Annotated in this window: 52 protein-coding genes (1 of these 52 running past the window's edge); 25 read left to right on the top strand and 27 right to left on the bottom strand. The window is 69.5% G+C overall.

The genetic code is table 11. From position 1 onward, the window contains the following. Nucleotides 1-166, top strand: the end of a protein-coding gene (gene ald / locus C5B99_RS02345; RefSeq protein WP_104240167.1) for an alanine dehydrogenase. The gene continues 956 nt to the left of window position 1, outside the view; 166 of the gene's 1,122 nt are visible here — the last part of the coding sequence; its start codon lies beyond the left edge, outside the window; its stop codon occupies nt 164-166. Between the two features lie 35 nt (nt 167-201). Here ald and C5B99_RS02340 read toward each other — a convergent pair whose 3' ends face one another. The 5 genes from C5B99_RS02340 to C5B99_RS02320 form a co-directional block, all read right to left on the bottom strand. Next, nucleotides 202-951, bottom strand: a complete 750-nt coding sequence (locus C5B99_RS02340; RefSeq protein ID WP_104240166.1) for an ABC transporter permease — start codon at nt 949-951, stop codon at nt 202-204. Beyond that, the gene (locus tag C5B99_RS02335) at nt 951-1,676 is read right to left on the bottom strand and encodes an ABC transporter permease (RefSeq protein WP_104240165.1); all 726 of its coding nucleotides are present in this window, start codon (nt 1,674-1,676) and stop codon (nt 951-953) included. Before C5B99_RS02335 ends, C5B99_RS02340 begins: the two co-directional genes overlap by 1 nt. Continuing rightward, nucleotides 1,673-2,737: an ABC transporter ATP-binding protein gene (locus C5B99_RS02330; RefSeq protein ID WP_104240164.1), complete on the bottom strand. Its 1,065-nt coding sequence runs from the start codon at nt 2,735-2,737 to the stop codon at nt 1,673-1,675. Before C5B99_RS02330 ends, C5B99_RS02335 begins: the two co-directional genes overlap by 4 nt. A 46-nt stretch (nt 2,738-2,783) precedes the next feature. After that, nucleotides 2,784-4,463, bottom strand: coding sequence for an aromatic amino acid ammonia-lyase (locus C5B99_RS02325; RefSeq protein ID WP_104240163.1), 1,680 nt, complete (start codon nt 4,461-4,463; stop codon nt 2,784-2,786). A 161-nt stretch (nt 4,464-4,624) separates the two neighbouring features. Then, entirely contained in the window at nt 4,625-5,563 is a 939-nt protein-coding gene (locus C5B99_RS02320) for an ABC transporter substrate-binding protein (protein WP_104240162.1), read from the bottom strand. Nucleotides 5,564-5,806: 243 nt separating this feature from the next. Here C5B99_RS02320 and C5B99_RS02315 point away from each other — a divergent pair, with 243 nt between their 5' ends. Continuing rightward, a complete protein-coding gene (locus C5B99_RS02315; RefSeq protein ID WP_258063006.1) occupies nt 5,807-6,748 on the top strand; it encodes an asparaginase in 942 nt (313 codons plus the stop codon). A 383-nt stretch (nt 6,749-7,131) separates the two neighbouring features. Here the strand turns inward: C5B99_RS02315 and purM are convergent, their stop codons facing one another. Continuing rightward, nucleotides 7,132-8,238: a phosphoribosylformylglycinamidine cyclo-ligase gene (purM, locus tag C5B99_RS02310; protein WP_104240161.1), complete on the bottom strand. Its 1,107-nt coding sequence runs from the start codon at nt 8,236-8,238 to the stop codon at nt 7,132-7,134. 280 nt (nt 8,239-8,518) lie between these two features. Between purM and purF the strand changes: the two genes are divergently transcribed. From purF to C5B99_RS02290, 4 genes are all read left to right on the top strand, one after another. Beyond that, nucleotides 8,519-9,976, top strand: a complete 1,458-nt coding sequence (gene purF / locus C5B99_RS02305; protein WP_104240160.1) for an amidophosphoribosyltransferase — start codon at nt 8,519-8,521, stop codon at nt 9,974-9,976. 143 nt (nt 9,977-10,119) lie between these two features. Then, nucleotides 10,120-10,752 carry a biotin transporter BioY gene (locus C5B99_RS02300; RefSeq protein WP_104240159.1) on the top strand — a complete coding sequence of 211 codons (633 nt, stop codon included), beginning with the start codon at nt 10,120-10,122 and terminating at the stop codon, nt 10,750-10,752. A gap of 51 nt (nt 10,753-10,803) precedes the next feature. Next, entirely contained in the window at nt 10,804-11,505 is a 702-nt protein-coding gene (locus C5B99_RS02295) for an energy-coupling factor ABC transporter ATP-binding protein (protein WP_104240158.1), read from the top strand. Nucleotides 11,506-11,556: 51 nt separating this feature from the next. Beyond that, the gene (locus C5B99_RS02290; protein WP_104240157.1) at nt 11,557-12,171 is read left to right on the top strand and encodes an energy-coupling factor transporter transmembrane protein EcfT; all 615 of its coding nucleotides are present in this window, start codon (nt 11,557-11,559) and stop codon (nt 12,169-12,171) included. Nucleotides 12,172-12,196: 25 nt separating this feature from the next. Here the strand turns inward: C5B99_RS02290 and C5B99_RS02285 are convergent, their stop codons facing one another. Further along, nucleotides 12,197-12,628 carry a hypothetical protein gene (locus tag C5B99_RS02285; RefSeq protein WP_104240156.1) on the bottom strand — a complete coding sequence of 144 codons (432 nt, stop codon included), beginning with the start codon at nt 12,626-12,628 and terminating at the stop codon, nt 12,197-12,199. A gap of 107 nt (nt 12,629-12,735) precedes the next feature. Then, entirely contained in the window at nt 12,736-13,110 is a 375-nt protein-coding gene (locus tag C5B99_RS02280) for a sterol carrier family protein (RefSeq protein WP_104240155.1), read from the bottom strand. A 129-nt stretch (nt 13,111-13,239) separates the two neighbouring features. On the opposite strand from C5B99_RS02280, the gene purD reads away from it, so the two are divergent. The 4 genes from purD to C5B99_RS02260 all read left to right on the top strand — a co-directional run bounded on the left by purD (nt 13,240) and on the right by C5B99_RS02260 (nt 17,525). Beyond that, complete coding sequence (gene purD / locus C5B99_RS02275; protein WP_104240154.1) at nt 13,240-14,523, top strand: phosphoribosylamine--glycine ligase; 1,284 nt, start codon at nt 13,240-13,242, stop codon at nt 14,521-14,523. Next, the gene (locus C5B99_RS02270; RefSeq protein WP_104240153.1) at nt 14,520-15,413 is read left to right on the top strand and encodes a phosphoribosylaminoimidazolesuccinocarboxamide synthase; all 894 of its coding nucleotides are present in this window, start codon (nt 14,520-14,522) and stop codon (nt 15,411-15,413) included. Before purD ends, C5B99_RS02270 begins: the two co-directional genes overlap by 4 nt. Nucleotides 15,414-15,625: 212 nt before the next feature. Then, nucleotides 15,626-17,167: a SulP family inorganic anion transporter gene (locus C5B99_RS02265; protein WP_181064910.1), complete on the top strand. Its 1,542-nt coding sequence runs from the start codon at nt 15,626-15,628 to the stop codon at nt 17,165-17,167. Nucleotides 17,168-17,216: 49 nt separating this feature from the next. Further along, nucleotides 17,217-17,525 (top strand): DUF1905 domain-containing protein, encoded by a 309-nt coding sequence (locus tag C5B99_RS02260; protein ID WP_104240152.1) that lies wholly within the window; start codon nt 17,217-17,219, stop codon nt 17,523-17,525. Nucleotides 17,526-17,545: 20 nt separating this feature from the next. Here C5B99_RS02260 and C5B99_RS02255 read toward each other — a convergent pair whose 3' ends face one another. Further along, nucleotides 17,546-19,027, bottom strand: a complete 1,482-nt coding sequence (locus tag C5B99_RS02255; RefSeq protein ID WP_181064909.1) for an MFS transporter — start codon at nt 19,025-19,027, stop codon at nt 17,546-17,548. 93 nt (nt 19,028-19,120) lie between these two features. Between C5B99_RS02255 and C5B99_RS02250 the strand changes: the two genes are divergently transcribed. Beyond that, nucleotides 19,121-19,834 (top strand): TetR/AcrR family transcriptional regulator, encoded by a 714-nt coding sequence (locus C5B99_RS02250; RefSeq protein WP_104240150.1) that lies wholly within the window; start codon nt 19,121-19,123, stop codon nt 19,832-19,834. A gap of 333 nt (nt 19,835-20,167) precedes the next feature. Here C5B99_RS02250 and C5B99_RS02245 read toward each other — a convergent pair whose 3' ends face one another. The 3 genes from C5B99_RS02245 to C5B99_RS02235 all read right to left on the bottom strand — a co-directional run bounded on the left by C5B99_RS02245 (nt 20,168) and on the right by C5B99_RS02235 (nt 23,829). After that, a complete protein-coding gene (locus tag C5B99_RS02245) occupies nt 20,168-21,280 on the bottom strand; it encodes a transaldolase family protein (RefSeq protein WP_104240149.1) in 1,113 nt (370 codons plus the stop codon). Nucleotides 21,281-21,568: 288 nt separating this feature from the next. After that, nucleotides 21,569-22,426, bottom strand: coding sequence for a hypothetical protein (locus C5B99_RS02240; RefSeq protein ID WP_104240148.1), 858 nt, complete (start codon nt 22,424-22,426; stop codon nt 21,569-21,571). Beyond that, complete coding sequence (locus C5B99_RS02235; protein WP_104240147.1) at nt 22,426-23,829, bottom strand: AI-2E family transporter; 1,404 nt, start codon at nt 23,827-23,829, stop codon at nt 22,426-22,428. Before C5B99_RS02235 ends, C5B99_RS02240 begins: the two co-directional genes overlap by 1 nt. Before the next feature lie 165 nt (nt 23,830-23,994). On the opposite strand from C5B99_RS02235, the gene purS reads away from it, so the two are divergent. From purS to C5B99_RS02220, 3 genes are read left to right on the top strand one after another with little or no spacing between them, the layout of a single operon-like run. Continuing rightward, on the top strand, nt 23,995-24,357 hold the full coding sequence (gene purS / locus C5B99_RS02230) for a phosphoribosylformylglycinamidine synthase subunit PurS (RefSeq protein ID WP_104240146.1): 363 nt from the start codon (nt 23,995-23,997) through the stop codon (nt 24,355-24,357). Then, nucleotides 24,354-25,058 carry a phosphoribosylformylglycinamidine synthase subunit PurQ gene (gene purQ, locus C5B99_RS02225; protein ID WP_104240145.1) on the top strand — a complete coding sequence of 235 codons (705 nt, stop codon included), beginning with the start codon at nt 24,354-24,356 and terminating at the stop codon, nt 25,056-25,058. The genes purS and purQ overlap by 4 nt, the downstream gene beginning before the upstream one ends. Nucleotides 25,059-25,091: 33 nt before the next feature. Continuing rightward, a complete protein-coding gene (locus C5B99_RS02220) occupies nt 25,092-25,598 on the top strand; it encodes a DUF3817 domain-containing protein (RefSeq protein ID WP_146081915.1) in 507 nt (168 codons plus the stop codon). A 108-nt stretch (nt 25,599-25,706) separates the two neighbouring features. Here C5B99_RS02220 and C5B99_RS02215 read toward each other — a convergent pair whose 3' ends face one another. Both C5B99_RS02215 and C5B99_RS02210 read right to left on the bottom strand, forming a co-directional pair. Further along, the gene (locus C5B99_RS02215; RefSeq protein ID WP_104240143.1) at nt 25,707-26,735 is read right to left on the bottom strand and encodes an ATP-dependent 6-phosphofructokinase; all 1,029 of its coding nucleotides are present in this window, start codon (nt 26,733-26,735) and stop codon (nt 25,707-25,709) included. 192 nt (nt 26,736-26,927) lie between these two features. Next, complete coding sequence (locus tag C5B99_RS02210; protein WP_181062855.1) at nt 26,928-28,448, bottom strand: MFS transporter; 1,521 nt, start codon at nt 28,446-28,448, stop codon at nt 26,928-26,930. 54 nt (nt 28,449-28,502) lie between these two features. Here C5B99_RS02210 and C5B99_RS19130 point away from each other — a divergent pair, with 54 nt between their 5' ends. Then, nucleotides 28,503-29,057, top strand: coding sequence for a TetR/AcrR family transcriptional regulator (locus C5B99_RS19130; RefSeq protein ID WP_104305809.1), 555 nt, complete (start codon nt 28,503-28,505; stop codon nt 29,055-29,057). 204 nt (nt 29,058-29,261) lie between these two features. On the opposite strand, the gene C5B99_RS02200 is transcribed toward C5B99_RS19130, so the two are convergent. Then, nucleotides 29,262-30,302, bottom strand: coding sequence for a LacI family DNA-binding transcriptional regulator (locus C5B99_RS02200; protein WP_104240142.1), 1,041 nt, complete (start codon nt 30,300-30,302; stop codon nt 29,262-29,264). 177 nt (nt 30,303-30,479) lie between these two features. Between C5B99_RS02200 and C5B99_RS02195 the strand changes: the two genes are divergently transcribed. From C5B99_RS02195 to C5B99_RS02185, 3 genes are all read left to right on the top strand, one after another. Next, on the top strand, nt 30,480-31,415 hold the full coding sequence (locus tag C5B99_RS02195; protein WP_104240141.1) for a dihydrodipicolinate synthase family protein: 936 nt from the start codon (nt 30,480-30,482) through the stop codon (nt 31,413-31,415). A 191-nt stretch (nt 31,416-31,606) separates the two neighbouring features. Then, complete coding sequence (locus C5B99_RS02190; RefSeq protein WP_104240140.1) at nt 31,607-32,908, top strand: Nramp family divalent metal transporter; 1,302 nt, start codon at nt 31,607-31,609, stop codon at nt 32,906-32,908. A gap of 184 nt (nt 32,909-33,092) precedes the next feature. Continuing rightward, nucleotides 33,093-33,665 carry a YdeI family protein gene (locus C5B99_RS02185; protein ID WP_104240139.1) on the top strand — a complete coding sequence of 191 codons (573 nt, stop codon included), beginning with the start codon at nt 33,093-33,095 and terminating at the stop codon, nt 33,663-33,665. Between the two features lie 168 nt (nt 33,666-33,833). Here the strand turns inward: C5B99_RS02185 and thrC are convergent, their stop codons facing one another. After that, complete coding sequence (gene thrC / locus C5B99_RS02180) at nt 33,834-35,258, bottom strand: threonine synthase (RefSeq protein ID WP_104240239.1); 1,425 nt, start codon at nt 35,256-35,258, stop codon at nt 33,834-33,836. A gap of 62 nt (nt 35,259-35,320) precedes the next feature. Further along, nucleotides 35,321-36,811 (bottom strand): amino acid permease, encoded by a 1,491-nt coding sequence (locus C5B99_RS02175; protein WP_104240138.1) that lies wholly within the window; start codon nt 36,809-36,811, stop codon nt 35,321-35,323. Nucleotides 36,812-37,057: 246 nt separating this feature from the next. Here C5B99_RS02175 and C5B99_RS02170 point away from each other — a divergent pair, with 246 nt between their 5' ends. After that, complete coding sequence (locus C5B99_RS02170) at nt 37,058-37,573, top strand: GyrI-like domain-containing protein (RefSeq protein WP_181059575.1); 516 nt, start codon at nt 37,058-37,060, stop codon at nt 37,571-37,573. 955 nt (nt 37,574-38,528) lie between these two features. On the opposite strand, the gene galK is transcribed toward C5B99_RS02170, so the two are convergent. After that, entirely contained in the window at nt 38,529-39,692 is a 1,164-nt protein-coding gene (galK, locus tag C5B99_RS02165; protein WP_104240136.1) for a galactokinase, read from the bottom strand. Next, the gene (galT, locus tag C5B99_RS02160; protein ID WP_258063005.1) at nt 39,689-40,819 is read right to left on the bottom strand and encodes a galactose-1-phosphate uridylyltransferase; all 1,131 of its coding nucleotides are present in this window, start codon (nt 40,817-40,819) and stop codon (nt 39,689-39,691) included. Before galT ends, galK begins: the two co-directional genes overlap by 4 nt. 70 nt (nt 40,820-40,889) lie before the next feature. Between galT and C5B99_RS02155 the strand changes: the two genes are divergently transcribed. Beyond that, nucleotides 40,890-41,693, top strand: a complete 804-nt coding sequence (locus C5B99_RS02155) for a DeoR/GlpR family DNA-binding transcription regulator (protein ID WP_258063004.1) — start codon at nt 40,890-40,892, stop codon at nt 41,691-41,693. Between the two features lie 128 nt (nt 41,694-41,821). On the opposite strand, the gene C5B99_RS02150 is transcribed toward C5B99_RS02155, so the two are convergent. From C5B99_RS02150 to C5B99_RS02135, 4 genes are read right to left on the bottom strand one after another with little or no spacing between them, the layout of a single operon-like run. Then, nucleotides 41,822-43,048, bottom strand: coding sequence for an ABC transporter ATP-binding protein (locus C5B99_RS02150; protein ID WP_104240135.1), 1,227 nt, complete (start codon nt 43,046-43,048; stop codon nt 41,822-41,824). Next, the gene (locus tag C5B99_RS02145; protein ID WP_104240134.1) at nt 43,045-43,917 is read right to left on the bottom strand and encodes an ABC transporter permease; all 873 of its coding nucleotides are present in this window, start codon (nt 43,915-43,917) and stop codon (nt 43,045-43,047) included. The genes C5B99_RS02150 and C5B99_RS02145 overlap by 4 nt, the downstream gene beginning before the upstream one ends. Then, nucleotides 43,914-44,861 (bottom strand): ABC transporter permease subunit, encoded by a 948-nt coding sequence (locus tag C5B99_RS02140; RefSeq protein ID WP_104240133.1) that lies wholly within the window; start codon nt 44,859-44,861, stop codon nt 43,914-43,916. Before C5B99_RS02140 ends, C5B99_RS02145 begins: the two co-directional genes overlap by 4 nt. Further along, nucleotides 44,861-45,988, bottom strand: a complete 1,128-nt coding sequence (locus tag C5B99_RS02135) for an ABC transporter substrate-binding protein (protein ID WP_104240132.1) — start codon at nt 45,986-45,988, stop codon at nt 44,861-44,863. Before C5B99_RS02135 ends, C5B99_RS02140 begins: the two co-directional genes overlap by 1 nt. A 269-nt stretch (nt 45,989-46,257) precedes the next feature. On the opposite strand from C5B99_RS02135, the gene purL reads away from it, so the two are divergent. Continuing rightward, nucleotides 46,258-48,672: a phosphoribosylformylglycinamidine synthase subunit PurL gene (gene purL, locus C5B99_RS02130; RefSeq protein ID WP_258063003.1), complete on the top strand. Its 2,415-nt coding sequence runs from the start codon at nt 46,258-46,260 to the stop codon at nt 48,670-48,672. Between the two features lie 24 nt (nt 48,673-48,696). Beyond that, on the top strand, nt 48,697-50,016 hold the full coding sequence (zapE, locus tag C5B99_RS02125; protein ID WP_104240130.1) for a cell division protein ZapE: 1,320 nt from the start codon (nt 48,697-48,699) through the stop codon (nt 50,014-50,016). Between the two features lie 158 nt (nt 50,017-50,174). On the opposite strand, the gene C5B99_RS02120 is transcribed toward zapE, so the two are convergent. The 3 genes from C5B99_RS02120 to C5B99_RS02110 all read right to left on the bottom strand — a co-directional run bounded on the left by C5B99_RS02120 (nt 50,175) and on the right by C5B99_RS02110 (nt 52,442). Then, on the bottom strand, nt 50,175-50,528 hold the full coding sequence (locus C5B99_RS02120; protein WP_104240129.1) for a VOC family protein: 354 nt from the start codon (nt 50,526-50,528) through the stop codon (nt 50,175-50,177). Between the two features lie 101 nt (nt 50,529-50,629). Continuing rightward, nucleotides 50,630-51,466: a GyrI-like domain-containing protein gene (locus C5B99_RS02115; protein ID WP_104240128.1), complete on the bottom strand. Its 837-nt coding sequence runs from the start codon at nt 51,464-51,466 to the stop codon at nt 50,630-50,632. 199 nt (nt 51,467-51,665) lie between these two features. Next, nucleotides 51,666-52,442: a 1-acyl-sn-glycerol-3-phosphate acyltransferase gene (locus tag C5B99_RS02110; protein WP_104240127.1), complete on the bottom strand. Its 777-nt coding sequence runs from the start codon at nt 52,440-52,442 to the stop codon at nt 51,666-51,668. Between the two features lie 198 nt (nt 52,443-52,640). On the opposite strand from C5B99_RS02110, the gene C5B99_RS02105 reads away from it, so the two are divergent. The 3 genes from C5B99_RS02105 (at nt 52,641) to C5B99_RS02095 (ending at nt 54,850) form a co-directional block, all read left to right on the top strand. After that, nucleotides 52,641-53,357 (top strand): triose-phosphate isomerase, encoded by a 717-nt coding sequence (locus tag C5B99_RS02105; protein WP_104240126.1) that lies wholly within the window; start codon nt 52,641-52,643, stop codon nt 53,355-53,357. A gap of 39 nt (nt 53,358-53,396) precedes the next feature. Continuing rightward, nucleotides 53,397-54,245 carry a class II fructose-bisphosphate aldolase gene (locus tag C5B99_RS02100; protein ID WP_104240125.1) on the top strand — a complete coding sequence of 283 codons (849 nt, stop codon included), beginning with the start codon at nt 53,397-53,399 and terminating at the stop codon, nt 54,243-54,245. A 74-nt stretch (nt 54,246-54,319) separates the two neighbouring features. Beyond that, nucleotides 54,320-54,850, top strand: coding sequence for a YjbQ family protein (locus tag C5B99_RS02095; RefSeq protein ID WP_104240124.1), 531 nt, complete (start codon nt 54,320-54,322; stop codon nt 54,848-54,850). A gap of 339 nt (nt 54,851-55,189) precedes the next feature. Here C5B99_RS02095 and C5B99_RS02090 read toward each other — a convergent pair whose 3' ends face one another. Further along, on the bottom strand, nt 55,190-56,143 hold the full coding sequence (locus tag C5B99_RS02090; protein ID WP_104240123.1) for a sugar-binding transcriptional regulator: 954 nt from the start codon (nt 56,141-56,143) through the stop codon (nt 55,190-55,192). Nucleotides 56,144-56,317 lie beyond the last annotated feature (174 nt).

The following is a 56,317-nucleotide window of genomic DNA, read 5'->3' as shown; positions in this document are numbered from 1 at the left end:
GTACGTGACCGCCATCGCCGACAAGGGCTGGAAGCGGGCCATGCAGGAGGACCATGCCCTCGCGCTCGGCCTCAACGTGCACGGCGGGCACGTCACCAACCGAGGTGTCGCCACGGCGCTCGGCCTCGCCTACCGCCCGGTCGACGAGGTCCTCGCCGCCGAGTAGCTCGGTCCCTGGCGCCGCGCCCGCCCGCCCGGGGGCTACGCGCTCGCCGTGGCCGTGCTCGTGGATGCGGCGGTCGGGCCGGAGACGGCACCGGCACCGGCACCGGCCTCGGCCACGGCCCCCTTCGACCCGCGCTTCGTACGGCCGGGGACCACGAGTCGCCCGAGCAGCGCGAGCAGGCCGTCGACGACCAGCGCGAGCCCCGTGACGAGGACAGCGCCGACCAGCACGCGCCCGTAGTCCGTGACGGCGAGGCCGTCGAAGATGTAGCGTCCGAGGCCGCCGAGGTTCACGTAGGCGGCGATGGTCGCCGTGGCGATGACCTGCAGCACCGCGCTGCGGAGCCCCGCGACGATGAGCGGCATCGCGTTCGGCAGCTCGACCTGCCACACGATCTGCCACTCGGTCATGCCCATGGCGCGCGCCGCATCCACCGTCGCGCGGCTCACGTTCGCGACACCCGAGTAGACGCCGGCGAGGAGCGGGGGCACGGCGAGCACGACCAGCGCGATCACCGGCGGGAACAGTCCGAGGCCCATCAGCAGCACGAGCAGCGTCATGAGACCGAGGCTGGGGAGCGCTCGCAGCACGTTGGCGGTGGCGACGATGAACGTCGTGCCCTTGCCCGTGTGGCCGATGACGAGACCGAGCGGGAACGCGATGACGGCGGCCAGCGCGACCGCCAGCAGCGAGTACCAGAGGTGCTCGCCGACCCTGGCCGGGATGCTCGAGGAGCCCGCCCAGTTGGCCGGGTCGAGGAAGTAGGACAGCATCTCGTTGAACATCAGATGTCCCCCTTCGCGATGACGGTGTCGAGCATGGCGGTCTCGGTGCGCTCGTTCGGTGTGCGCCTCGACGCCCGCTTCGCCTTCACGCGGTCGCTGCGCAGCCACGGGGTGGTCGCGACGCCGATGATCGCGATGACGCGGTCGAAGATGAACGCGAGCACGAGGATCGTGATGATGCCCGCGAAGATCTGGTCAGGGTAGTCGCGCTGGAACCCGGCGGTGAAGAGCTGGCCGAGGCCGCCGACGCCGATGACGGCGCCCACGGAGACGAGCGAGACGTTGGTGACCGCGACGACCCTGAGCCCGGCGACGAGCACGGGGATGGCGAGGGGCAGCTCGACCGCGATGACGCGCTTGATGGGCGAGTAGCCGATGGCGCTCGACGCGTCCTTCACGTCGTCCGGAACCGCGTCGAGCGACTCCAGCACGGTGCGGATGAGCAGCGCCGTCGAGTAGAGCGTCAACGCGATGATCACGTTGAGCGGGCTGATGATGGGCGTGCCCACGATCGACGGGATCACGACGAAGAGCGCGAGCGAGGGGATCGTGAAGACGATGCTCGCGACGATGATCGCGACGCCTCGTCCGCGCGGTCGCCCGACGAGGAGCATCCCGAGCGGGAGGGCGATGACGAGGCCGAGCACCGTCGGCACCACCGACAGCACGGTGTGCTGGATGATGATCGGCCAGACCGTCTCCCAGTTCGCGATGAGCCAGTTCATGATCGGTCGCCGCTCGCGTCCGCGACGCGGGCGAAGACGGCCTCGCCGCGCACCACTCCGGTGGCCACGCCTGCCTGGTCGACGACGATCGCGAGGCCGGCCGGGGAGGCGAGCACCGCATCCAGGGAGCGCCGCAGGTTGTCGTCGAGCGTCACGACCGCGCCGACCGGGACGCGCAGCGAGCTCGCACGGTGCAGCCACTCGTCTGGGCGGCCGTCCTCGTCGACCGCGAGCGACCACTCGGCCGTGTGCCCATCGAGGCCGATGATGCCGGCCACGGCGTCGGCGAGGGGCTCCGCGGTGAGCGAGGCGTCCCGGAACGTGAGGGCGCGGTAGCCGCGGTCCTTCGAGATCATGCTCGACACGAACGTGTTGGCGGGCCTCGTCATGACCTCCTCGGCTGCCGCGTACTGGTGGAGCACGCCACCCGGCCCGAAGACGGCGATCTTGTCGCCGAGGATGAGGGCCTCGTCGATGTCGTGCGTGACGAACACGATCGTCTTCTTCAGCTCGCGCTGCAGCCGGATCATCTCCTGCTGCAGCTCGTCGCGCACGACCGGGTCGACGGCGCTGAACGGCTCGTCCATGAGCAGGATGGGCGGATCCGCCGCGAGGGCACGGGCCACGCCGACGCGCTGCTGCTGGCCGCCGGAGAGGTCGGCCGGGTAGCGGTGGACCAGCTCGGGGCGGAGGCGGACGCGCTCGATGGCATCCATGGCCTTCGCTCTGGCCTCCTTCGCGGGGACCCCCTTCAGTCGCAGCACCGTCGCGACGTTGTCGAGCACGGTGCGGTGCGGGAAGAGGCCGGCGTTCTGGATCACGTACCCGATGCCCAGGCGCAGCTGGGTGGAGGGGACGTCCGCGACGTCCTTGCCCGCCACCGTGATGCGGCCGCTGGACGCGTCGATCATCTTGTTGATCATGCGCATCGACGTGGTCTTGCCGCATCCGCTCGGACCGACGAAGGCCGTGAACGAGCCCTCCTCGATGTTGAGGCTGAGGTCGTTCACCGCCGTGGTGCCATCCGGATACGTCTTGGTGACGTTCTCGAAGGTGATCATGCTGCTCCTTGGCTGGTGACGGGTGGTCGTTGGGCGAGCGTGGAGCTCACGCGTCCTGCACGTGCTCGCTCAGCTCGGCGATGTCGGCGCGCACGCGGTCGATTCGCTGAGAGGTCATGATCGCCGGGTCGTTGAGGGCGAGGGTCTCGCGGATGCGCTTCGAGAGCTGCACCACAAGCGGAGCGCGGTCCTTCATGCTCGGGGCTGGTGCGGCGACGCCCACGCCGACGGCGAGGAGCCCCTCGATCGCGAGGAGCCGCTCGGCCGCCTCGAGGCTGTCCTCGAGGAGCCGCACGGCCAGGTAGCCCTGCGCGTTGTGGTCTTCCACGCCGTCGCCGACGACCCCGCCGAGGTGCGAGACGGGCGCCGCGAGCTGCTGCAGGCGCGCCATGAGCGACGATGCCGTGTTGGCGAGGATGACGGGCACGAACGGATGGTCGGCGTCGTCGATCGACAGCACCTGCTCAACGAGCGACCGCTCGGACCGGAGGCGCCTGATCATGAGCGAGCAGCGCCGCTCGCTCATGATGCCGAAGTGCGCGAGCAGCAGGCGCACGGAGTCGGCCGTGATGGCCATCTGGATGGTCGAGAAGTTGCCGTTCGAGATGATGACGTCGTTGTCGATGTCGATGTACGGGTTCTCGCTGCGCGCGTTCAGCTCGACCGTGACCGACTCGCGCAGCACATCCGCCTGCTCGATGAGGGTGCCGTGCACCTGCGGCACGGTGCGCATGGAGAGCGGGTCCTGCAGGGAGCCCGCCGTGGCCGGCCCGTAGGCGCGGCTCGAGCCGAGCAGGGAGCGGAAGCGCGCGGCCGCCCTGATCTGGCCGGGGTGGGGCCTGGCCGCGACGACCTTCTCCTGGAAGCCCTTGACGCTGCCGTTCAGGGCGTCGAAGGTGTGGGCGACGACGAGGTCAGCGGATGCGGTGAACCGGTCGAGCCGCACGGAGGTGAGGGCCGCGATGCCGACGGAGGCGGCGTTCGCCCCGACGAGCGCGAGCCCGTCCTTCGCGGCGAGCTCGAGCGGCACGAGGCCGGCCGTCGCCAGCGCCTCGCGGGCGGGGACGGTCTGCGTGCCGGTCTCGTCGAGCACGCGCCCGCGGCCGACGAGCACGTTGCCGACGGCGGCGAGCATCGACAGGTCGGCGGCGCCGACGGACCCCTCGGAGGGGATGGCCGGGGTGACGCCGCATTCGAGCAGGCAGCGCAGGCCCTCGAACAGCGCCGTCGTGGCGCCGGAGTTGCCCTGCGCCATGACGGCGAGGCGCGCGAGCATCACGGCTCGCGCTTCGATGGGGGTGAGGTTCTTGCCGACCGCCGCGTCGTGGGAGGCGAGCACGAACAGCTGGAACGCGTGCTGCAGCTCCTCCGGGATCTCCTGGTCGCGCAGCGGCCCGAGGCCGCGGTTGACGCCGTACGCGGGCTCCCCGCGGGCCATGACGCTCTCGATGACGCCCCGCGCCTCCGCGAGCCGGACTCTGACGTGCGGGTCGATGTCGAGGTGGCCGACCGTGACGGCGAGCCGCTCCAGGATCCGCGGCGTCATCCGGTCGCGGCCGATGACGAAGCTCGTCAGCGGCAACGCCCCCTCTGCGCTGGTGCCAGCGAGCGCGTTGACTCCGGCCGAGGAGGCGTCCGTGACCGACCGCTTGCCCTGCGCTGCCCGCTTGCTGGGGCGCATCGTGGGTCGCACGTGCGGCCGTTCGGCGTCTGCGTGCTGCTGCATCCGGAACTCGCTTCTCGTAGATCTTGGAGCTGGAGGTGAGGAAAGCGGGGAGAGTCGGTCGGGAAGTCGGTGGTTCAGGGTGTTGCTGCTGAGAGGGTGGATGCGGCCGGACTCGCCCGCATCCACCCTCGCAGCGTCACCGCATGATGGGGAAGCGGAGCCTAGGCGCCGAGCAGGCCCTTCTCGGTGAGCCAGTCGGTCGCGGCCTTGGTGGGCTCGACCTTCTCGTCACCGGAGACACGCGTGTTGAGGGCGATGAGCTCGTCGGTCGTCAGCTGCGCCGAGATGGCGTCGATGACCTCAGCGACCTCGGGGGTGAGCTTCTCGGTGTTGCCGACAGGGATGACCTGCTGGGCCGGGAAGTTGTTCTTCGGGTCCTCGAGCACGACCAGGTCGTTCTCGACGATCGCGGGCGACGTCGTGAAGATGTTCGCGACCTGCACCTGTCCGCTGACCAGCGCGTCGACCGTTGCCGGTCCGCCACCATCGGCGATGGGGGTGAACGCTGCGGGCTCGACGCCGTAGTTCGCCTTCAGGCCAGGCAGACCCTGCGGGCGCTCCTGGAACTCGGCCGGGGCACCGTAGGTGATCTCGGCGTTGTGGGCGGCGAGGTCGGCGATGGTCGTCAGGTTCCACTTCTCAGCGGTCTCCTTCGTGACGACAACCGCGTCCTTGTCCTCGGCGTCGGCCGGGGTGAGGCCCGTGAGCCCCTCCGTCTCGAGCGCTGCGGTGAGGTTCGTGTTGATGGTCTCCGCGTCCGTCGTCTCTGCCTCGGGGTCGAGGAAGATGAGGAGGTTGCCCGTGTAGTCGGGGATGAGGTCGATCGATCCGTCCGACAGCGCGGGGATGTAGGCCTCGCGCGAGCCGATGTTGAACTGCGTCTCGACGGTGAAGCCGGCGTCCTTCAGCGCTTCCGCGTAGAGGTTTCCGATGATCTCGGACTCTGGGAAGTTCGCCGAGGAGACGACGATCGTGTCGCCGGATGCGGCACCACCGTCGGTGCCGCCAGCGTCGGGAGCGGTCGGGTTGGAGCAGGCCGAGAGGAGGCCGATCGCTGCGAGTGCAGCGATGCCTCCGGTAATCAGACGCTTCTTCTGCATTGGGGGTCCCCTATCTTCGGCGGTAGCCAGAACATCAGTGAGTTCGGCCATCTTAGGAATGTGCCCCATGAATTCGGAGCGCGCTTCCCGGATAGCGCGAATTAACTCTGTGTTACGTGCGCAACGTCGCGGACCGGCCCGGTGTTCCCGAACCAGATGCGGCGCATCCTCAGTACATTCGCACGAATTGGGCGAAGTCAACCCTCAGCGCGCGCGGAAGCCAAACCGGGTAGAAATGACCACGTGACGACCTCATCCTCGCTCCCGCTCATCGCCGTCATCGCGACGGGCGGCACCATCGCCAGCACGACGACGGCATCGGGCGCGACGACGCCGAGCCTCGGGGCGGATGCCCTGCTCGAGGGAACCGCAGCGCACGGCGCCCAGCTGCGCGCCGTGAACCTCATGGCCGTCGACTCGTCGAGCCTCACGCTCGCCGACATGCAGTCGATCAGCGACGAGGTGCGACGCCAGGTCGAAGACGACGAGGTCAGCGCCGTCATCGTGCTGCACGGCACCGACTCGATGGAGGAGACCTCGCTGCTCACGGACCTGCAGCTCGAAAGCGACAAGACCGTCGTCTTCACCGGCTCGCAGTTCACGGCCGAGTCGGAGTCGCCGGACGGGCCGGCGAACGTCGCGGCAGCCCTCGCCGCCGCGCTCGACCCGGAGAACCGCGGCCGAGGCGTGCTCGTCGCGTTCGGCGGCAGGCTCCTCAAGGCGTGGGGGCTGACGAAGGCCTCAGCAGACCGCGCGGACGCGTTCCGCAGCGTCACCGACAAACCCGCCCGCCGCCTGCACCTTCCCGCGCCCGTCGCCGGCATGCGCGTCGACACCGTCGCGGTCAGCCCCGGCGCTGACGCGACCCACCTGCATGCGAGCCTCGAGGCCGGCGTGCAGGGCATCGTCCTCGTCGGCCTCGGCTCGGGCAACGCGAGCCAGAGCGTCGTCTCCGCGGCCTGGGAATGCCAGGCATCGGACATCCCGCTCGTCGTGTCGAGCCGCGTGCCGTTCGGCGTGCTCAAGGCCAGCTACGGCGGAGGCGGAGGCGGACACGACCTCGCGGTTGTCGGCGCCATCCACGCGGCCGTCCTGCGGGCCGGCCAAGCGCGCATCCTGCTCGCCGCCCTCATCGCCAACGAGGCGACGCCCGAGGAGATCGCGGCGGCCTTCGCCGCCGAGTAGCGGCGCGGCGCCGCTGCACCCGCCGAGGCACCACCGGCGCGACCAACATCCGTGAGATGCAGACACCCGCAGCCCCGAAACCGGCTCAACTCACGCGTAGCTCACGCAAGTTGGTCACGGCCCCGCGGCGCCGCCCCACGCAGGCGCTGCGCCGAGACTCGCCCCAGCCGCCCCAGCCGCCCCAGCCGCCGTTCCGCCGCCCGCGCGTGACGCCCAAGTCCCGCCGGCGCGTGACCAACAACAGTGCAATATCGGCGTCCGCAGCCCCGAAACCGGCTCAAAGCGCCTCTATCGCACGCAAGTTGGTCACGTCGTGGGTGGATGGCACCGCGTGTCCGCCGCGCCCTCGCCTCTCGGCGAGACGCGACGGCTCGTGTTCTGCCCTAGCTGGCGTAGCTGCCGACGAGGCGCACCGCGCCGCCATCGACGCCCTTGGCGCCCTGCTCGAAGCCGTCGAAGTCGCGCGACTCGGTCGAGATCGTGCCGGCAACCCACGACGGCAGGCCAGCGGCTTCGAGCCACTCGACGACCGCGGATGCACGCTGGGCGTCGACGACCGCGAACATCCCGATCCCGAGGTTCCAGGTGCCTTCCGTCGACTCGAGGTCGGTGCCCGCGAAGCCCGCGAGGACGCGGAAGATGTCGTTCGGCGACCACGCGCCGCGGTCGAGCTCGATCCAGGCGCCCTGCGGAAGGACTCGCGCGAGGTTGGCGGCGATGCCGCCGCCGGTGACGTGGCTGAAGGCGTGCACGGCGCCATCGAGGGCAGGCTCGGCGAGGAGCTTGACGAGGGGGCCGGTGTAGAGGCGGGTCGGCTCGAGGAGCACTTCGCCGACGACGCCGCCGAGCTCCGCGGAGGTGTCGGTGAAAGCGAGGCCCTGGTCGGCGACGATGCGGCGCACGAGCGAGTAGCCGTTCGAGTGGAGGCCGCTCGAGGCGATCGAGATGACGACGTCGCCGTGCTGCACGCGCTCCGGTCCGAGCATCCGGTCAGCCTCGACGACGCCGACCGCGGCGCCCGCCACGTCGTAGTCGTCGGGCCCGAGGAGGCCAGGGTGCTCTGCGGTCTCGCCGCCCGTGAGCGCGGTGCCGGTCTCGGCGCACGCCTTCGCGATGCCCTCGACGATCGAGGCGATGCGCTCCGGCACGACCCGGCCGCAGGCGATGTAGTCGGTCATGAAGAGGGGCTCGGCGCCCACGACGACGATGTCGTCGACGACCATGGCCACGAGGTCCTGGCCGATCGTGTCGTGCTTGTCGATCGCCTGCGCGATCGCGACCTTCGTGCCGACGCCGTCGGTCGACGTGGCGAGGATCGGCTTCGTGAACGAGGTCAGACGCGAGGCGTCGAAGAGCCCGGCGAAACCGCCGACGCCCCCGAGCACTTCCGGTCCGTGGGTCGCCTGGACGGCGCGCTTCATGAGCTCGACGGCGGTGTCACCCGCACGGGTGTCGACGCCAGCGGCGGCGTAGAGGTCGTTGCCTGACACAGAATGCCCTTTCCTCGGGGGGATGCGCCCAACAGCCTAGTGCGCCGCGAACGTGACGCCGGAAGCGAACCCTCTCCACGCGGGTACGCGCGGATCCGCGAGCTGTGACAAAATCGGAAAATCGTTCAGGGCGCCTCGGTGCCTCATCACACTCGTGGCCCTCGCGGGCCTCGTCAAAACTGTGGCCCTCGCGGGCCTCATCACATCAGTGGCCCTCGCGGGTCCGGTCAAATCAGTGGCCCTCGCGGGCCCGCTTACCTGTGCTTGGAGCTCCCCCAGCGTGTGCGGCATTGTTGGTCACGTCTCGACCAGTCCCGTCAACCAACAGATCTACGATTCCCTCCTGCTCCTGCAGCATCGCGGTCAGGACTCGTCCGGCATCGCGACGGCGGACGGTGACACCTTCCACATCGCGAAGGTCAAGGGCCAGGTGCGCGAGGGCTACCGCACCCGCGACATGCGGAACCTGCTCGGCAACGTCGGCCTCGGCCACGTCCGCTACGCGACGGCCGGCAGCGCGAAGAGCGACGACGAGGTGCAGCCGTTCTACGTGAACGCGCCCTACGGCATCGTCCTCGTGCACAACGGCAACCTGACGAACACGCGAGAGCTGCGCAAGGAGCTCTTCAACGTCGACCGCAGGCACCTGAACTCGTCGAGCGACACGGAGCTGCTGCTCAACGTCCTCGCGAACGAGCTGCAGCACGGCATCAACGGGGACGAGCTCACGCCGGATGACCTGTTCGATGCGATCTCCCGCCTGCACGACCGCGTCGAGGGCTCCTACGCATCCGTGGCCCTGCTCTCCGGACACGGGCTGCTCGCGTTCCGCGACCCGTTCGGCATCCGCCCCCTCGTGCTCGGTCGACGCGACGACGAGCACGGCCGCGACGAGTGGGTCGTGGCGTCCGAGTCGCTGGTGCTGGAGTCCGGCGGCTACGACCTGGTCCGCGACGTGGAGCCGGGCGAGGCCATCTTCATCACGATGGGCGGCGAGCTGTACTCGCGCCAGTGCGCCGTGAACCCGCGCCTCGTGCCGTGCTCGTTCGAGTACGTGTACCTGGCCCGCCCCGACTCCGTCATGAACGGCATCTCCATCTACGAGTCGCGCCTGCGCATGGGGAAGACCCTCGCCTCGAAGGTGGAGCGCAGCATCACCGCCGGCGACATCGACGTGGTCATGCCCATCCCCGACTCGGGCAGGCCGACCGCGATGGAGATGGCGAAGACCCTCGGCATCGACTACCGCGAGGGCTTCTACAAGAACCGCTACGTGGGCCGGACATTCATCATGCCGGGGCAAAAGGTGCGCAAGAAGTCGGTGCGCCAGAAGCTCAACGCGCTCCCGACGGAGTTCCGCGGCAAGAACGTGCTGCTCGTCGACGATTCGATCGTGCGCGGCACGACGTCGAAGGAGATCGTCGAGATGGCGCGTCAGGCTGGCGCGAACTCGGTGACGTTCGCGTCCGCTGCACCGCCGGTCCGCTACCCGCACGTCTATGGCATCAACATGCCGTCGCGCGGCGAGCTCGTGGCCTCAGGCAGGTCGATCGAGGAGATCGCGTCGGTCATCAGCGCCGACCGCCTCGTGTACCAGGAGGTCGGGGACCTGTTCACGGCCATCACCGAGGGCTCCGACGTGAAGGAGCTCGACATGAGCTGCTTCGACGGCAAGTACGTGACGGGCACCGTGACTCCCGAGTACTTGGCCTGGCTGGAGCTCAACACGAAGAGCTAGCCGAGCGGGACAGACCTCCGGGAAACGCATGTTCGTCACACGACGAGCATGCGTTTTCCATAGGTTCCCGCGGGGACGCTCGGTGCGTTTCGGCCGCCGGGCGGGGTCGGTGCGCAGCTCTGCGCGCCGGTAGAGTCCCGTGCATGACCGACGCGCACCCCGCACCCCGCAATCGCACGCGCGACCTCACGCAGGTCGCCGTGTTCGCCGGCATCGTGGCCGCGCTCGGAGTGGTGCCGGCCATCACGATCCCCGGCCCCGGAGTGCCGATCACCCTGCAGACGCTCGGCGTCATGCTCGCGGGCGCCGTGCTCGGCTCGAAGCGCGGCTTCTCGGCGCTGCTGCTCTTCGACGTCCTGGTGCTCGCCGGGCTCCCGCTTCTCGCGGGCGGCCGTGGTGGGCTCGCGGTGCTCGCGAGCCCCACGGTCGGCTACTTCATCGGCTTCCCCATCGCGGCGTTCGCGGTCGGCTGGCTCGTCGAGCGCTTCGGCAACCCGTTCCGCATTCTCCCCGGCATCGTCTCGACGGCCGTCGGGGGCGTGTTCGTGCTCTACCTGCCCGGGATCATCGGCGTCGCACTCGTGGCAAAGATCGGCTTCGGGGCCGCCGCCCTGTCGGCGCTCGCCTTCCTGCCGGGCGACCTCGCGAAGGCCGTCGTCGCGGCGCTCATCGCGCGAGGTGTGCACAAGGCCTACCCGGGGCTGCTCCCCGATCGGCGGCGGCGCGACCGGCCGACCTCGCCAGACCAGGCAACGGCACCGGCAGTGGATGCGTGAGGCCGGGGCCGCCGTCGCACCTCGCGGGTGCCTCCTGAGCCGGGGCCGCGCATGATCGAGCTGCGCGACGTGAGCGTGAGCTTCGGCGACGGCGCGCAGCGTCGCTCCGTGCTCGACGGCATCTCGGTGACGCTCGGCGAGCAGCGGATCGGCGTCATCGGCGCAAACGGCTCCGGGAAGTCGAGCCTCGCGAGACTCCTCAACGGGCTGCTGCTGCCCACGAGCGGAACCGTCTCGGTCGAGGGCTTCGACACGAGGCGCGCCGGCAGGGAGGTGCGGCGTCGGGTGGGGTTCTGCTTCACCGACCCCGACTCGCAGATCATCATGCCGACCGTGGGCGAGGATGTCGCCTTCGGGCTCGGTCGGCGCGGCCTGAGCAGGGCGGAGATCGCCGCACGCACGGCTGCGGCGCTCGAGCAGGTCGGCCTCGCCGACCGCGCCGACCATCCAGCGCACCTGCTCTCCGGAGGGCAGAAGCAGCTACTCGCCCTCGCGGCCGTGCTCGTCACCGAGCCGAGCATCCTCGTGCTCGACGAGCCGACGACGCTCCTCGATCTGCGCAACTCGCGCGCGATCGCGGCGCGTATCGCCGGCCTCCCCCAGCAGGTGGTCCTCGTGACCCACGACCTCGAGATCCTGGCGGGCTTCGACCGCGTGCTCGTGGTGCACGAGGGGCGCCTCACCTTCGACGGTCCTCCACGGGATGCGGTCGCCGCCTATCGCGCTGCAGTCTCCCTCGAGGGCGGGCTGTGACTCCCCTTCCCACGACCGCGACCGCAACCACGACCGCTTCGGCGGGGGCTCGTGGCTGACCGCGGAACGGCACTTGCCGTCTACGTGCCTGGCAGCTCCATCATCCATCGCCTGCCGGCCGGGCTGAAGCTGCTCGCGCTCCTGGCTGCAGGGGCGGCCGTGCTCGCGCTCGGCTCACCGCTCTCCGCCGGCATCGCCGTCGCGGTCGCGGCGCTCGGCTTCGCTGCGGCGCGCCTTGGCCCTCGATACGCGTGGCGCGGCGTGCGCCCGACCTGGATCTTCCTGCTCGGCATCTTCGCCTTCCAGTGGTGGTCCGCCGACCTGTCTCGGGCCGTCGGCGTCGTCGGCTCGATCGTCGCTCTCGTGCTCGCGGCGACGCTCGTGAGCCTCACGACCCGCACCACGGACATGATCGACGCCATCGTCTGGCTGCTGGGGCCGCTGCGTCGAGTGGGCGTGAACCCCGACCGCGTCGCCCTGCAGCTCGCCCTCGGCGTGCGCGCGGTGCCCCTCGTCGCCGAGCTCGCCGAGACCGCGAGACAGGCACAGTACGCGCGGGGCCGTCGCGGCAGCCCGCGGGCATTCGCCGTGCCGCTCGTCGTCCGGGCGCTGCGCCGCGCCGACGCCATGTCCGACGCCTTGCATGCGCGGGGCCTCGACGACTGACGATGGCCCGCCTGCTGCCGGTGCGCTAGGAGCGGTTCTCGAGCTCGTCGGCGCGGATCAAGCGCGCGTCGACCGAGCGCTTCGCCGATACGCGACCCGCGATGTACCCGGCGATGCCGCCGAGCGCGAGCGTGACGGGCACCGTGAACGCGAGGAGGAACGCGAACACCTGGATGCGGGAGAACACCTCGTTGGGCGGGAACGCGAACGTGAGGATCGTCACGAGGACGACGCCGACGATCGCACCGAGCACGAGGAAGCTGCTCATGCGAGGAACGTGGTGGACCCTCGCCGCCATCTCCCGAACGCCGTCGTCCTCGTCTTCGTCCTGCTCCTCGAACTCGGCGAGTTCAGCGTCGTAGACCTCGAACTCGCGTCCGGCGTCGACCTCGCGGCCTGCCATGGTGTCGCCGCCCTCTTCGGGGCGCGACTGAGTGGGTTCGTTCTCGCGGAGCATGCATCCATTGTCGCGCAGTTCGCGGGGAGCGTTCGCAGACTCCGCGGGGAGCGCCGCGGCGCGTCAACGAGCAGGGCGAGCAGACCGTGCAGGGCGTGGCGCGCCCCTCAGCGGCGCACGAGCGGCAGCCAGGGCGAGACGTCGGCGCGGGTTCCGGATGCGCGCACCCGGTTCGCCTCGAACGCCTCCTGCCAGGTCACGCGGCCAGTGGCGAGCTCGAGCCAGGTGTCGACGTCGAGCTCGATGACGTTCGGCGGCGTGCCGCGGGTGTGGCCTGGGCCCTCCACGCACTGCACGGCGCCGAACGGCGGCACCCGCACCTCGACGCTCGCCCCCGGGGCGCGGTCTTCGAGAGCCTGCAGGGTATAGCGGACGGCCGTCGCGGCGTCGGCGCGGGGCGTCGGGCTGCCCGCGGCGCGGGCTTCGCTCCAGGCGGTGATGGCTCCGAGCCCTGCGGCGTCGGCGATTCGGGGTTTCGGCACGCCCCCATTGTGCGACAGGCCCGGCGGGCGGGTGTGAACGCGGCGCCGTGCGTGGCGGACGGGTGTCGCCGTGCGGTCATCTGCGTTCACGCGGCGGCGCGAGCCGTCGTCCCCGGTTAGGCTGGTGCGGTGAGAATTCTCGTCCTCGGATCCGGTGCCCGCGAGCACGCAATTGTTGCCGCCCTCCACAGCGAGCGCGCACACTCGATCGTCACGGCCCCGGGCAACCCCGGCATCGCCGCTGAGTCTGAGGTGATCCGGCTCGACGTGAACAACCCGTCGCTTGTCACCGACTTCGCCAAGGATGAGAGCTTCGACCTCGTCGTCATCGGCCCTGAGGCCCCGCTCGTCGCTGGTGTCGCCGACGCGCTGCGCGAGGCCGGCATCCCCGTCTTCGGCCCATCGAAGGCCGCGGCCACGATCGAGGGGTCGAAGACGTTCGCGAAGGACGTCATGTCCCGCGCCGGTGTCCCCACCGGTGGCGCGCGCCTCGCGGAGACGCTCGACGAGGTCGCCGCCGCCATCGACGAGTTCGGTGCACCGTACGTCGTGAAGGCCGACGGCCTCGCCTCGGGCAAGGGCGTCATGGTGACCGAGAGCCGCGAGGACGCGCTGGTCCACGCCGAGCACTGGCTCGCTGCCGGGCCCGTGCTGGTCGAGGAGTTCCTCGACGGCCAGGAGGTCTCGCAGTTCGTCTTCTCCGACGGCGTCAACGTGCGGGCGCTCCCGCCCGCCCAGGACTTCAAGCGCCTCCTCGCCGGTGACGAGGGGCCGAACACGGGCGGCATGGGCGCGTACACGCCCGTCCCGTTCCTCAACGAGCGCTTCGGCGGAGAGCGCGCCTTCTCGAAGCTCGTCGTCGATCAGGTCGCGAAGCCGGTCGTCGACGAGATGCGCGCCGCCGGCACCCCCTTCGCCGGGCTCCTCTACTGCGGGCTCATCGTCACGAGCGCGGGCATCCGCGTCATCGAGTTCAACGCCCGCTTCGGCGACCCCGAGACACAGGCCGTGCTCGAGCGTCTCGACCAGCCGCTTTCCGAGCTCCTCTACGCGTCTGCGACCGGCACCCTCGGGCACCTGCCCGAGGAGCTCGCCATCGCCGACAACGCAGCGGTCACGATCGTGCTCGCGAGCGAGGGCTACCCGGAGGACGTGCAGTCGGGCCGCACCATCGCCGGGGTTCCGGATGCGCTGTCCGAGCCGAACGTGAAGGTCCTGCAGGCGGCGACCACGCAGCGCGACGACGACACCCTCGTGACGAGCGGCGGCCGCATCCTCAACGTGGTCGGAACCGGAGCGACGATCGCCGAGGCTCGCGCGTTCGCCTACCAGGGCCTGTCTCGCATCCACATCGACGGCGCCCAGTACCGCGCGGATATCGCGGAGCTCGCTGCCCGCGAGCAGCAGTCGTGACCGACGCGGCCAGCGCTCCAGCCCTCGAGGGCTGGTCGCATGTGTCCTCCGGCAAGGTCCGTGAGGTGTACGAGACCGCCGACGACAACCGCGTGCTGCTGGTCGTCGCGAGCGACCGCGTGAGCGCGTTCGACCACATCCTCTCCCCCGGCATCCCCGGCAAGGGCGCACGCCTGACGGCGCTGAGCCGCTGGTGGTTCGATCGCATCGACGTGCCGAACCACCTCCGCGAGCCGTCCGGGTGGGGCGCCGCGTTGCCGGCCGACACCGCGGCACGCTCCATGCGTGTCGTTCGCCTCGAGATGTTCCCCGTCGAGTGCGTCGTGCGCGGCTACCTGACCGGCTCCGGACTCCTCGAGTATCGCGAGCACGGCACCGTGTGCGGCATCCAGCTGCCGCTTGGCCTCGAGGACGGCGACCGGCTGCCGACGCCGATCTTCACCCCCGCGTACAAGGCGCCCCAGGGCGAGCACGACGAGAACATCAGCTTCGAGAAGATGATCGAGCTCGTCGGCCTCGACGACGCCGTCGCGCTGCGCGACCTCTCGCTGCGCATCTTCCGCGAGGCATCGGCCATCGCCGAGGAGCGAGGAGTGATTCTGGCCGACACGAAGTTCGAGTTCGGGCGCAACCCAGCCAACGGCGAGATCACGATCGGCGATGAGGTGCTCACGAGCGACTCGTCCCGGTATTGGGATGCGACGCTCTACGCCGACGAGAGCCTGCCGCTGAAGCAGCGCCTGTCGTCGTTCGACAAGCAGATTGTTCGCGACTGGCTCTCCGCGAATTGGGACAAGCAGGGCCAGCCGCCCGAGCTTCCCACCGAGGTCATCGAGCGCACGCAGGCCCGTTACGCGGAGCTCTTCGACCGTCTGGGCGTCCGCGCTTAGGTCCGCCTAGGTCCGTCTGACGCCCCTGGAGCGCAGCTCCGCCTTGGGTGCCTGCTCATCTCGTCGTAGAATCGCCGTCGGCGGCGCACACACGGTCGCCCTCCGCTGGGCTTGACGACCCGGACTCCCTCCTGGAATCCCGCACGCGCATCCGCGTGTGCCCTCACCGGCCGTTCCCTTCGCGCTCCTCCCTTCGAGACTGGAACTTCGCCGTGACCTCCTCCCACGCCTCCGCGCCCGCTGCAGCTTCGGCGGCCCCAGCCGCGCTCTCCCCCGAGCAGCGCCAGTCGGTGCTCCGCACCCTGCGGTCGCCGCGCCTCCTCAAGGTCGAGGTGCTCGGTGGACTGGTCGTGGCGCTCGCGCTCATCCCCGAAGCGATCGCCTTCTCGGTCATCGCGGGGGTCGACCCTCGGGTCGGCCTCTTCGCCTCCTTCACGATGGCGGTCTCGATCGCGATCCTCGGCGGCAGGCCCGCCATGATCTCCGCGGCGACGGGCGCCGTCGCCCTCGTGATCGCGCCCCTCATGGCCTCGCACGGCCTCGACTACCTCATCGCCGCCGTCCTCCTCGCTGGGGTCCTGCAGGTGCTCCTCGCAGTGCTCGGGGTGGCGAAGCTCATGCGCTACATCCCGCGCCAGGTGATGGTCGGCTTCGTCAACGCGCTCGCGATCCTCGTGTTCCTGGCGCAGGTGCCGGAGCTGCTCGGGGTGCCGTGGCTCGTGTATCCGCTCACCGCACTCGCGCTCGTCATCGTGTTCAGCCTGCCGCGGCTGACGACAGCCGTACCGGCCCCGCTTGTCGCGATCGTCGTGCTCACGCTCATCACGGTGCTCGCATCGGTCACCGTGCCGACGGTCGGCGACAAGGGCGAGCTGCCGAGCACGCTGCCCGGGTTCTTCATCCCGGATGTGCCCCTCACCTTCGAGACGCTCCAGCTGCTGTTCCCCTTCGCGCTCGCGATGGCGTTCGTCGGGCTGCTCGAGTCGCTCATGACGGCGAAGCTCGTCGACGACATCACCGACACCCGCTCCAGCAAGACGCGGGAGGCGTGGGGGCAGGGCGCCGCGAACATCATCACCGCCTTCTTCGGCGGGATGGGCGGCTGCGCGATGATCGGGCAGACGATGATCAACGTGAAGGCGTCCGGCGCTCGCACGCGCATCTCGACGTTCCTCGCCGGCGTCTTCCTCCTCCTGCTGGTCGTGCTGCTCGGCGACCTGGTGGCGCTCATCCCGATGGCCGCGCTCGTGGCCGTGATGATCTTCGTCTGCTGGGCGACGTTCGACTGGCACTCGATCCGCCCGTCGACGCTGCGCGGCATGCCCCTGAGCGAGACCGCCGTCATGCTCGTGACGGTCGTCGCGACCGTTACGACCCACAACCTCGCGATCGGCGTCGGTGCCGGCGTGCTGTGCGCGGTGCTGCTCTTCGCGCGCCGCGTCGCGCACGTCGTGCAGGTGCGCCGCACGCTCTCGGAAGACGGCGCCGTGGCTTCCTACGCGGTGACGGGGCAGCTGTTCTTCGCCTCCTCGAACGACCTCTACGCGCAGTTCGACTACGCCGCCGACCCGGCACGCGTGGTCATCGACCTGAGCGCGGCGCACGTCTGGGACGCGTCGACGGTCGCCGCCCTCGACGCGGTGATCGAGAAGTACGAGAAGCACGGCGCCTCCGTGGAGGTCGTCGGCCTCAACGACGAGAGCGAGACCCGCCTGCAGCGGATGCGCGACGTGCTGCCGGGCGGCGGACACTAGAGCCGCTCAGGGCTCGCCGCGCGCCGCCCCCGTGCGCGATCATGGACGCATGGAGTTCTCGTTCTCGAATCCGCTGTGGCGCTGGGAGAAGCGGCGCGAGCTGTGGACGTTCGTGAGCCTCAGCGAGGACGCCTCCGACAGGATCGCCGCGGCCACGGAGCGCTTCACGCACGGCTTCGGCTCGGTGCGGGTCGAGGCGACCGTCGGCGGATCAACGTGGCGCACCTCGATCTTCCCGAGCGACGCCACCTACATCCTGCCCATCAAGAAGGCCGTGCGGGAGGCCGAGGGACTCGAACTGGATGCGCCCGTCGTCGGCAAGGTGCGGCTCGTCGACGTGGAGGACCCGCAGCGGTAGGGGCGCATCCAGCCACACTCTCAGTGCGCGAGTACGGGAGCTGCCCCTGCCTCCGCCGGTTCCTGGCTGAGGGATGCGCCCTGACCGCGGCGGCGGAACAGCAGCGCGGAGACCACTGCCCCGACCGCGAAGAAGCCTGCACCCCACCAGTAGGCGGCCGCGTAGCTCGCGATCATCGAGTCGCCGACCGTTGCGGGCCCGTGCTCGACGAGGTAGTCGGCGGCGGCGGTCGCGGCGAGCGTGTTCAGCAGGGCCGTGCCGATCGACCCGCCCACCTGCTGGCTCGTGTTGACCATGGCCGACGCGACGCCCGCGAACTGGCGGTCGACACCGAGCGTCGCCGTCTGCATCGACGCCGGCATGATCGTGCCCATCGCGAACCCGATGAGCATGAGCGGCGGCATGACATGCCCCGCGTACGTGCTCGACGCATCCAGGAACGTGAGCCACACCATGCCGCTCGCGCCGAGCGTCATGCCGATCGGGACGAGCACCTTCGGACCGAAGCGCGGCACCAGCAGGTTCGTGCCGAGCTGAGCCGCGAGCACGAGCATCCCGATCATGGGCAGGAACGCGAGACCGGTCTGGATCGGGGAGTAGCCCAGCGTGAGCTGCAGGTAGTAGGTGACGAAGAGGAAGATCCCGAACATGCCGGCACCGGCGATCATGACCGACAGGTAGGCGGCACCGCGGTTGCGGTCGCGGACTATGAAGAGCGGCAGCAGCGGATGCCCGGCTCGCGCCTGCCAGAGCACGAACGCCACGAGGAGCACCGCGGCGCCCGCGAGCATGCCCCACGTGAGCGGGGAGTCCCAGCCGTCGGTCTCCGCGTTCGAGAAGCCGTACACGAGGCCGAAGAGCCCGCCGGAGACGAGGAGGGTGCCCGGAATGTCGAGCTTCGGGCGCGGACCGGAGCGCGAGATGGAGGGAACGTAGATGACGGCGCCGACCAGGGCGACGGCCGCGATGGCGACGTTGATGTAGAGATTCCAGCGCCAGTCGAACGCCTCGGTGAGCACGCCGCCGAGGAGCAGGCCGACAGCTCCGCCTGCGCCGGCGATCGCGCCGAACACACCGAAGGCGCGGGCGCGCTCCTTCGGGATCGTGAAGGTCGTGGTGAGCACGGCGAGGGCGGTGGGGGCGAGCAGCGCGCCGAAGACTCCCTGCAGTGCGCGGGCTGCGACGAGCAGCTCGAATGAGGGGGCGGCACCGCCCAGTGCTGAGGCGATCGCGAAGCCGATGAGGCCGATGACAAACGTGCGCTTGCGGCCCATGAGGTCGGAGAGGCGACCTCCGAGCAGCAGCAGGCTTCCGAAGGCGAGCGAGTACGCGGTGACGATCCACTGGCGCTGGCCGTCGGAGAAGTCGAGGTCGGCCTGCGCAGACGGCAGGGCGATGTTGACGACCGTCGCGTCGAGGACCACCATCAGCTGGGCGAGGCCGACGACGATCAGCGTGAGCCAGCGGCGACCGTCGGTCGCAGGGGTTGAGGTTTCGGACATGCGGCTCACCATATACGAGACTGAGTCGTTTCGGATACCTTGAGTTTCGTAATGTCGCGAGCTAGGCTGTGACCACAACGAGAGGTGGTTTCGATGACGCAGACTGACCTCGCCGACAGCTCCTCCGCAGCACCGGCGACCGAGGCGACTGGAGCGGCGAGCGCACCCGCGGCACCGACCTCGCAGTCCCCGGCAGGCGCCGAGAAGAAGCCGAGGCTCGGCCGCAAGCGCGACCACACGCGAGACACCGACATCCTCGAAGCGGCACTGGATGTGCTCGCCGAGACGGGCTACGACGGCATGACGATCGACATGGTCGCGACCCGCGCGAAGGCCGGCAAGGCCACGCTCTACCGACGCTGGGCCTCGAAGTCAGACCTCGTGCTCGACGCCGTCGCCTGCATGAAGTCGAAGGACCTGGACCTCGCCGCACTCCCGGACACGGGCTCCCTGCGGGGCGACCTGGTCGCGCTGGTGCGCCCACCGAGCATCCGCGACGCCGAGCGCAAGCTCAACGTCATGACGGGCGTCGTCTCGATGATCGCCCGCGATCCAGAGATGGCCGCGGCGGCCCAGGAGGCGATCGTCGCACCGAGGGCAGCCGCCAACCGCGCCATCTTCGAGCGGGCAATCGAGCGGGGGGAGATCTCCGCCGACGTCGACCTCGACACCCTGAGCACGATCGCACCGGCCATGGCCGCCTTCCGCACGCTCATCCTGCGCCGCTCCCCCGACCGCGACTTCCTGATCGGCATCATCGACAACGTCGTGCTGCCTGCAGCCAAGCGCGGCGCGCCCACGAGCTGAGCATCCGCCAGAAGCAAGCGTCAGCCAGAAGCACCCGCCCGAGGCGAGAAGCCTGCATCTCCCTCACTCTTGTGGCGGTTCTGGGGAGGAGAAGGGGCGGGAGAGGGCCCGAGAGGGCGGACGGGGCCGGGGCACTCCAAAAGCAGTGGCCCTCATGCGCGAGGCGCGCAGAAGGGGAGGCGCCTGGGCTTTCCTCGCGAGAAAACGACGGCCCCTCCCCTGCGCCGCCCCACTGATTGAGCAGCAGGCGGGATGAGCTCGGCACGCTCCGGGTGTCGCGACGCGGCGCGGCCGAACTCAGTTCAGGAAGCGGATACGGCAGACCTGCGCACGCTACGCGGCGGGCACCAGGATGTCGCGCACGAGCGCGTCGAGCTGCGCATCCGCGTCGAGGAACTGGCGGAGCGTGTTGCGTGCCGCGCCGAAGTCCTGGAACTCCTCAGCGGTCATGCCATCGACCTCGTAGGCCCGGCGGAACTCGCTGAGGGTGTTCAGCTCCTCGAGGATCCCGGCCCCCACGGGAACGCCGATGCGATCCGCGACGGGGATGTCGTTCTCATTGATGCGCGCCTGCCAGTCGAACGGCGGCGAGACGACGAGGTCTCCGCCCACGAGCTCCGACCACTGGAGCTGGTTGCGGAAGGCCGCCGAGAGCACGCGGCTGCGGTAGCCGCGCTCCTGGAACACGGCGTGCGCGCGCTTGAGCGCCGCGACACCTGCCCACTCGAGGATGCCGGGAGTGACGAGGATGCGGTTGGCGGTCGTCCACTTCTTGAGCCAGTCGTCGAGGCGCCCACCCATGATGGTGACGACGTGCCCGAACTCCTGCTCGGGGAGACCGTCGGCGGCTCGGCGCTCGAGGGCGCGCTCGAGGGCTGCACCGACCGCGACAGCCTGCGGCACGGTGAAGCTGAGGGTCGCGTTGATGCTGACGCCGCGGTAGGCGGCTTCCTCCATGGCCTCGATACCCGTCTTCGTGGCGGGGATCTTCACGATGATGTTCTTCGCCAGCTTCGAGAACTCCTCGGCCTGGTCGGCGAGGGCAGCTGCGTCGCGGTGCAGGCGCGGGTCGGTCTGGATGGAGAGGCGGCCGTTGCGGCCTCCGCTGCGCTCGAACTCCGGTTCCAGGAGGAGGGCCGCGTTGATCGAGAGGTCGCGCACGGCCTGCCAGCCGATCTCCGACTCGCCCCACGTGGGGTTCTGCGCCGCGATCTCCTTGATGCGCGGGCCCCAGACGTCAGGGCGCTTCTTGATGGCGGCGAAGGCGATGACGGGGTTGCAGGTGGCGCCGACCGCGCCGAACTCGATGGACCTCGTGAGCTCCTCGGGGTCTGCGGAGTCGTTCCAGAGGGCGGTCTTCGTGTTCTGCGCCGCCCAGGCGAGGGGTGCGAGCTTCGTGGCTGGAGTGCCGTTGTCACTGGACGGCGCTGTGTCGAGCAGGGTCATGCTGTTCTCCTCATCGGTGGCGGATGCCCGGGGTCGCCGGTGCCGCGGCGGCCGCACACCCCGAGGTCCGAGGCGTCAGGCCTCGCGGGCCATCACCGACGTGGATGCTCGCCTTCGAGTCCGTGTCGGCCGATACCCGCCTGCCGCATATGTCCTGACATTATCACAACAGGTTTTGGATGCGCCAGAAGTGCGCGCGTCACGACCGGTAAGGGATGAGGGGCGAGCGAGCTGCGTGCTGCGTGCTGCGTGCTGCGAGTCCGCCTATGTACAGGCGTCCGGGGACCGCTACTCGCCACCGCGGTCGGCGGCGCGCCCCCTCGGCGACTCGCCCTTCTGCGGCTTCCGCATGACCACGACCGCGACGACGGACGCAACGAGCAGGAGGGCGCTGAGCATCCCGAGCACCCAGAGCACGTCCCACAGGTAGCGGTCCCACCAGGACGGTTCGAAGTCGACGATCGCGAGCCAGGTGTTCTGGAACGCCTCGACGGCGTTCCGCCCGCGAGCGTTGCTCTCGCCGGATACCCACAGCGACGGGGCGAGGAAGATGAGCATAAGCATGCCCGCGAAGGTCATCCGCTCGAGCCGGGCCCTGGCGAGGCTCCCCTTCGGCGCTGGCTCGGCGTTGATCGACGCCGCCCGCGCGGGATCACGCCAGGACAGGACCGGAAGTACCACGAAGACGAGGCCGACAAGCGCCCCGCAGAGCACGGCGGCGAACCCGACCAGCCAGGTGAGGAAGGCGTTGAGCAGGAGCTCGGCGACCGGCGATTCCGTCTCGTTGAGCTCCGGCACGATGCCGCCAGTCAGCGTCAGCACGAGCAGGAGCAGCGAACCGATCAGCCAGGCGGCCGTGAACAGCACCGGCCCGACCACCATCGTGCGAACCATGAAGCGCCCGAGCAGCGGGCGATCCGGGGTGTCAGGAAGACTGAGGAGCTCAACGATCAGCCAGATGCCGAGGAGCGCGGGAGCGCCCATGCCCGCGTAGGACCATGTGGAGGCGTCGTAGGGGAACTGCGTGACGTCGGCGATCGTGTACAGCGTCCAGACGCCGACGAGAACCGCCACCGCGATGCCTGCCGAGCTGAGCTCGGCGAGCATCCCCTTGCTCCGGATCCCCCGGGTGAGCTGGCTCCACATCAGGCGTCGGTGTTCGAGCCCTTGGCGTCGGAGGCAGCGCCGACAGCGGCATCTTCCTCGCCGAGGTCCTTGCGCCAGGGCAGCCGCGTGCGCATGTCGTCGGGAACCGCCTCGTCTTCCTGCAGCTTCTCGAGCGGCTCGTACCAGGCGCGGATGAGCGCCCAGCTGACTGCCGCAACGGGCACCGCGAGCAGCGTGCCGACGATGCCACCGAGGATCGTGCCGACGGTCAGCGCGATGAGGACGACGAGCTCGTGCAGCTTGAGCGACTTGCCGAGCACGACCGGCTGCAGGAAGTTGCCCTCGAGCTGGTTGACGAGCACGACGATTCCGACGACGACGACGGCCGGGACGAGCCCGTTCGTGACGAGCGCCACCAGCGCGGCCAGGACACCCGCGAGTGTCGCTCCCACGATCGGGATGAACGCGAGGATGAACACGAGGACCGCGAGCGGGAAGGCCAGGGGCACCCCGACGATGGCGAGCCCGATGCCGATGAACACCGCATCCACGAGCGCGACGATGACCGTGCCGCGCACGTACCCGCCCATGACCTCAACCGCACGGGACCCCATGAGGCGCGCGCGGCGCTGGTTGGCGCCCTTGAGTGGCTTCGTGAGGAAGCCCCAGATGAGCGGGCCATCTTTCATGAAGAAGAAGAGGATGACGACGAAGAGCACGCCGCTCGTGATGAACGTGGTCACGCCGGAGATGCCGGCGGTGAGGCCGCTCGCGGCGGCGTTGCCGAACTGGCTCGTGAAGATGAAGTCTTGAGCCTGCCCGAGCCACTCGTTGATCTGGTCCTGATTGATCGTGATGGGGAAGGTCGCGTTCACCCACTCGATGGCCTGGTTGAACCCCTGGACGGCCTGCTCGGAGAGGTCGGACCACTGGTTCCGCACAAGGAGGACGACCATCGTGAGCGCGCCGCCGAGGAAGACGATGATCGCGAGCAGCACCGTGACGGTCGCCAGGGCCGGCGGCCACTTCTTGGACGTGAGGAACTTGATGATGGGCCACGCGGCGGCGGACACGATGAGCGCGAGGAGCACCGGGATGACGACGATCGTGACCTGCAGCCCCGCGAAGATGAGCAGTGTCGCGGCCGCGACGATGACCAGCCCCTGCAGCGCGCGGGTGGCGACTCGTCCGAGCTGGTCGGTCCACATGACGCCGACGCTCGTCGGGCGACGCCCGCGGCCCTCGCCGTCGTCGGGCGCGTACGCCTGCACGGCGCTGCCGCCGACCATGACCTCGTCTCGGGCCGGGGCCTCGAGGTGCTCCACCGGCCCTGCGGACTGCGCCGCCAGCTGGGCGGCCACGGAAGATGCGGAGGGGGCCGGCAGCGCAGGGCGAGCCGCTGGCTTGTCGCGGCCGAAGAGGCGCTTGAGCTTGTCGCTCATGGATGCTCCCAGAAGGTCGGTGAGGCGGCCGGCGGAGGTGCCCGCCGGCGCGAAGATGTGACAAGGCTATGCGTGTGCACCGACATTGTGGACGAGCCTCGCGCATCCGCGCCTGACGGTAAGCTGGGGGCGTCTCTTTCCTCCATCGAATCGGAGCCGCTCCCGATGCCCAAGATCGTCGTCATCGTCATGCCGAAGCAGGAACTTCTCGACCCGCAGGGCAAGGCCGTCGCGGGCGCACTCTCGCGCCTCGGCAAAGACCACCTGCACGACGTGCGCGTCGGCAAGCGCTTCGAGATCACCACCGACCGCGAGGTCACGGCCGAGCTCATGGAGGAGATCTCGCAGGTCGCCGATGAGCTCCTCGCCAACGGGGTCATCGAGGACGTCATCTCCATCGACGTGCTGCCCGACGGCACCGAGACCCCGGACGACGCCGACGAGCTCGACGACGCCGCGGTCGAGACCGAGGACTCCCTCGCGTCGGTCATCGCCGCCGAGGTGCAGTCGAAGGGCTCCGCTTCATGAGCCCCCGCATCGGCGTCATCACCTTCCCCGGCTCGCTCGACGACCGGGACGCCCAGCGCGCCGTTCGCCTTGCGGGCGGCGAGGCCGTCGCGCTCTGGCACGGCGAGCACGACCTGCACGGCGTCGACGCCATCATCCTCCCCGGCGGGTTCAGCTACGGCGACTACCTCCGCGCCGGCGCGATCGCGAGCCACTCGCCGATCATGGCCGAGGTCATCACGGCCGCCAACGCGGGTCTGCCCGTGCTCGGCATCTGCAACGGCTTCCAGATGCTCACCGAGGCGCACCTCCTGCCGGGCGGGCTCATCCGCAACGACCACGGCAAGTTCGTCTGCCGTGACCAGGTGCTGCGCGTCGAGAACAACGACACCGTCTGGACCAACGCGTACGAGAAGAGCGCGGAGATCACGATCCCGCTGAAGAACGGCGAGGGCGGCTTCATCGCCGACGACGAGACCCTCGCGCGCATCGAGGGCGAGGGCCAGGTCGCGTTCCGCTACGTCGACGTCAACCCGAACGGCTCCCGCAACGACATCGCAGGTCTCACGAACGAGCGCGGAAACGTGGTCGGCCTCATGCCGCACCCCGAGCACGCGGTCGAGCTCGGCTTCGGTCCGGACACGGCAACCCACATGGCATCGGGCCTCGATGGGCTCCCGATCTTCCGCAGCGCCGTCGAGGCGCTGCTCGCGCGCGTCTAGACCTTGTCGCAGACGCAGAGCGCAGCGCAGCCAATGACGCAGACCCAGGCGACCTCGCCCGACGCCACGGCCGACGACCAGCGCCTCACCCCGCGGGTCCTCCTGCGCGCCGTGTCGATCGGCGAGGCCATCACGTGGGCCCTGCTGCTCACTGGCATGTTCCTGAAGTACGTGACGCAGACCACCGATGTCCTCGTGTCGGTCGGCGGCTCGCTGCACGGCGCCATGTTCATGGTCTACCTCGTCGTCACGGCGTTCGTCGGCATCAACCAGCGCTGGCCGTGGTGGATGTTCGGGCTCGGCTGGTTCGCCGCCATCCCGCCGTTCGCGACGCTCGTCTACGACTGGTGGGCAGAACGGCGCGGTGCGCTCGAGGGCTGCTGGCGCGAGGCCCCGTCGAAGGGCCTATCGCTGCAGCGCATCGTGCGCTGGTTCGTCGACCGCCCCATCACCATGAGCGCGGCCGTCATCGTCCTGGCCGTGGTCATCCTCACGGGCTCCCTCAGCGGTGCCCTCGTCGGCCCCACCGGCGCCCACTAGGACCACTCGCCCGTCGGGAGCAGCCGACCGTCAACGCCAAGCGACACGAAGAGGGCGGATGCACGCGCATCCGCCCTCTTCGCTCGTCTCGGCCCGGGGGCCTCTGGCCTAGCGTCCGAAGAAGATCTTCGCCTGGTCCCAGCGGTCCTGCGGAACGGTCTTGAGGCCGTCGAGCGCCTCCTCGAAGGCGACCGTCTGCATCTCGGTACCGCGGAGGGCGACCATGTTGCCCCACTGCTTCTCGTTGACCATGTCGACGGCGTACTGGCCGAAGCGGGTCGCGAGCACGCGGTCGAACCCGGTCGGGGCGCCGCCGCGCTGGATGTGGCCGAGCGTCGTGTTGCGGGTCTCGATGCCCGTGAGCTTCTCGAGCTCAGCGGTCACGTAGTCGCCGACGCCGCCGAGCAGCGGACGCCCGGAGACCTCGGTGCCCTGCGACAGCACCTCGTCCATACCCTCGGGAATGAAGCCCTCGGCGACGACGACCAGCGGCGAACGCCCACGCTGGTGGACCTCGGAGACCCACTCGGCGACCTGCGTCATGGGCACCTTCTGCTCCGGGATGAGCACGGCGTGAGCGCCAGCGGCCATACCCGAGTGCAGGGCGATCCACCCGACGTTGCGACCCATGACCTCGGCGACCATGACGCGGTGGTGCGACTCGCCGGTCGTGCGGAGGCGGTCCATGGCGTCGGTTGCGATCTGCACGGCCGTGTCGAAGCCGAACGTGTAGTCGGTGGCCTGGAGGTCGTTGTCGATCGTCTTCGGCACGCCGACGACGGGGATGCCGGCGTCAGCGAGGCGCTTGGCTCCCGCGAGGGTGCCCTCTCCGCCGATCGCGATGAGCGCATCCACCGAGTGGCGCTCGAGCATCACGGCGATGTTCTCGGGGCCGCCGTTCGGCCCGTCGAAGGGGTTGGTGCGGGACGTGCCGAGGATCGTGCCACCCTGCTTCGCGAGGCCGCGGACCTTGGTGCGAGGGAGGTCCATGATGTCGCCCTCGGTGACACCGCGCCAGCCGTCGCGGAAGCCCACGAACTCGTTGTCGTAGGTCTTGATGCCGTGGAGCACGCTGCCGCGAATGACAGCGTTGAGTCCGGGGCAGTCGCCGCCGCTGGTCAGCAGTCCGATCTTCATGCGTTCGCTCTCCTCTGGGTGTGGCAAATCTCGCAAACAGCCATCACGGTCGAGTAGCCCACCCCACGGAAACGAGTTCAGTGCAGAAGCGGATTCCTGCGTTGGAAGACGGCTCGACAGCGACAGTACCGGGTCCGGGTGGCTTGCGCGATTTCGGAGACCGGTCGAAGGCGGCGCGGCGCGCGCCGCCGGCTAGGCCGTGGCCTTGCCGACCATGCGCAGCGCGAGGATGATCGCGCCCACCATGAGCACGGCTCCGACGGCCGACGTGACGGTGCTGCCGGCGTCGAACGCGTGGAACGCCGAGTCGAGGAGCGTCTGCGCCTGAGCGGTCATGCCGCCGGCCTCGAGCTCGTTCGAGACGTTCACGGCGCCGGCGAGGGTCTCGCGAGCGGCATGCGCCTGCTCGGCCGTCGCCCCCTCCGGGACGACCATCCCGGAGCGGTAGCTCGCAGTGAGCACGCCGCCGAGGACGCTCGTGCCGAGCACCGCGCCCACCTCGTAGGCCGTCTCGGAGACGGCGGATGCCGCCCCGGCCTTGGCGGGCGGGACACTCGCGATGATGACGTCGTTGGAGAGGGTCTCGGCGATCGCGATGCCGGCCGCGAGGAGCGTGAATGCTGCGACGAGCATCCACAGCGGGGCGGAGCCGCCCGTGATCGCCAGCGAGAGGTAGGCGAGGAACGCGAGCCCCAGGCCGAATGCCATGGCGATGTGCACCTTCACGCGGCGCACGACACGCACGATGAGGAGCCCGGCGACGATCATCGTCACGGTTCCGGGGAGCAGCATGAGGCCAGCCTGCAGGGGCGTGAGGCCGAGGATGAGCTGCAGGTGCTGCGACAGGAAGAAGAGGAGCCCGACCAGCGCGACGACACTCACGAGGTTCACGAGCACGGAGCCCGTGAAGGCGGGCACCGCGAAGAGGCGCATGTCGAGGATCGGGTTCTCCTGCTTCAGCAGGCGACGCACGAACAGCCAGCCGGAGAGGACGCCGATGAGGAGCGCGCCGACCGAGATGAGGTCGATGCCGTCGGTCGCCGTGTGCTTGATCGCGAAGACGATGGGCGCGAGGGCCGCCATGGAGAGGAGGATCGCGGGAACGTCGATGGGGCCCGGGTTCGGGTCGCGCGACTCGGTGACGAGCAGCGGCGCGAAGATCAGGAGCGGCAGGAGGAACGGGACGGCGATGAGGAAGACGGAGCCCCAGTGGAAGTGCTCGAGGAGCACGCCGCCGACGATCGGGCCGATGGCCGTGCCCGCCGAGAAGCCGGTCGCCCAGACGGCGATGGCGAGGCGGCGCTGGGCGCGGTCGTGGAACATGCCGCGCAGCAGCGAGAGCGTGCAGGGCATGATCATGGCGCCGAAGAAGCCGAGGAGGAGCCGCGAGATGAGCAGCATCTCGGCGGACACGGAGAAGGCTGCGAGCACGGAGACGAGCGCGAAGCCCGTCGAGCCGATGAGGAGCAGCTTCCGGCGTCCGATGCGGTCGCCGAAGGAGCCCATCGTGACGAGCAGACCCGCGAGGACAAGCGGGTAGATGTCGATGATCCAGAGCTGCATCGCGGCGCTCGGCTGGAGGTCGAGGGCGATGTACGGGAGGGCGAAGCTCAGGACCGTGTTGTCGATCGACACGAGGAGGACGGGGAGCATCAGCACCGCGAGGCCGAGCCATTCCTTCCGGCCCGCGCGCTGTTCGATCATTGTGGTCATGAAAGAGGACTATACCGACCAGACGGTACAGTTGGCAACTGTAGGATGGCGGCCATGAGTTCAGCTAGAGACCGGATCCTGGACGCCTACGAGGAGTCGCTGACCACCGTGGGTGTCGCCGCGACCACCCTCGACGTGGTCGCCCGCATCGCTGGAGTCTCCAAGGGCGGGCTCATCTACCACTTCCCCTCCAAGGAGGCACTGGCGGACGCCCTCATCGAGCGCTTCACGGGCATGGCGCGCGCCAGCGCAGAACAGCTCCAGGGCGACGCGGCGTCGACCGTCCGGCACTTCATCGAGATGAGCAGCTCCGTCGGCGACGAGCTCGACACGGCCTGGCTCGCCGCGATGAACCTCTCCCGCAACGGCAACCAGAGCGCGACGCGCGCCATCCTCGAACTCGAGCGTTCCTGGCACGACGCGATCCTCGAGTCGACCGGCAGCCCCCTCGTCGCCCACATGACCAAGCTCCTCGGCGACGGCCTCTACCACTCGAGCTCGTTCGTCACCGAGTCGCGCGAGAGCCTGCCGGAGGCCGCGAAGCTCCTGCCGAGCGACGAGGAACGCGAGGAGATCATCCGCACCCTCCTCGACCTGCTCGACGACTGACACACCCCGCGCCCCGAACGGGCCACCACCCTGGCCGCGCGGCGGGCAGCGGGCAGCGGGCAGCGGGCGATCTGAGCGCAGGACGTGACCAGCATCCGTGCACTATCGGGCCGACGCGGGCATCACGCCTCAGATCTGCCGCATATCGCACTCATGTTGGTCAGGGCTGCCGCGAGCGCCCGGCGTCCTGCCAGCCGCCGCGACTCAGCGCGGGGGCGGGCAACTGGAGGCGCGCGGAATGAGCGTCGGCATCGCGCGCCGGATGACGGACCCGATCCCTGGCGTCAGCAGCAGCTCGAGCGCCGTCGTGGCGATCTGGTCGAACGATGTGCGCACGGAGGTCAGCGGCACGGGCAGGGCCTCGGCGAGGGGGACGTCGTTGTAGCCGACGAGCGCGAGGTCGGTGCCGATCTGCAGACCGTGTCGGTGCGAGGCCGCCATGACCCCGAGCGCGAGGTTGTCGTTGGCGGCGAAGATCGCGGTCGGGGGCGTCTCGGTCGCGGCGAGAATGCGCTCGGCCGCGGCCGCGCCGTGCTCGATGCGGAAGCCGTCGCCCGCGATGCGATGCGGCGGGATCTCGATGCCGGCCTCGCGCGCCGCACGCAGGGCGCCGGCCAGGCGGTCACGCGCACTCGAGGTGAAGTCGGGACCCGTCACGAGCGCGATGTCGCGGTGGCCGAGGTCGACGAGGTGGCGCACGGCGAGGTACCCGCCGACCTCGTCGTCCCCCAGCGACGAGGGGCTGACGCCGTCGGTGCGCAGCACGAGGGCGAGCGGGATGCCGGACTCCTGCAACGACTGGGGAAAGCTGTCGACGCGGCGAGACGAGGCGATGATGAGCGCGTCCACGTTGCGGTCGAGCAGCACCTGGGCCGCGCGCTGCTCACCCTCGGCGTCGTCCCCCGTGGTGGCCACGACGGCGACGTAGCCCCTCGCGGCAGCGGCACGCTCGATGGCCTCGTACATGAGCGCCATGACGGTGTCGCTGAGGCGCGGCACCAGCACGCCGATCGTGCTCGTCGAGCCGCGGCGGAGCTGGGATGCGAAGACGTTGCGCCGGTAGCCGAGCTCGTTCGCGATCTCGCGGACCCGCACGGCGGTCGCCGACTGCGACTGCGCGGTGCGCTCGTCCAGGATGCGGCTCACGGTGGAGATGCTGACGCCGGCCTCGGCCGCGACTTCCTTGAGGGTCACGACTCGTCGCTCGCCCGCTCCGGGGGCAACGGCACTGTCGTTTCGCCTCATGCGGAGGAGTGTATCCCGCCCCTCGACGCCTGCCCGGCAGGAATCTCCAGACTCGACCCTTGACATCGGGAACGTTTGCATGAAGACTTGCAATCGTTCCTGCAAACGTTTGCATTGGCTCGAAAGAGCAGCGGCGAGCAGGACCCACCACCTCAACGATGAGCAAAGGAAGACAAGATGTCGATCGACCTCCGCGGCCTCTCCCCCGCCCCCGTCACCCCCTTCACCGAGGACGGAGCCGTCGACTACGACGCCATCCAGCGCCTCGGCTCCTGGCTCGGCTCCGTCGACGGCGTCAAGAGCCTCGTCGTCCTCGGCCACGCCGGCGAAGGCACCTTCCTCACCCAGACCGAGCAGGCGAAGGTCATCACCGCCTTCCGCGAATCGGTCGACTCGCGCATCCCGATCGTCGCCGGCATCACCCAGGAGGGCAACGCCGTCGCCGCCGAGGAAGCGAAGCGCGCAGTGGACGCGGGTGCATCCGCCGGCCTCGTCTACCCCTCCCACGGGTGGCTGCGCTTCGGCTACCAGGACGGCGCACCGCAGACGCGCTACCGCGACATCTACGAGGAGAGCGGACTGCCGCTGATCCTCTTCCAGTACCCCGACAACACCAAGGCCAGCTACAACCTCGACACCCAGCTCGAGATCGCCGGCCAGGAGGGCGTGTTCGCGACGAAGAACGGCGTGCGCAACATGCGCCGGTGGTACACGGAGATCCCCGCGCTGCGCGCCGCATACCCGGAGCTGCAGATCCTCTCCTGCCACGACGAGTACCTGCTCCCGACCATGTTCGACGTCGACGGCCTGCTCGTCGGCTACGGCAACATCGCCCCTGAGGCGCTCGTCGAGCTCATCGAGGCAGGCAAGGCGCACGACTACGACCGGGCGCACGAGATCCACGAGCGCCTCCTGCCCGTCACGAAGAACGTCTACCACCGCGGCTCCCACATGGAGGGAACCGTCGCGCTGAAGTGGGGCCTCGTGCACCGCGGCATCCTCGACCACGCCACGGTCCGCACCCCGCTGCTGCCCCTCGCCGACGGCGCGGACCGCGAGATCGCCGAGGCATTCGCCATCGCCGGACTCGACCGCGTGACGGTCGCCTCCTAGCAGGGAGGGGCAGCGACAACAGGGTCGCTGCCCCTACGCTTGGCGTCGACTGCTGCAAGCTCGACGGCACACGCCGCCCAGACGCGGCACCGGAAGCACGGGTTCGCGAACCCGTGCGACCCCCAAGTCAATGACGACTTCGCGGCCGGATGCACCCCATCCATCGGCCGCACTCCACGAAGGAGACCCCCATGGGCGACACCCGCCTCCACTCGACGCCGGGCACCGGCCACGCGCGAGTCTCGACCGAAGCAGTCCGCACCATCGTCGAATCCCGCCGAACTCGGCGCCGCTTCTGGCAGCAGCTGGCCCTCATCGGCCCCGCCTTCGTCGCGGGCGCCTGGCAGTTCGGCCCAGGCAACCTCACCACGGCAGTGCAGGCCGGAAGCTCCTACCAGTACACGCTCATCTGGGTCATCGCCGTCTCGACGGTGCTCATGATCTTCCTCACCGACATGAGCGTGCGACTCGGCATCAAGTCGCCGGTCTCCCTCATCGCCTCCATCAAGGACCACCTCGGGAAGCCCCTCGGAGTCGTCGCGGGCGTCGGCGTGTTCCTCATCACACTGTGCTTCTCGGTCGGCAACGCCGTCGGCTCCGGGCTCGGCCTCTCCATGCTCGTCGACGGCTCGTCGCCCGTCATGTGGACCCTCATCTGCACCCTCGGCGTCGCGGCGGTGCTGTTCATCCGCAGCATCTACAACGTCATCGAGAAGGTGCTCATCGCCATCGTCGCGCTCATGGCGATCTGCTTCGTCGTGAGCGCGTTCGTCGTGAACCCCGACTGGTCGGCGGCTGGCCGCGGGCTCATCCCCACGGCGCCAGAAGGCTCATGGCTGCTCATCGTGGCGCTCGTCGGCACGAACTTCTCCATCAACGCCGCCTTCTACACCTCCTACGGCACGAAGGAACGCGGCCGGAAGGAAGAGGACTACCGCGACGTGACGATCGTCGACACCATTCCGGGCATCATCGCCCCTGGCATCATGACGGGGCTCGTCATCATCGTCGCGGCCGGCGCCCTGGGGAAGACGTCCGAGACGGCGACCTCCATCACCAGCCTTGCCGCCATCTTCGAACCCCTAGCCGGCCCCATCGGCGGCTTCATCTTCGCGCTCGGATTCGCGGGGGCGGCGTTCTCCTCCATGATCCCGAACGCGATCGCCGGCGGCACGATGCTCTCCGACGCGTTCGGCCGCGGCGCATCCGCCAACACCCTCACGGCACGACTCACGAGCGGCTTCATCCTCGCGTTCGGGCTCGGCGTCACGCTCATCTTCCAGACCTCGCCGGTCGAGCTCATCGTGCTCGCCCAGGCCCTCACGATCCTGGTGGCTCCCATCCTGGCCGCGCTCATCATCATCATGGCGAACCGCCGCTCGCTCATGGGCGAGATGCGCAACAGGTGGTGGCAGAACGCGTTCGGCATCATCGGCCTCGCCGCCGTGCTCGCCCTTTCCGTTCGGCTCCTTCTGAGCTTCATCGCAGGATAGGTCTCGCGGCGGCCGTTGGCCAGGGTCCGTGCGCGGCAGCAGGCTGCGCGAGGGCCCTGGCCAACTTCCGTGATCAGGCCCATCGGCGCTCGCCGGGGCCCGGCGTCGTCCTGGGCGAGGAGGCGCATCCATCACGGAAGTCGGACAGCACCTGTCGCCCCCTGCGCCCTCCTAGGATGACGGCATGGTGAGCTTCGCCGACAAACCCATCCACGACTTCACGATCGAGCAGTGGGAGGCGTTCCTCGCGGCCGGCCCCGACGACGGCGGCGTGCGCTTGAAGCTGCGCAAGAAGCTCTCGAAAGCGCCGGGCATCACCTGGCAGGAAGCCCTCGACGTGGCCCTCTGCTACGGGTGGATCGACGGCCAGTCGGCGCGATTCGACGACGACTACATGCTGCAGGCCTTCACGCCGCGGCGGAAGAACAGCCCGTGGTCGCAGATCAACGTCGGACACGTGGCCCGCCTCATCGACGAGGGGCGGATGCAGCCTGCCGGCCACGCGGAGATTGATCGCGCGAAGGCGGACGGCCGCTGGGACGCCGCCTATCGGGTCAAGGATGCGGTCGTCCCCGCTGACTTGCAGGCGGCGCTCGACGCGAACCCAGAGGCGCTGGCCTTCTTCGAAGCGATGAAGAAGCAGGCCCGCTTCCAGGTGATCTTCCGCATCACGGGCATCAAGACACCCGCGGTCCGCGCCGCCCGCATCCAGGATGTCGTCGAGAAGGCGGCGCGCGGCGAGCACCACTACAAGTAGGCGCCCCACCTGCGCGTCTTCCGCCTGCGTGCACGTCTCCCTGGCGCAGACATGCGAAAAATGCATGCTCCCGACGTCGAGAGCATGCATTTTTCACATGTTTGCCGCGCGCACAGGGCAGGCAAGAGGCGGGTGGATGCGCCCGGCGAGCGAGCGCATCCACTTGGCCTAGCGGAGCACGCGCTCCGAGATGAACGCGCGCAGCGCCTGCTCGTCGTCGTCGAGCTCGACGACCCGCTGCGGGGCGTCGAGGAGGGCCTGCGTCTCCGCATCCACATCGACGGCCGAGCCGAGGGCCTCCGAGATGGTGTCGGCGAACTTCTGCGGCTTCGCGGTCTCGAGCACCAGCATGGGCACGCCGTCCTCGAGGTGCTCGCGCGCGACCTTCACGCCGTCGGCCGTGTGCGGGTCGATGGTGACACCGGATGCGTCGTGCACGCTGCGGATCGTCGCGAGACGGTCGGCATGCGTGCTCGTTCCGCTGACGATGCCGAAGAGCGGCTCGAACGTGTGCTGCGCGACGGAGAGGTCGATCTCGCCGGTCTCGGCGAGCTCGCTCCAGGCGGCAGCCGTGCGGCCGCCGTCGCGACCGAGGAGCTCGAACACGAACCGCTCGAGGTTCGACGCGCGCGACACATCCATCGACGGGCTCGACGTGGCGAGGGTGTTCTCGGCGTTGCGCGGGCGGTAGAAGCCCGTGCGGAAGAACTCGTCGAGCACGTTGTTCTCGTTGACGGCGAGCACGAGCTTGCGGACCGGCAGGCCCATGAGCTTCGCGTACAGACCCGAGAGGATGTTGCCGAAGTTGCCGGACGGCACCGCGAACGAGACCTCGAAGCCGTCGCGCTCATCCGCCGACAGCTCGTCGGTCGCACGCAGCCACGCCCACACGTAGTACGCGATCTGGGCGGAGATGCGGCCGAAGTTGATGGAGTTGACGGCGCCGATGTTGTTGCCGCGCTTGAAGTCGATGTCCTCGGCGAGGCGCTTCACGAGGTTCTGGCAGTCGTCGAAGACGCCCTTCACGGCGATGTTGTGCACGTTCTCGTCCTGCAGCGAGTACATCTGCGCGCGCTGGAACGCGCTCATGCGGCCCTGCGGCGAGAGCATGAAGACCGAGACGCGCTCGCGTCCGCGCAGCGCGTGCTCCGCGGCGGACCCGGTGTCACCCGAGGTGGCACCGAGCACGTTGAGCACCCGGTCGCGCTTGCCGAGCACGTAGTCGAGCGTCTGCCCGAGGTACTGCATCGCCATGTCCTTGAACGCGAGGGTCGGCCCCTCGGACAGACCGACGAGCGTGAGCTGCGCATCCAGCTTCTGCAGCGGAACGACGTCCTCTGACGCGAAGCGGCCCTCCCCGTAGGCGTGCGCGGTGAGCTGCTCGAGGTCCTCTCGCGGAATGTCGGTCGCGAAGAGGCCGAGCACCGCCGTCGCCAGCCCGGCGTAGTCGAGCGAGCGCCAGCCCTCGAGGTCCTCGTTCGTGAAGTGCGGCAGCAGCTCCGGCACGGCGAGTCCGCCGTTCGGGGCGAGGCCCTCGAGAAGAACGTCGGAGTAGGAACCGAGCGTGCCGCCACGGGTAGAGATGTATTGCAAGTTCACTCGCCTCAGTCGTCGTGTTTCACCGGGAATGTGCGCCCCCATCGTATCGGGGCGGCTCAGTCGCGGGAGGTGCCCTTGACTTCCGGCGTCTGCCGACCAGCCTGAACCTCCAGCGCCGTAGTCTCGTCGACCAGCTCAGCGCGGCGCTTGCCGGCGGAGCCCACCGCGAACCGGTACGCGAGCAGCAGCAGGGCCAGCCACACCGCGCCGACGACGAGCGCGACGCGGGTGCTCTCGAACCAGCCGAGCACACCGAGCACGAACACGAGGAAGCCGAGGGTCGCCCACGACGCGAACGGCCACAGCGGCACAGGGAACTCGGATGCGCTGCGTCCGCCGCGCGCGATGTCGCGCTTCATGGCGATGTGCGAGCAGACGATCATGATCCACACCCACACCGTCGCGAAGGTCGCGATGGAGGCGATCACGAGGAAGACGTCCTCGGGGATGACGGCGTTCATCCACGCGCCGACCGCGAGCGCCGCGACCATGAGCGCCACCGTCGCCCACGGCACGCCGTTCCCGGAGACGCGGAGGAACACGCGCGGCGCCTGGCCCTGCTCGGCGAGACCGAAGATCATGCGGCCAGCGCCGAACACGTCCGAGTTGATGGCCGAGAGGGCCGCCGTGATGACGACGAAGTTCAGGATGTGCGGGGCCGCGGGGATCCCGAGGCCATCGAAGATCGACACGAACGGGCTCGCGTCACCCGTGATCGTGTTCCACGGCGCGAGCATCATGATGACGGCGAGCGCGCCCACGTAGAAGAGGAGGATGCGCAGCGGCACGCTGTTGATGGCCTTCGGGATGACGCGCTTCGGGTCCTGCGCCTCGCCGGCCGTGATGCCGATGATCTCGATGCCGCCGAACGCGAAGACCACGATCGCGAACGACGCGATGACGCCCTCGATGCCCATGGGGAAGAAGCCGCCCGTCGCCGGGTTGAAGAGCGCCCCGATGCCAGACGCATCCGGTGACTGGTTGCCGAAGCCGAAGATGATGATCGCGATGCCGCCGGCGATCATGGCGATGATGGCCGTGACCTTCACGAGCGCGAGCCAGAACTCGAGCTCGCCGAACGCGCGCACCCCGAGCAGGTTGATGGCGGCGATGAAGAGGATGACGGCGACGATCCACACCCAGCGGGCGACGTCCGGGTACCAGAAACCCATGTACACGCCGAACGCGGTGACGTCGGCGATCGCGACGACGATCATCTCGAACGCATACGTCCAGCCCGTGATGAACCCCCAGCGTGCGCCGAGGTAGCGGTTCGCGAACTGCCCGAACGAGCCCGTCACGGGGTGGCGCACCGTCATCTCGCCGAGCGCGCGCATCACCATGAAGACGGCGGCGCCCGCGATCATGTAGGCGAGCAGGACCGCCGGACCCGCGGCCTGGATCGCGGCGGAGGACCCGTAGAAGAGGCCGGTTCCGATGGCCGAGCCGAGCGCCATGAAGCGGATGTGCCGCGCCGTGAGCGCCCGCGCGAGCGGCCGCTTCGGGGTCGCCCCTGAGTCGATGCCGTCGTTCTCGACCGTGTTCATGCGCAGCTCGTGTCTCTCGTCGCTCGGTGGCGCATCCACCCGACCGTCTTCTGCGCCGGCGCGCCACCTGCGGAATAGTAGCCCTTCGGCGCGCCGTCGTCCGCGCTGGACCCACGCTGGAGCGATGCCAGGAACCCGCCGAGAATCCGGGGAGGTCACCCGTGAATGACGTCCTGCGCACGGCCCGTTGCCCTAGGTTGGCGTCAAGCATCTGCCCCGCTCGAGTGGGGCGTCGAGGAGGACACCATGCCAGAGACACTTCCGCTGCCCGATTCGCCCCGCCAGGGCGTGGAGCGCTTCGAGCTGAGCGCCGTTCCACTTGCCGTCGCGCGCTACGACAACGTCAGCATGCGCGAGCTACGGACGCTCTTCGACACGACCTTCCAGGCGATGGCTGCAGCGATCGGCGCCGACAAGGTGCATCCCTCCGGACCCGCCCTCGCGGTCTACCACGGCGACCCATCGCAGACGTTCGACGTCGAGATCGGCTTCCCGGTCGTCGAGCCGATCCGCGAGAAGACGCTCGTCGGCGACGTGACGATCCAGAACTCCACCCTCCCGGCGGGAGCCGCGGCCGGTGCGTCGCACCTCGGATCATTCGACGGCCTCGGCGAATCGTGGGGTCGACTCATCCAGGACCTCCGCGACTCTGGCGATGAGCCCGGCTCCATGGTGGAGATCTACGTCACCGAGCCGAGCCCCGACATGAACCCGGACGACCTGCGCACCGACCTCATCGTGTCGCTCGCCCCGCGCGGGTAGGCACGCGGCCGGGCCGCGCGCGCACAGACCCCACAGAACCCACAGACCTGGGCCTCCCGCACCCACCCGGCGGCAAGCAGGTGCGCAACCCCAATGTCTGCGCCAACAGGGCAAAGCACGCCCACACACCTGGGCCTCCCGCACCCACCCGGCGGTAAGCAGGTGCGCAAGCCCAACATCTGCGCCGACAACACGAAGCACACCCACAGACCGCACAGACCTCACAGACCTCACAGACCTCACAGACCTCACAGACCTCAGCCTCCCGCACCCACCCGGCGGCAAGCAGGTGCGCAAGCCCAATGTCTGCGCCTACAACACGAAGCAGGCCCACAGACCTCACAGACCTCACAGACCTGAGCCTCCCGCACCCACCCGCAAGCGGATGCGCAACCCCAACATCTGCGCCGAGAAGCCGAAGCACGCGCCCAGACCTGCGCCTCCCGCATCCACCCGGCGGTAAGCAGGTGCGCAACCCCAACATCTGCGCCAAGAAGGCAAAGCACGCGCCCAGGCCTGGGCCTCCCGCACCCACCCGGCGGTAAGCAGGTGCGCAACCCCAACATCTGCGCCGACAAGGCGAAGCCCGCCCACAAACCCCACAGACCTCACAGACCTCACAGACCTCACAGACCTGAGCCTCCCGCACCCACCCGGCGCCAAGCAGGTGCGCAACCCCAACATCTGCGCCAAGAAGGCAAAGCACGCGCCCAGACCTGCGCCTCCCGCACCCACCCGGCGGTAACCAGGTGCGCAACCCCAACATCTGCGCCAAGAAGGCGAGGCCCGCCCACAGACCTGGGCCTCCCGCATCCACCCCACGGCAGCTAGGTGCGCAACCCCAATGTCTGCGCCGACAAGACGACGTGCGCCCGCAGATCCCACAGACCTCACAGACCTGGGACCCGCGCACCCGCCCGACGGCAAGCGGATGCGCAAGCCCGATGTCTGCGACTCAGACGCGACCTGCGCCCTGCGACGGGAGCACCTCGAAGGTCGCGGGCTCAGCGAACCCGGCCGCGGCGAAGGCCTCGTGGATGCTGCGCGAGACCTTGGCGAGATCGCCGCGTTCCACAAGCGCGATCGCCGCTCCCCCGAAGCCGCCGCCCGTCATGCGCGAGCCGATGGCTCCCGCAGCGACGGCCGTCGATACAGCGAGGTCGAGCTCGGGCACGGAGATCTCGAAATCGTCGCGCATCGATGCGTGCGACTCGGCGAGCAGCAGGCCGATGCTGCGCGGGCCGCTGTCGCCGAGCGCAGCGACGACAGCAAGCACCCTCGCGTTCTCGGTGACGATGTGCCGCACCCGACGGAAGGTCTCGTCGTCCAGCACCCGCTCTGCGCGCTCGAGGTCGCCGACCGTCACGTCGCGCAGCGAGGCGACGCCGAGCCCCGCCGCACCCTTCTCGCACGACGCGCGCCGCTCCGTGTAGCCGCCGCTCGCGTGGGAGTGCTCGACACGGGTGTCGATGACCAGCAGCGCGAGGCCCTGCGCCTCGAACGCCAGCGGCACGATCCTCGACTCGAGCGAACGGCAGTCGAGCAGCACGCCGGAGTCGCGCTGGCCGAGGAGCACCGCCGACTGGTCCATGATGCCCGTCGGCGCACCGACGGCCTCGTTCTCCGCGAGGCGTCCGACTCGAGCGAGCGTCCGCCGGTCGAGCCCGAGGCCCCACAGCTCATCGATCGCGACCGCCACAGCCCCCTCGAGGGCAGCGGATGAGGACAGGCCAGCCCCAAGGGGCACATCCGACTCGATGTGCAGGTCGAGGCCGCGCACCTCGCTGAGGTCGGCGCCCAGCTCGCCAGCAGCCCAGATGACCCCGAGCGCGTACGCGGACCAGCCGCCGAGCGCATCCGGTGCCAGCTCGTCGATGGCGATCTCCTCGACGCCCTCGCGCAGGCCGCTCGAGACGCGGACGAATCGGTCGTCGCGCAGCCTCGCCGCGACCACCGTGTGCCGGTCGATCGCGAACGGGAAGACGAAGCCCTCGTTGTAGTCGGTGTGCTCCCCGATGAGGTTCACGCGGCCGGGCGACGACCAGAGGCCGTCCGGCGCCCCATCGTGGATGCGCGCGAACGCCTCGGCGGCCGTCGTCGCGAGCTCCGGCCGGGTCACGCTGCGTCCACCTTCGCGAGCGCCGCGCGCAGAAGGCCTGCCGTGGCTTCGGGTGGGACGTCGCCGATGAAGGCGCCCATCGCCGACTCCGAGCCGGCGAGGAACTTGAGCTTGTCCTCCGCGCGTCGCGGCGAGGTGATCTGCAGCATGAGCCGGATGTCGTCCCGATGCGAGTTGACTGGCGCCTGATGCCAGGCGGCGATGTAGGGGGTCGGGGTGTCATAGATCGCGTCGATGGCGCGGAGCACGCGGCGGTACTCGCGGGCGATCTCGTCGCGCTCCTGGGCCGTCGTCTCGGCGAGGTCGGCGACGTGGCGATGCGGAAGCATGTGCACCTCGAGCGGCCAGCGCGCGGCGAACGGCACGAAGAACGTGACGTGCTCGCCGCGCAGCAGGACCCGGTCGGAGGCCTGCTCGAAGTCGAGGATGTCCTGGAACAGCGTCGGCCCGTACGTCTCGATCGAGCGGATGAGGGCGCTCGTGCGCGGCGTGATGTACGGGTAGGAGTAGATCTGGCCATGCGGGTGGTGCAGCGTCACCCCGATGTCCTTGCCGCGGTTCTCGAAGGGGAACACCTGCTGCACGCCGGGCAGCTGCGAGAGCGCCGTCGTGCGGTCGGCCCAGGCCTCGACGACCGTGCGGGCGCGCGAGAGGGAGAGGGATGCGAAGGATCCCTCCGACTCCGGGCTGAAGCAGACGACCTCGCAGCGACCGATGGATGGCTTCGTGCGGCCGAGGCCCACGGATGCGAGCTCCTCGAGCTGCACGGCAGCGTCGATGTCGTCTCCACCCAGCGCGGGGCCGAACGAGGGCGACTTGTTCTCGAACACGGCGACGTCGTAGTTGCTCGGCACCTCGGTGAGGTTGGCTGGCGTGGACGGCGCGAGGGGGTCGAGGTGCTTGGGGGGCAGCATGACGCGGTTCTGCCTGGCGGCGGCGATCGAGATCCACTCACCGGTGAGCGGGTCCTGACGCATCTCGGCGACCGGTGGGCGGTCGGCGGGCACCCGGCTGTCGAGGGCGCGCTCGGGGTCGAGCGTCGTGTCGGCGTCGTCGAAGTAGATGAGCTCGCGACCGTCGGAGAGCAGCGTCGGACGCTTGACGATGTTGTTGGTGAGGGAAGGCACGCTCCGATTACGCCACTTTCGTTTTCGAAAGTCAAGTGCCTTTCGCTTGCGAAGGCGTAAGCTGGATCCCGTGGTGAACATCGAGACGACCCCAGAGGGCCCCGCGCACACACGCAGAGCCGAGCTCGTCGAACTCGTGAAGCGTACCGGCTTCGCCAGGGTCGCCGACCTGAGCCGAGAACTCAGAGTCTCCGAGGTGACCGTGCGCTCGGACCTCACCGCGCTCGAACGCGACGGAGTGCTGGGCCGCGTGCACGGCGGCGCGATCTACGGGCACGGGCCGACCGGCCTCGAGACCTCGTTCGAGACGGCGCAGCAGAGCGCCGCCGACGAGAAACGCCGCATCGGCATCGCCGCGGCCGCACTCGTGACCAGCGGCTCGAGCGTGCTCCTCGACGTCGGCACCACCACGACGGCCGTGGCGGAGGCGCTCCTCGCCCGGGAAGACCTCGACGACGTCGTCATCATCACGAACGGCCTCTCCATCGCGCTCGCCCTCGAATCGGCCATCCCCCGCTTCACGGTCGTCGTGACCGGAGGCACCCTCCGCCCGCTGCAGCACTCGCTCGTCGCGCCGTACGCATCCGCCATGCTGGAGCGCATCCACACCGACCTCGCGATCATCGGCTGCACTGGCGTGCAGGTCGCGGCCGGCGTCACCAACGTGAACCTGCCGGAGTCGGAGCTCAAACGGGCCATGCTCCACGCCGCGGACCGCTCGGTCGTCGTCGCCGACGCCAGCAAGCTCGGCCGCGCCCACGTCGGCGTCATCGGCGGGCTCGCCGAGTTCGCGAGCATCATCACCGGCACCGAGGCCGCCGCCGACGACGTCGCGGCGCTTCGAGCGGCCGGCAGCGACGTGCAGCAGGTCTAGCAGCCGCGCTCAGCCGGCCGGGCGCGCCTCGGCACCTCCGCGAGTGTCCAACATCAGTTCGATTTCGGCGGTGTCCGACGCTCAAACGCCAGAACGCAGCGAAATCGCACTCATGTTGGTCAGCAGAGCTACTGCCCGGCGGGGACCGCGAGCGCAGGGGCCGGATGCACGTCGACGGCGACGACGCTGCCCGGCTCGAGCGCACCCGTGTCGCGGCTCCGCATGTGCGCCCGCAGGAGCGTGCCGTCCGCGAGCCGCGCCTGGACGACGACGTGGGCCCCGAGGAATCCGGTCGAGACGACCCGCGCGAGCGCCTCACCGGCTGGCAGAGCGCCGTCAGCATCGACGCTCGTGGATGCGCTCGGACCGCCCGCGGATGCCTCGGCGGTCGCGGCACCCGAGGCCCCCGACTCGTCCGCCGCGAGCCGGGAATCGGCCACCGCGAACGACACGTGCTCCGGCCGGAGCAGCACGTCGACGGCACCCTCGGCGCTGCCCGCGAGCAGCGGCACCCGCTGCCCGAGCACCGTCGCGACTCCGCCCTCCGCGCTGGCCCGCACGCGCGAGTGGTGGCCGATGAAGTCGGCGACGAACGCGTTCTCGGGCGTCGAGTAGATGGCCTCTGGCTCGCCGAGCTGCTCGATGATGCCGCCGCGCATGACGGCGACCCGGTCGGCGACGGCGAGCGCCTCCTCCTGGTCGTGCGTGACGAACACGGTCGTGATGCCCACCTCGAGCTGGATGCGGCGGATCTCGTCGCGCAGCTGCACGCGCACCTTCGCATCCAGCGCCGAGAGGGGCTCGTCGAGGAGCAGCACCTTCGGCTGGACGGCGAGCGCGCGTGCGAGCGCGACTCGCTGCTGCTGACCCCCGGAGAGCTCGTTGGGGTACCGCTCGCCGAAGCCGCCGAGCCCGACGAGCTCGAGGTACTCGGGCACACGCGTGTTGCGCTCCTTCGCGGAGATTCCGCGGCGGAGGCTGAGGGGGAACGCGACGTTCTGCGCGACGGTCAGGTGCGGGAACAGCGAGTACGACTGGAACACCATGGCCATGTCGCGCTTCGAGGCTGGCACGTCCGCGACGTCGCGGCCGCCGACGAGGATCTCGCCCTCGTCGATGTCCTCGAGTCCCGCGAGCGCGCGCAGGGCAGTGGTCTTCCCGCATCCGCTGGGCCCGAGGAGGGCGACCATCTCGCCGGGCTTGATGCTCAGCTCGAGTCCGCGCAGCGCCACGGTCTGGCCGAAGCGTCGCGTGACGCCGCGCAGCTCGACGCCGACGGCCACCTGGGAGTGCGTGGTGGAGGTGGATGCGTCGGTGCCGCCACGGGAGGCGACTTCAGGGAGGGTGCTGGTCATGGGCGTGCCTTTCGGGTCGTGCGCTCCCTGCGCCCCGCGAGCAGGTCGAGGGCGATGAGCAGGATCGTGGTGACGCCGAGCGCGAGGAGCGACATGACGGCGGCGATCTGCCCGTCGGAGAGGTTGATCTGGAAGAGGGCGGTCTGCAGGTTGTCGCGGGCGAGGAAGCGGGCGACGGTGAACTCGCCGAGCACGACCGCGATGGTGACGAAGCTCGCCGAGATGAGCGCGGTGCGGATGTTCGGCAGGATCACGCGCACGATGATGACGGGCCAGGACGCCCCGAACGAGCGGGCGGCCTCGGTGAGGGTCTTCAGGTCGATCGACCGGAGGCCGGCGTCGATCGAGCGGTAGGCGAACGGCAGCACCAGCACGACGTAGGCGAACGCGAGCCACACGGTGTTCGACCCGAGGGGCGTGGAGGCGAGGAAGCGGTAGATCGGTGCGAGTCCGACGACGAGCACGACGGCGGGGATGGTGAGCGGCAGCAGGCAGATGAACTCGACCGCCCGGTCCATGGCGGGCACCTTGAGCCGCACCCACACCATGGTGGGCACGAGCAGCACGAGCATGATGGCGACGGTGAGGGCGCACATGATGAGCGAGTTCGTGAGCCCGGACCAGAGCACGTCGAGGGTCGAGTACTCGCCCGTGTTGCCCGCGAAGACGCGCTTCCAGGCGTCGAAGCTGACCTCCCCCGTGAGCGGGAAGCGGATGGAGAACTCGAAGAGGCTCACGAGCGGCACGAGCAGCGCGACGGTCGTGAGGGTGAGTACCGCGATGCGGAAGGCCTGCTGGCGGCGGCGGGCCCGCTCGACGAGGCCACGGCGGCGCGGACGCGCAGGGGCGGATGTTGCGAGCTGCGTCATCGGGACAACCACCTTGCGCTGCGCTTCTGCAGGAGCGCGTAGAGCGACATGACGATGGCGACGACCACGATCATCCCGAGCGCGAGGGCCTGCGCGTAGGACTCGAGCCCCGCGGTGTTCTCGTTGCGCAGCGCCGCCTCGATCTCCATGGGCACGATGATCGTCTGCTGCGAGATGAGGGCGGCCGCCGTCGCGAAGGCGGAGAAGGAGTTCGCGAACAGCAGGAGCACGGAGCCGAGGAAGCTCGGCGCGAGCAGCGGGCCGGCGACGCGGAACCAGTAGACGAGCGAGCTGCCGCCGAGCATGACGGTCGCGTCGCGCCATTCCCGGCGGATGCCGTCCGCTGCCGGCAGGAACACGATGACCATGAGCGGCACCTGGAAGTAGAGGTAGACGGCGACGAGGCCTGGGACGCTCGACAGGAAGCCGGAGTCGACCTGGAAGCCGGCCGCTCCCTGCAGGAAGCGCGTGAGCATCCCGTTCGTGCCGATCGTCGCGACGAACGCGAACGCGAGCATGACGCCGCCGAACTGCGCAAGGACCGAGTTGAACGCCGTGAAGACGCGGCGACCGAGGCTGTTCGGCGGGCTCGTGGAGAGGGCGTACGCGACGACGGCGCCGATGACGGCGCCCAGCACTGCGGTGACGACCGACAGCCACGTCGATGTCCAGAAGATCGTGATGGAGGCGGGAGAGAGGAGCCGCTCGAATCCGCTTGTCGTGAAGACGCCCTGTCTGGTGAAGAACGCGCCGATGGCGACGAGCACGGTCGGCAGCAGCAGGAAGATGCCCGTGTAGAGGAGGAAGGGGGCGACACCGAAGAGCGACGTCCGCGACGCCGCCTTGGATGCGCCCGACGGGCGGCGCCCGAGCGCGTCAGGCGTGGCTGCGAGTGCAGCGCCTGACGGCTCGGTCGCCGCCGCGAGGGGTGCGGTTGCGGTCATCAGGAGATCGTCGAGTCCCAGTTCTCGGCGAGGAAGGCGTTCGCGGTCTCGGCCTCTTCCGAGGTGGGCGTCACGGGCGTGCCCTCGACCTCGGGGAGGCTCTCGAGCGCGGTCTGGTCGACCGTGCCCTCGGCTTCCATCCAGTCGAAGAGGACCGGCATGGCGCCGCCGGCGAGCCAGATGTTCTGCACCTCCGGCGAGTACAGGTACTCCATCCAGAGGCGAGCGGCGGCGGGGTTCGGGGCGTCGACGTTGATGGCCTGGTTGTAGTACGCGGCGATCTCGCCGCCCTTCGGCACGAAGGTCGCCCACTCGACGCCCTTCGCCTCGAGGCGCTCGACGGTCGAGAGCTGGTTGTAGCTCCAGTCGAAGACGACACCGTGTTCGCCGGCGTCGACGGTGCCGGCCGTGACGTCCTTCAGGTTGAGGGTGCCAGCCTCCTGGAGCTTCGCGAAGTAGTCGAGGCCCGGCTGCAGGTCGGCGAAGTCGCCGCCGACGGCGTTGTTCGCCGAGAGGAAGCCGTTGAACGCCGCGCCGGCCTCTGCGGGCTTGCCGTTGAGGGCGACGGAGTTCGCGAACTTCGCGTCGGTGAGCTGGTCGATCGAGGTGATCTCGCCGTACTTGGTGGCGTTGTAGCCGACCGACATGATGCCCGTGTAGTCGTTCACCCAGAGGCCGGTGGCCTCCTTGTTGGCGTCGGGGATGTGCTCCCAGTTCTCGACCTGGTACGGCGCGAAGTAGTCGGTGGATGCGAGGGCGACGTTCGCTCCGAGGTCGAAGACGTCCGGCGCCTGGTCGGTTCCCTTGTTGGCGTCGGCCGCCGCGATCTCCTCCTGCGAGGAGGCGTCGGGGAGGATCGAGTTGACGGTGATGCCGTACTTCTCGGTGAAGCCGGCCTTGATCTCGCCGTAGTTCGCCCAGTCGTCGGGCAGCGCGATGACGTTGATGGTGCCTTCGGCCTTCGCGGCTTCGACGAGCGCCTCCATGCTGCCGAAGTCGTCGAGGCTCGTCGCGGTCGCCGCAGCGGCGGTGTCGCCGGTCTCACCCGTCGCGGGGCTCTGCGAGCACGCGGTCAGGGCAAGTCCCGCGAGGGCGAGGGTCGCCACAATTGAAAGTCGCTTGTTCATGCGAAGTCGATGTCCTTCTCGGAATCCTGGTGGGGCCGGAGGCCGAGAGGCCAGCCGGCGCAACCCTGCCGACTGGCTGGGCGGACACAGGCCACCACGCCAGCGTGAACACCAGCGGTCACCGGATGAACACCGACGGACGCGCATCTGAACAGCCCATTCGCGCGCATCCGCCGCCCATCGCGCGGCCGCCCGCGAACGCCGTAGACTCGTCCGGTGCGGACACGCCCCGACTTCTCCGCATCGCGCCGCCAGAAGGAGCCTCGCCAGTGAGCAGCCAGACCACAACCCCGTCTTCCGAAGCAGTTGGCCCGGACACCGTCGACAACGCGAAGGCGACTCCCGAGAAGGAGCAGCCGTACGGCGCCCTCGGGCTGAAGCCGGACGAGTACGACAAGATCCGCGAGATCCTCGGCCGCCGCCCCACCTCGGGCGAGCTGGCCATGTACTCGGTCATGTGGTCGGAGCACTGCTCCTACAAGTCCTCGAAGAACTACCTGCGCCAGTTCGGCCAGAAGGTCTCCGACGAGATGAAGAAGAACCTCATGGTCGGCATGGGCGAGAACGCCGGCGTCATCGACGCTGGCGAGGGCTGGGCGGTGACCTTCAAGGTCGAGTCGCACAACCACCCCTCCTACATCGAGCCGTTCCAGGGCGCCGCGACCGGCGTCGGCGGCATCGTCCGCGACATCATCTCCATGGGTGCCCGCCCCGTCGCGGTCATGGATGCGCTCCGCTTCGGCGCGATCGACGAGGCCGACACGGCACGGGTCGTGCACGGCGTCACGAGCGGCATCTCCTTCTACGGCAACTGCCTCGGCCTGCCGAACATCGGCGGCGAGACCTGGTTCGACAGCGTGTACCAGGCGAACCCGCTCGTCAACGCGCTCGCGGTCGGAGTGCTCCGCCACGAGGACCTCCACCTCGCGAACGCCCGCGGCGCCGGCAACAAGGTCGTGCTCTTCGGCGCGCGTACGGGCGGCGACGGCATCGGCGGCGCATCCATCCTCGCGTCCGACTCGTTCGACGAGAAGGGCCCCACGAAGCGCCCGGCCGTCCAGGTCGGTGACCCCTTCGCCGAGAAGGTGCTCATCGAGTGCTGCCTCGAGCTGTTCCGCGAGAAGGTCGTCGAGGGCATCCAGGACCTCGGAGCCGCAGGCATCTCCTGCGCGACGAGCGAGCTCGCGGCGGCAGGCGACGGCGGCATGTACATCGAGCTCGACAAGGTGCTGCTGCGCGACCCGAACCTGACGGCCGAGGAGATCCTCATGTCGGAGAGCCAGGAGCGCATGATGGCGGTCGTCGCTCCCGACAAGCTCGACGCGTTCATGGCGATCGTCGACAAGTGGGACGTCGAGACGAGCGTGCTCGGCGAGGTCACCGACACCGGCCGCCTCGTCATCAACTGGCGCGGCGTGGAGATCGTGAACGTCGACCCGCGCACCGTCGCGATCGACGGGCCCGTCTACGACCGTCCCGTCGCCTACCCGAGCTGGATCGACGCGCTCCAGGCCGACTCCGCATCTGCCCTCCCCCGCCCCCAGTCGGGTGAGGAGCTCCGCGAGCAGGTGCTCGCCCTCATCTCGTCGGCGAACCTCGCCAACCCCGAGTGGATCACGCAGCAGTACGACAGCTACGTGCTCGGCAACACCGCCTTCGGCACCCCGGAGGACGCCGGCATGGTGCGCATCGACGAGGAATCGGGGCTCGGCTTCGCCATCAGCCTCGACGCCAACGGCCGCTACGCGCAGCTCGACCCCTCTGCCGGGGCCAAGCTGGCGCTCGCCGAGGCGTACCGCAACGTCGCCGCCACGGGCGCACGCCCCGCCGCCGTCTCCGACTGCCTCAACTTCGGCAGCCCTGAGAACCCAGAGGTCATGTGGCAGTTCGCGCAGGCCGTCGAGGGACTCGCGGATGGCTGCCTCGAACTCGGCATCCCGGTCACGGGCGGCAACGTGTCGTTCTACAACCAGACGGGCGACGTGCCCATCCACCCGACCCCCGTCGTCGCCGTGCTCGGCCTCATCGATGACGTCGCACGCCGGGTCCCGTCGGGCTGGCAGGAGGAGGGCGACAACCTCTACCTCCTCGGCACGACCCTCGAGGAGCTCTCCGGCTCCAGCTGGGCCGACGTCGTGCACGGCCACCTCGGTGGCCTGCCCCCGCAGGTCGACCTCGAGCGCGAGAAGGCGCTCGCCGACCTCGTCATCGGCGCGGGCCAGCAGGGCCTCCTCACCTCGGCGCACGACCTCTCCGAGGGTGGCCTCGCGGCAGCGATCGTCGAGGCGTCGACACGCTTCGGCGTCGGCGCGCGCATCGTGCTCGACGGCCTCATGCGCAAGGAGGGCGTGGATGCCGCTACCGCGCTGTTCAGCGAGTCGGCCGGGCGCATCCTCGTCTCCGTCCCGCACGACGACGACGTGCGCTTCCAGGCGATGTGCGAGGCGCGTGACTTCCCCGTCACCCGCGTCGGCGTGAGCGACGGCACGGGTGCCGACGCGAAGCTCGAAGTCCAGGGCCTCTTCGAGTTCACGCTCGCCGAGCTCTCCGAGGCGCGCGGCGCGACGCTGCCGAAGCGCTTCGGCGACGTCGTCGGACCGAACTCCGCGCCGATCTCCGCAGCCATCACGGCGGCGGCTTCGTCGGCGGCCGTCTCGTCGGCGCCAGCCTCGTCGGCGAACTAAGCGCCGCACCTCTTGAGTCTCGGGATGGGTTCCACGCTTCGGGATGGGTTGCTTCCCATCTCGAAGCGGGGAACCCATCCCGAAACTGTTGGCGCGAGCGTCGGCGAGGTCTTCGCTGCGATCGCGGCGTCAGCGACCGCGGCCGGCTTCGCCCTCGATGACGGGCAGCGGATGGTCGCTCGGCGTCTCGCAGGACTCGGCGCGCAGATCGTCGAGCACGAAGCTCTCGCCGTTGAGAACGCCGCTCCGAACCCAGCTGCCGACGCTGCCCCCGACATCGCCGAGGTGCGCGACCCCGACATCGCCGACGCCACCGCCACCGCCCCCGACGCCGCCGGAGTGAGCGAGCCCGAGGTCGCCGAGGCGGATCGTCCCGACGCATCCGCCGCCCATGCGACGGTCCCGCGCGGCCTCTACCTGTGGGGGCCCGCCGGCCGCGGCAAGTCCTGGCTGCTCGACGCCTTCTACGGCGCGGTGCCCGTGGACCGGAAGCTGCGCGTCCACTTCCATTCGTTCTTCAACGAGCTGCACTCGCGCATCTTCGCGAACCGCGGCTCCGAGACCGTCTTCGCAAACGCGGTCCGCGAGCTCATCGGCGACGCGAAACTGCTGCTCTTCGACGAGTTCCACGTGCACGACCCGGGCCACGCGACGCTGCTCACGGCCCTGCTGCGGTATGCCCTCGACCACGGCATCACGGTCGTCGCGACCTCGAACTACCGGCCGCAGGGCCTCCTCCCGAGCCCCGTCTACCACCACATCTTCGAGCCGGGCATCGAGCTCATCGAGCGCGAGCTCGACGTCGTGGAGCTGCCGGGCGAAGTCGACTACCGCCGTTCTCGCGCAGACGCCGTCGAGCGCCGGGGCTTCGCGACCGGTTCGTGGGTGCACGTGCCGAGCTTCCCGTCGACGCAGGTCGACGGCGCAGACGACGCAGACGAGCAGTCCAGTGCTGCTGCGGGCCGTGCACCCGACGCCACGCGCCCGGCTCCCGCCGAGGCGACGAGCCTCGAGCTCGGCGGCCGAACGTTCGAGGTGACGGCGGTGCGCGGCCGCGAGCTGTGGGCGACGTTCGCGGAGCTCTTCATCGTGCAGACCTCGTCGCTCGAGTTCCTGCAGTGGGCGCGCGACTTCGACACGTGGCACATCCTCGACGTTCCCCTCCTCGCCTCCGTCGGCCGCGACCCGCAGCAGCGCTTCGTGAACGCCGTCGACGTGCTCGTCGACTACGACATCCAGGCGCACTTCCACGCCGACGCGTCGTTCGACGAGTTCGTCGCCGCTGCCGCCGGCCGCGCCGACGCGTTCCGCATGGTCAGCCGCCTGCACCTCCTGCAGCACTGACCAGCTTCCGTGACGAACGAGGCCGCAAGCTCCGTTCAGGTTGCGGATGCGGGCATCCGTCACGGAAGTTGGACAGCGGCAGGGAGACGCCGCACTGCCGAGAGCGCCGACAGCACGCTCATGTTGGTCAGGAGAGCGCCACCGGCGAGCGGCCGGCGTCAGCCCTGCGGCTTGCGCTGCCAGACACCGAAGCGGTTGCCGAGCGGGTCGCGCAGATGCGCGAACTTGATCCTGCCGTTGTCGACGAGCGGGATGACGGTCTCCGCCCCGTTCGCGGCCGCCTGCTCGAGCTTCGCCTCGATGTCCTCGACCTCCACGTAGAACACCGCCCAGCTGCCGCCGCCGACCGTGTTGGAATCCCAGAGCCCGCCCCCGTTGCCTGCGCCGTCGACCATCCCGTAGCCGCCGGGCTCGAGCGAGCCGAACGTCCACCCGAAGGTGTCACCGTAGAAGGCCTTCGCGGCCTCCGGGTCGGTGGTGCCGATCTCGAAGTAGTTCACGTTGTCCGACATGGTTGCTGTCCTCTCATTCGGATGCGCCGCAGCGATTCTGGCTGCGCCGCCGGCCTGTTCAGCCGTTGGATCCGATCGTGAGGTCTCACACAGTGTGAGAGTCAAGCCGCGATGGGGACGTTGACCTCGGTGACCCAGTTGTCCGGGTTCGGCTCGCGGCCTGGGCCGTGCACGTAGACGTTGAAGATCGGGCCGACGCGGGTGCGACCCTGCTGGGCGACCCAGCTGCCCGCCGTCGCCGTGGCCTCGTTGATGGTCTCGAAGCCGCCGCGGTGGGTGACCGTCGCGACGCGCTGCTCGGGGAGTTCCACGACCTCGTACCCCTCCGGCACGGATGTACCGCGGTACTCGCGCCAGATCGCCATCTCGACGTCAGCGTCTCGATACTCGTCGTCGAAGTAGGTGGCACCACCGACCTCGCCGAAGGCAGCGGGGTCTCGCGAGGTCAGCTCGGCCACCGGCCCACGGAAGTCGACCCAGAGCGGGCCCTCTGAGGGGTAGCCGGCGACCGTGCGGCGCAGGTACAGCACGCGCAGCGCCGGGAAGGTGCGCTCGGTGACGTCCAGACGGGTCGAGCGCGCCGCGAGCCCATCGAGGAGCGTCGCGGCGAGCGCCTGCTGATCGGCGACCCGCTGCGACTCGGCCTTGAGCTCGTCGAGGTGCAGCTGCAGGCGCGGCCGGAGCACGTCAGGGGCCGCGAAGAGCGGCAGGAGCTCTGCGATGGCGGGGATTCCGCACCCGGCGTCGCGCAGCATCCGCACGCGCCCCGCATCCCGCAGCTGGGCTGCGACGTAGCGTCGGTACCCGCTGAACTCGTCGACCTCGGCGGGCGCGAGCACGCCCCGTTCGGCGTAATGCCGCAGCATGCGCACGCTCAGACCCGAGTATCGCGAGAACTCGCCGATGCTCATCAGGCTTCCGGGATGCTCACCGTTCATGCGCCAAGTCTGGCACCGGGTCGCGTGTGCCGGCGATCACTGACCAACATCAGTGCGATTTCCGGCCTTCGACCAGCTTGCGGCACTGGATGCAGGGATTCTGCACTGATGTTGGACACGGCCCGCTGCGACGGCAGCTGCGACGGCGACGGCAGCTGCGGCCCCAGCGGCAGACGCAGCGCCAGTGGCAACCGACCCGCTACTTCCTGGCTGCCTGCTGCGCTCGCGCGGCCTCGCGCCTGCGGTCACGCTCGGCGTCTGCCGCAGCCGCCGCCTCGGGCGTGGGGGCGGTGCCGCCGAGCACGCGGGGCTGCCACCACTTGCCCGCGCCGTCTTCCGGGTAGTTCGACTGCAGCTCGCTGAGGAGCGCCTCCATGACCGTCTTGAGCTTGGCCGTGGTGTCGGCGGGGTCGTCGTCCGGTGCGACATGGATGGGGGCGCCGAAAGAGAAGTGCACGGGGATGTTGAGGCGCTCTCGCAGCGTGATCTTGCGGTTCTTGGTGAGGAGGCGGTGCCCGCCCCAGACGGCGACGGGGATGATGGGCACGCCGGCCTGCGCGGCGAGGCGTGCGGCTCCGGTCTTGAAGTCGCGAATCGTGAACGACGCGCTGACGCCGGCCTCGGGGAAGACGCCGACGAGCTCGCCGTCACGCAGGGCGGTCGCGGCGGCGGCGAACGCGTCCGCACCGGCCTTCATGTTCACCGGGATGTGCCGCATGCTGCGCATGAGCCGGCCGACGACGGGCTTCTCGAACACGCTCTGCTTGGCCATGAAGCGGATGCGCCGCCGGTTGTGCATCCAGGTCGCGCACTCGACGAGGGCGAACTCGAGGTAGCCGAAGTGGGTCATCGCGATCACGGCGCCGCCGGTGTCGGGAAGGTGCTGCGCGCCGCGGATCGTCTGGCGAACGCGGAGCGCGCCGAAGACAGTGCGGCCGACCCCGATCGCAAATGAGTAGACGGGTTCGCGAGTCATGTGGCTCCCTGGTCCAAGTGTGAGGTGCCACCTTATTCGGGGCACCTGGGACGACTCCGGGGCGCACGCGGACGTGGGCGGGGCCTGCGCATCCGTGCTCTTGCCAGGTGCTCTCCACAGATGCGATACTTGCCACACTGCACGTTCGTACATTCTTTAGTGCAACTTTGTGCATTTATCCGCTAGGAGCAACTGACAATGGCTGTCCCCATCCCTGTACGGAGCCCGTTTCTGATCGTCAACCCGAAGGCGTACCTGACGGGCAGCGAGCTCATGAAGCTGGCACACCTCACCGACGAGCTCGCTGGAGCGTTCGACATCGACGTCGTGTTCACCGCGCAGCACATCGACCTCCGGTCGGTCGTCGCCGAGACGACGAACCTCTGCGTCACCGCCCAGCACGTCGACCCGATCGTGCCTGGCCGCGGCATGGGGCACATCCTCGCCGAGGGCCTCGCCGAAGCCGGGGTCAAAGCCGTCGTGCTCAACCACGCCGAGCACCCCCTCACCTTGGCCGACCTCGACGCGACGATGCGCCGTTGCGAAGAGGTCGGTCTTGCAACCATCGTCTGCGCCGACTCCGACCTGCAGTGCCGCGCGGTTGCCGACCTCGACCCCTCCGGCATGATCTGCGAGCCGACCGCCAACATCGGCACGGGGCAGATGGACGCGGGCGACTACATCGAGCGCACGACCCAGATCGTGAAGAACGTCGACCCGGCGATCCTCGTCGTGCAGGCAGCCGGCGTGAGCCGCGGCGCCGACATCACGCGCGTCCTGCAGCAGGGCGCCGACTGCTCGGGCGGCACGAGCGGCATCATCAAGCACCCCGACTGGCGCGAGATCCTCACCGAGATGTTCCAGGCGCTCGCCGACCACCGCGACGCGCAGGCGAGCGCCGCCCCCGCCAACTGACCCGCTCCCCCACAGGGCCACCAGAGAGAAGACCAACACATGCTCATCGGACTCGACGAAGCGCTCCGCTACGCACAGAAGAACAACATCGCCATCGCGGCGGTCAACACCCCCTACTTCGAGGGGCTGCTCGGCACGATCTCCGCTGCCGAGAAGGCCGGCGTTCCCGTCATCCTGCAGCACGCGCAGGTGCACGAGAGCACCCTGTCGATCGACGACATCGGGCCGGCGATGCTCGCCCTCGCGACGCGCAGCGAAGCGCCGTTCGTGCTGCACGTCGACCACGGCGAGGACATCGAGTACATCGCTCGCGGCCTCGACATCGGCTTCAACTCCGTCATGATCGACGGCTCGACGCTGCCGTACGAGGAGAACGTCGCCCGCACGACCGAGGTCGTGAAGCTCGCTAAGGAGCGCGGCGTGGGGGTCGAAGGCGAGCTCGGCGTCATGACGGGCAACGAGAACGGCGACCCGAGCCAGGGCATCGCCGACGAGACCCTGTACACGGAGCCAGCGCAGGCGAAGGAGTTCGTCGAGCGCACGGGGGTGACCGCGCTCGCTGCCTCCTTCGGCACGGTGCACGGCATGTACCACCAGGAGCCGAAGCTCAACTACGAGCTCATCGAGCAGCTGCGGGACGCGACGGGCGTGCCCATCGTCATGCATGGCGGGTCGGGGCTGAGCCTCGACGAGTACCACCGTTCCATCACGCGCGGCGTCCGCAAGATCAACTACTACACGTACGCGGCGAAGGCGGCACTGGATGCGGCGCTCCGGGCCGCGGAGCAGCCCAACACCATCCTGTTCCCGAAGGTCGCGAAGGCGGTCTCCGCGCAGGTCGAGGCCGACGTGGCCGAGTTCATCCAGGCCCTGCGCCCGGGCGCCTGAGCGGAGCCAGCCACACCAACCGACATCTGCGCGCGCGCCGAAGCACGCGCATCCACGACTCCGAAGGAACACCGATGACCGTCTACCAGACCACCCTCCAGCTGCAGTCGCACGGCGGCACCCCCAGCTACATCGACGTCACGGCGGAGGTGAAGGAGGCGATCACGACGAGCGGCATCACGGCGGGCACGGTCACCGTCATCTCTCCTCACACGACCTGCGCCGTGTTCTTCGAGGAGTTCGTGCACGACCGCCTCGAGGACGGCACCGAGTTCCTGCAGGCCGACCTCGACGACGTGCTGAACCGCGTCGCCCCGAACCAGACGGCCGTGCCGCCCGAGGGCGAGTACCGCTACCCGGGCCCGGAGCACTACGCCGACGTCGAGTCGTGGCCGGACGCCGAGGTGTACCTGCCCGGCGGCGACAAGACGGCGCTGCTGAACGCGGAGGCGCACATCAAGTCGACGATCATCGGCTCGAGCGAGGTGTTCGCGGTCATCGACGGCAAGCTCGGCGTCGGCGTCACCGGGTACATCTACTTCGTCGACTTCGACCGCACGCGCGCCCGTTCGCGCAAGTGCCAGGTCGTCGTCATGGGCGAGTAGGCGCGCGCTCCCCCTCCGAGCATCCGCCTCCGCTGACGCCGCCAACGACGTCGGCGCACCGACGCCGCCGTTCGATCGCACCCTGACTCCCCGTCAGCGGCACGATCGACCGGCGGCGTTCTGCGTCTCTGAGCCGTGGCGACGGTTTGGACGTGGCCGCGGTTTGGGACGTGGCTGCGGATGCGGAGGCATCGTCGCGTGTCGATCCAAGAGTCCCCTGCCCTGGCAGCTGCGCTCCGCACAGCCCGCGCCTCCCGGCGAACCCTTGAGCGCGGCAAGAGTCAGCCAGAGGCATGGAGATCCGCCGCGGAACCTGACTCTTCTGGCCCGGGCAGCGCCCTACACGAGCTCCACGAGAGCGCGCGCGAGGTCCTCGTCGAGGATCACGCCGTCGAGCGCCCCCGTGCGGAGCGCGCCGGCGACCCCAGGGGCCTTCTCGGCGCCAGCGGCGAAGCCCACCACTTCCGGGATCTTCGCCAGCTGGCCGAGGGTGATGCCGATGACCCGCTCGGAGACCGGTGCGCCAAGGGCGCGCCCCTGGGCGTCGAAGAAGCGACCGCAGATATCGCCGACGGGCTGCTGCGCGTCCAGCTCGGCGCGTTCGGCATCGCTGAGCCTCATCGCGGAGACGATGTGCCTCGACGCGTGGAGCCCATACGAACCGATGCCCACGAACGCGAGCTGCACATCCGTCGCCCGCTTGATGGCCATGGAGATCGACGATTCCCCGGTAAGCGCAGCCCAGGTCTGGGGCGACTCGACGACGGCGGGCGACTCGAACCGGAACGCCATCGCCCCCGACTTCTGCGAGAGACGCTCCAGGGCCGTGTTCCCGGCCGGCCCCGAGTCGAACGGCATGCCGCCGACGAGCGGGCACAGCGTCAGCGCGCGCCCCGTGGACTCGACGTGGATCTGCTCGACGAACGCGTCGATCGACTTGCCCCAGCTCAGGCCGACAGAACCGACCGAGGGCACGCGCTCCGCGAAGTAGTCGGCGGCCGCTCCGGCCACGATGTCGAGGGGGTTCCTGCCCGGCAGCGCCGAGACGACGACGGCGGCACCGACACCGAACGCATCCGTGATCTGCCGTTCGAGCTCATCGACACGACCGACCACGTGGGGGTCGTGGATGCGGATCTCGACGATCCCCTGCTCGCGTGCCGCCGACAGGATGCGTGAGACGCTCGCCCGCGAGACGCCGAGTGCTGTCGCGACGTCGCTCTGGGAGAGGCCGTCGAGGTAGTAGAGGCGCGCTGCTCGGACGAGGGTCTCGGCGTTGCGGGGTGCTGGCATCCCGAGCCTTCCTTCCTGTGGGTGGTGCAGAGCGACACGCAGGCTGTGCTGGGCAGGAGGCGCAGCGCTGCTCACTCCTGCGTGGCCCTGCGGTGCGGGACGTCTTTCCCAGATGGCGACGGCTCCCTCACCGCGCTCACGCGCCGTTCGGGAGCCGCCCCGACGCCGCACGCT

This window comes from Pseudoclavibacter sp. Z016 (assembly GCF_002931215.1).
GTDB lineage: Bacteria > Actinomycetota > Actinomycetes > Actinomycetales > Microbacteriaceae > Pseudoclavibacter.
This window is presented reverse-complemented; position numbering and strand designations above follow the sequence as displayed.

What these genes read in the sequence shown, in the direction of transcription:
- C5B99_RS02340 (WP_104240166.1), bottom strand. Translation starts at nt 951, where the DNA reads ATGTTCAACGAGATGCTGTCCTACTTCCTCGACCCGGCCAACTGGGCG.
- C5B99_RS02335 (WP_104240165.1), bottom strand. Translation starts at nt 1,676, where the DNA reads ATGAACTGGCTCATCGCGAACTGGGAGACGGTCTGGCCGATCATCATC.
- C5B99_RS02330 (WP_104240164.1), bottom strand. Translation starts at nt 2,737, where the DNA reads ATGATCACCTTCGAGAACGTCACCAAGACGTATCCGGATGGCACCACG.
- C5B99_RS02325 (WP_104240163.1), bottom strand. Translation starts at nt 4,463, where the DNA reads ATGCAGCAGCACGCAGACGCCGAACGGCCGCACGTGCGACCCACGATG.
- C5B99_RS02320 (WP_104240162.1), bottom strand. Translation starts at nt 5,563, where the DNA reads ATGCAGAAGAAGCGTCTGATTACCGGAGGCATCGCTGCACTCGCAGCG.
- C5B99_RS02300 (WP_104240159.1), top strand. Translation starts at nt 10,120, where the DNA reads ATGACCGACGCGCACCCCGCACCCCGCAATCGCACGCGCGACCTCACG.
- C5B99_RS02295 (WP_104240158.1), top strand. Translation starts at nt 10,804, where the DNA reads ATGATCGAGCTGCGCGACGTGAGCGTGAGCTTCGGCGACGGCGCGCAG.
- C5B99_RS02285 (WP_104240156.1), bottom strand. Translation starts at nt 12,628, where the DNA reads ATGCTCCGCGAGAACGAACCCACTCAGTCGCGCCCCGAAGAGGGCGGC.
- C5B99_RS02260 (WP_104240152.1), top strand. Translation starts at nt 17,217, where the DNA reads ATGGAGTTCTCGTTCTCGAATCCGCTGTGGCGCTGGGAGAAGCGGCGC.
- C5B99_RS02255 (WP_181064909.1), bottom strand. Translation starts at nt 19,027, where the DNA reads ATGTCCGAAACCTCAACCCCTGCGACCGACGGTCGCCGCTGGCTCACG.
- C5B99_RS02250 (WP_104240150.1), top strand. Translation starts at nt 19,121, where the DNA reads ATGACGCAGACTGACCTCGCCGACAGCTCCTCCGCAGCACCGGCGACC.
- C5B99_RS02245 (WP_104240149.1), bottom strand. Translation starts at nt 21,280, where the DNA reads ATGACCCTGCTCGACACAGCGCCGTCCAGTGACAACGGCACTCCAGCC.
- C5B99_RS02240 (WP_104240148.1), bottom strand. Translation starts at nt 22,426, where the DNA reads ATGTGGAGCCAGCTCACCCGGGGGATCCGGAGCAAGGGGATGCTCGCC.
- C5B99_RS02235 (WP_104240147.1), bottom strand. Translation starts at nt 23,829, where the DNA reads ATGAGCGACAAGCTCAAGCGCCTCTTCGGCCGCGACAAGCCAGCGGCT.
- purS (WP_104240146.1), top strand. Translation starts at nt 23,995, where the DNA reads ATGCCCAAGATCGTCGTCATCGTCATGCCGAAGCAGGAACTTCTCGAC.
- purQ (WP_104240145.1), top strand. Translation starts at nt 24,354, where the DNA reads ATGAGCCCCCGCATCGGCGTCATCACCTTCCCCGGCTCGCTCGACGAC.
- C5B99_RS02220 (WP_146081915.1), top strand. Translation starts at nt 25,092, where the DNA reads ATGACGCAGACCCAGGCGACCTCGCCCGACGCCACGGCCGACGACCAG.
- C5B99_RS02215 (WP_104240143.1), bottom strand. Translation starts at nt 26,735, where the DNA reads ATGAAGATCGGACTGCTGACCAGCGGCGGCGACTGCCCCGGACTCAAC.
- C5B99_RS02210 (WP_181062855.1), bottom strand. Translation starts at nt 28,448, where the DNA reads ATGACCACAATGATCGAACAGCGCGCGGGCCGGAAGGAATGGCTCGGC.
- C5B99_RS19130 (WP_104305809.1), top strand. Translation starts at nt 28,503, where the DNA reads ATGAGTTCAGCTAGAGACCGGATCCTGGACGCCTACGAGGAGTCGCTG.
- C5B99_RS02200 (WP_104240142.1), bottom strand. Translation starts at nt 30,302, where the DNA reads ATGAGGCGAAACGACAGTGCCGTTGCCCCCGGAGCGGGCGAGCGACGA.
- C5B99_RS02195 (WP_104240141.1), top strand. Translation starts at nt 30,480, where the DNA reads ATGTCGATCGACCTCCGCGGCCTCTCCCCCGCCCCCGTCACCCCCTTC.
- C5B99_RS02190 (WP_104240140.1), top strand. Translation starts at nt 31,607, where the DNA reads ATGGGCGACACCCGCCTCCACTCGACGCCGGGCACCGGCCACGCGCGA.
- C5B99_RS02185 (WP_104240139.1), top strand. Translation starts at nt 33,093, where the DNA reads ATGGTGAGCTTCGCCGACAAACCCATCCACGACTTCACGATCGAGCAG.
- C5B99_RS02175 (WP_104240138.1), bottom strand. Translation starts at nt 36,811, where the DNA reads ATGAACACGGTCGAGAACGACGGCATCGACTCAGGGGCGACCCCGAAG.
- C5B99_RS02170 (WP_181059575.1), top strand. Translation starts at nt 37,058, where the DNA reads ATGCCAGAGACACTTCCGCTGCCCGATTCGCCCCGCCAGGGCGTGGAG.
- C5B99_RS02150 (WP_104240135.1), bottom strand. Translation starts at nt 43,048, where the DNA reads ATGACCAGCACCCTCCCTGAAGTCGCCTCCCGTGGCGGCACCGACGCA.
- C5B99_RS02145 (WP_104240134.1), bottom strand. Translation starts at nt 43,917, where the DNA reads ATGACGCAGCTCGCAACATCCGCCCCTGCGCGTCCGCGCCGCCGTGGC.
- C5B99_RS02140 (WP_104240133.1), bottom strand. Translation starts at nt 44,861, where the DNA reads ATGACCGCAACCGCACCCCTCGCGGCGGCGACCGAGCCGTCAGGCGCT.
- C5B99_RS02135 (WP_104240132.1), bottom strand. Translation starts at nt 45,988, where the DNA reads ATGAACAAGCGACTTTCAATTGTGGCGACCCTCGCCCTCGCGGGACTT.
- zapE (WP_104240130.1), top strand. Translation starts at nt 48,697, where the DNA reads ATGGGTTCCACGCTTCGGGATGGGTTGCTTCCCATCTCGAAGCGGGGA.
- C5B99_RS02120 (WP_104240129.1), bottom strand. Translation starts at nt 50,528, where the DNA reads ATGTCGGACAACGTGAACTACTTCGAGATCGGCACCACCGACCCGGAG.
- C5B99_RS02115 (WP_104240128.1), bottom strand. Translation starts at nt 51,466, where the DNA reads ATGAACGGTGAGCATCCCGGAAGCCTGATGAGCATCGGCGAGTTCTCG.
- C5B99_RS02110 (WP_104240127.1), bottom strand. Translation starts at nt 52,442, where the DNA reads ATGACTCGCGAACCCGTCTACTCATTTGCGATCGGGGTCGGCCGCACT.
- C5B99_RS02105 (WP_104240126.1), top strand. Translation starts at nt 52,641, where the DNA reads ATGGCTGTCCCCATCCCTGTACGGAGCCCGTTTCTGATCGTCAACCCG.
- C5B99_RS02100 (WP_104240125.1), top strand. Translation starts at nt 53,397, where the DNA reads ATGCTCATCGGACTCGACGAAGCGCTCCGCTACGCACAGAAGAACAAC.
- C5B99_RS02095 (WP_104240124.1), top strand. Translation starts at nt 54,320, where the DNA reads ATGACCGTCTACCAGACCACCCTCCAGCTGCAGTCGCACGGCGGCACC.
- C5B99_RS02090 (WP_104240123.1), bottom strand. Translation starts at nt 56,143, where the DNA reads ATGCCAGCACCCCGCAACGCCGAGACCCTCGTCCGAGCAGCGCGCCTC.